This is a genomic window from Psychroflexus longus (assembly GCF_020164595.1).
Classification (GTDB): Bacteria; Bacteroidota; Bacteroidia; order Flavobacteriales; family Flavobacteriaceae; genus Psychroflexus; species Psychroflexus longus.
Genome location: NZ_JAIQZE010000012.1, coordinates 57,672 through 107,926, shown reverse-complemented (window position 1 = coordinate 107,926; position 50,255 = coordinate 57,672). Strand labels below are relative to the sequence as shown.

Annotated in this window: 51 protein-coding genes, 2 tRNA genes and 1 rRNA gene (1 of these 54 only partly in view); 40 read left to right on the top strand and 14 right to left on the bottom strand. The window is 36.5% G+C overall.

The window, feature by feature from the left end; genetic code table 11:
• From rrf to LB452_RS11185, 5 genes are all read left to right on the top strand, one after another.
• Positions 1-76: ribosomal RNA gene (gene rrf / locus LB452_RS13725) — 5S ribosomal RNA — on the top strand; the annotation flags it as partial.
• 253 nt (positions 77-329) lie between these two features.
• Entirely contained in the window at positions 330-2,948 is a 2,619-nt protein-coding gene (mutS, locus tag LB452_RS11200) for a DNA mismatch repair protein MutS (protein ID WP_224461822.1), read from the top strand.
• Between the two features lie 73 nt (positions 2,949-3,021).
• Positions 3,022-3,093, top strand: a tRNA-Gly gene (locus LB452_RS11195).
• A 6-nt stretch (positions 3,094-3,099) separates the two neighbouring features.
• A tRNA-Leu gene (locus LB452_RS11190) sits at positions 3,100-3,187 on the top strand.
• A gap of 43 nt (positions 3,188-3,230) precedes the next feature.
• Positions 3,231-3,779: an RNA methyltransferase gene (locus LB452_RS11185; RefSeq protein ID WP_224461821.1), complete on the top strand. Its 549-nt coding sequence runs from the start codon at positions 3,231-3,233 to the stop codon at positions 3,777-3,779.
• A gap of 132 nt (positions 3,780-3,911) precedes the next feature.
• On the opposite strand, the gene uvrB is transcribed toward LB452_RS11185, so the two are convergent.
• The 6 genes from uvrB to LB452_RS11155 all read right to left on the bottom strand — a co-directional run bounded on the left by uvrB (position 3,912) and on the right by LB452_RS11155 (position 11,662).
• Positions 3,912-5,921 carry an excinuclease ABC subunit UvrB gene (gene uvrB / locus LB452_RS11180; RefSeq protein WP_224461820.1) on the bottom strand — a complete coding sequence of 670 codons (2,010 nt, stop codon included), beginning with the start codon at positions 5,919-5,921 and terminating at the stop codon, positions 3,912-3,914.
• Positions 5,922-6,111: 190 nt separating this feature from the next.
• Positions 6,112-6,555: a PrcB protein gene (locus LB452_RS11175; protein WP_224461819.1), complete on the bottom strand. Its 444-nt coding sequence runs from the start codon at positions 6,553-6,555 to the stop codon at positions 6,112-6,114.
• A 44-nt stretch (positions 6,556-6,599) separates the two neighbouring features.
• Positions 6,600-7,295, bottom strand: coding sequence for an SIMPL domain-containing protein (locus LB452_RS11170; protein WP_224461818.1), 696 nt, complete (start codon positions 7,293-7,295; stop codon positions 6,600-6,602).
• Between the two features lie 23 nt (positions 7,296-7,318).
• Positions 7,319-9,904, bottom strand: a complete 2,586-nt coding sequence (locus LB452_RS11165; RefSeq protein ID WP_224461817.1) for a T9SS type B sorting domain-containing protein — start codon at positions 9,902-9,904, stop codon at positions 7,319-7,321.
• Between the two features lie 24 nt (positions 9,905-9,928).
• On the bottom strand, positions 9,929-10,753 hold the full coding sequence (locus LB452_RS11160; protein WP_224461816.1) for an ABC transporter permease: 825 nt from the start codon (positions 10,751-10,753) through the stop codon (positions 9,929-9,931).
• A 9-nt stretch (positions 10,754-10,762) separates the two neighbouring features.
• The gene (locus LB452_RS11155; protein WP_224461815.1) at positions 10,763-11,662 is read right to left on the bottom strand and encodes an ABC transporter ATP-binding protein; all 900 of its coding nucleotides are present in this window, start codon (positions 11,660-11,662) and stop codon (positions 10,763-10,765) included.
• 87 nt (positions 11,663-11,749) lie between these two features.
• Between LB452_RS11155 and LB452_RS11150 the strand changes: the two genes are divergently transcribed.
• On the top strand, positions 11,750-12,796 hold the full coding sequence (locus LB452_RS11150) for a hypothetical protein (RefSeq protein WP_224461814.1): 1,047 nt from the start codon (positions 11,750-11,752) through the stop codon (positions 12,794-12,796).
• Between the two features lie 67 nt (positions 12,797-12,863).
• The gene (locus LB452_RS11145) at positions 12,864-14,804 is read left to right on the top strand and encodes a M1 family metallopeptidase (protein ID WP_224461813.1); all 1,941 of its coding nucleotides are present in this window, start codon (positions 12,864-12,866) and stop codon (positions 14,802-14,804) included.
• 567 nt (positions 14,805-15,371) lie between these two features.
• On the opposite strand, the gene fabD is transcribed toward LB452_RS11145, so the two are convergent.
• Positions 15,372-16,256, bottom strand: coding sequence for an ACP S-malonyltransferase (fabD, locus tag LB452_RS11140; protein WP_224461812.1), 885 nt, complete (start codon positions 16,254-16,256; stop codon positions 15,372-15,374).
• A gap of 731 nt (positions 16,257-16,987) precedes the next feature.
• Here fabD and LB452_RS11135 point away from each other — a divergent pair.
• The 13 genes from LB452_RS11135 (at position 16,988) to LB452_RS11075 (ending at position 26,546) form a co-directional block, all read left to right on the top strand.
• On the top strand, positions 16,988-17,305 hold the full coding sequence (locus tag LB452_RS11135) for a GIY-YIG nuclease family protein (RefSeq protein WP_224461811.1): 318 nt from the start codon (positions 16,988-16,990) through the stop codon (positions 17,303-17,305).
• Between the two features lie 610 nt (positions 17,306-17,915).
• Entirely contained in the window at positions 17,916-19,301 is a 1,386-nt protein-coding gene (locus tag LB452_RS11130; protein ID WP_224461810.1) for an anthranilate synthase component I family protein, read from the top strand.
• 5 nt (positions 19,302-19,306) lie between these two features.
• Entirely contained in the window at positions 19,307-19,873 is a 567-nt protein-coding gene (locus LB452_RS11125; RefSeq protein ID WP_224461809.1) for an anthranilate synthase component II, read from the top strand.
• A gap of 21 nt (positions 19,874-19,894) precedes the next feature.
• Positions 19,895-20,890 carry an anthranilate phosphoribosyltransferase gene (trpD, locus tag LB452_RS11120; protein WP_224461808.1) on the top strand — a complete coding sequence of 332 codons (996 nt, stop codon included), beginning with the start codon at positions 19,895-19,897 and terminating at the stop codon, positions 20,888-20,890.
• Positions 20,887-21,651 carry an indole-3-glycerol phosphate synthase TrpC gene (gene trpC, locus LB452_RS11115; RefSeq protein WP_224461807.1) on the top strand — a complete coding sequence of 255 codons (765 nt, stop codon included), beginning with the start codon at positions 20,887-20,889 and terminating at the stop codon, positions 21,649-21,651. Before trpD ends, trpC begins: the two co-directional genes overlap by 4 nt.
• 1 nt (position 21,652) lies before the next feature.
• Positions 21,653-22,294, top strand: coding sequence for a phosphoribosylanthranilate isomerase (locus LB452_RS11110; RefSeq protein ID WP_224461806.1), 642 nt, complete (start codon positions 21,653-21,655; stop codon positions 22,292-22,294).
• On the top strand, positions 22,281-23,465 hold the full coding sequence (trpB, locus tag LB452_RS11105) for a tryptophan synthase subunit beta (RefSeq protein ID WP_224461805.1): 1,185 nt from the start codon (positions 22,281-22,283) through the stop codon (positions 23,463-23,465). The genes LB452_RS11110 and trpB overlap by 14 nt, the downstream gene beginning before the upstream one ends.
• Before the next feature lie 120 nt (positions 23,466-23,585).
• Entirely contained in the window at positions 23,586-23,861 is a 276-nt protein-coding gene (locus tag LB452_RS11100) for a hypothetical protein (protein ID WP_224461804.1), read from the top strand.
• Between the two features lie 289 nt (positions 23,862-24,150).
• Positions 24,151-24,384, top strand: a complete 234-nt coding sequence (locus LB452_RS11095) for a hypothetical protein (RefSeq protein ID WP_224461803.1) — start codon at positions 24,151-24,153, stop codon at positions 24,382-24,384.
• The gene (locus tag LB452_RS11090; protein ID WP_224461802.1) at positions 24,384-24,671 is read left to right on the top strand and encodes a type II toxin-antitoxin system RelE/ParE family toxin; all 288 of its coding nucleotides are present in this window, start codon (positions 24,384-24,386) and stop codon (positions 24,669-24,671) included. The genes LB452_RS11095 and LB452_RS11090 overlap by 1 nt, the downstream gene beginning before the upstream one ends.
• 93 nt (positions 24,672-24,764) lie before the next feature.
• Complete coding sequence (trpA, locus tag LB452_RS11085; protein ID WP_224461801.1) at positions 24,765-25,526, top strand: tryptophan synthase subunit alpha; 762 nt, start codon at positions 24,765-24,767, stop codon at positions 25,524-25,526.
• 541 nt (positions 25,527-26,067) lie between these two features.
• The gene (locus LB452_RS13650) at positions 26,068-26,292 is read left to right on the top strand and encodes a DUF433 domain-containing protein (protein ID WP_224461800.1); all 225 of its coding nucleotides are present in this window, start codon (positions 26,068-26,070) and stop codon (positions 26,290-26,292) included.
• Complete coding sequence (locus tag LB452_RS11075) at positions 26,289-26,546, top strand: DUF5615 family PIN-like protein (RefSeq protein WP_224461799.1); 258 nt, start codon at positions 26,289-26,291, stop codon at positions 26,544-26,546. Before LB452_RS13650 ends, LB452_RS11075 begins: the two co-directional genes overlap by 4 nt.
• Positions 26,547-26,990: 444 nt before the next feature.
• Here the strand turns inward: LB452_RS11075 and LB452_RS11070 are convergent, their stop codons facing one another.
• Positions 26,991-27,314 (bottom strand): type II toxin-antitoxin system PemK/MazF family toxin, encoded by a 324-nt coding sequence (locus LB452_RS11070; RefSeq protein ID WP_224461798.1) that lies wholly within the window; start codon positions 27,312-27,314, stop codon positions 26,991-26,993.
• Entirely contained in the window at positions 27,305-27,550 is a 246-nt protein-coding gene (locus tag LB452_RS11065; RefSeq protein ID WP_224461797.1) for an AbrB/MazE/SpoVT family DNA-binding domain-containing protein, read from the bottom strand. Before LB452_RS11065 ends, LB452_RS11070 begins: the two co-directional genes overlap by 10 nt.
• A gap of 383 nt (positions 27,551-27,933) precedes the next feature.
• Here LB452_RS11065 and LB452_RS11060 point away from each other — a divergent pair, with 383 nt between their 5' ends.
• The 5 genes from LB452_RS11060 (at position 27,934) to LB452_RS11040 (ending at position 30,563) form a co-directional block, all read left to right on the top strand.
• Positions 27,934-28,167 carry a hypothetical protein gene (locus LB452_RS11060; protein ID WP_224461796.1) on the top strand — a complete coding sequence of 78 codons (234 nt, stop codon included), beginning with the start codon at positions 27,934-27,936 and terminating at the stop codon, positions 28,165-28,167.
• Positions 28,151-28,456, top strand: coding sequence for a type II toxin-antitoxin system RelE/ParE family toxin (locus LB452_RS11055; protein WP_224461795.1), 306 nt, complete (start codon positions 28,151-28,153; stop codon positions 28,454-28,456). Before LB452_RS11060 ends, LB452_RS11055 begins: the two co-directional genes overlap by 17 nt.
• Before the next feature lie 479 nt (positions 28,457-28,935).
• A complete protein-coding gene (locus LB452_RS11050; protein WP_093370549.1) occupies positions 28,936-29,163 on the top strand; it encodes a hypothetical protein in 228 nt (75 codons plus the stop codon).
• A complete protein-coding gene (locus LB452_RS11045) occupies positions 29,160-29,483 on the top strand; it encodes a type II toxin-antitoxin system PemK/MazF family toxin (protein ID WP_224461794.1) in 324 nt (107 codons plus the stop codon). Before LB452_RS11050 ends, LB452_RS11045 begins: the two co-directional genes overlap by 4 nt.
• Positions 29,484-30,320: 837 nt before the next feature.
• Positions 30,321-30,563, top strand: coding sequence for a hypothetical protein (locus LB452_RS11040; protein ID WP_224461793.1), 243 nt, complete (start codon positions 30,321-30,323; stop codon positions 30,561-30,563).
• 938 nt (positions 30,564-31,501) lie between these two features.
• On the opposite strand, the gene LB452_RS11035 is transcribed toward LB452_RS11040, so the two are convergent.
• From LB452_RS11035 to LB452_RS11020, 4 genes are all read right to left on the bottom strand, one after another.
• A complete protein-coding gene (locus LB452_RS11035) occupies positions 31,502-31,903 on the bottom strand; it encodes a type II toxin-antitoxin system VapC family toxin (RefSeq protein WP_224461792.1) in 402 nt (133 codons plus the stop codon).
• Positions 31,900-32,145 carry a hypothetical protein gene (locus LB452_RS11030; protein WP_224461791.1) on the bottom strand — a complete coding sequence of 82 codons (246 nt, stop codon included), beginning with the start codon at positions 32,143-32,145 and terminating at the stop codon, positions 31,900-31,902. The genes LB452_RS11035 and LB452_RS11030 overlap by 4 nt, the downstream gene beginning before the upstream one ends.
• Positions 32,146-32,628: 483 nt before the next feature.
• A complete protein-coding gene (locus tag LB452_RS13645) occupies positions 32,629-32,934 on the bottom strand; it encodes a type II toxin-antitoxin system RelE/ParE family toxin (RefSeq protein WP_224461790.1) in 306 nt (101 codons plus the stop codon).
• Positions 32,935-33,174, bottom strand: coding sequence for a hypothetical protein (locus LB452_RS11020; protein WP_322966348.1), 240 nt, complete (start codon positions 33,172-33,174; stop codon positions 32,935-32,937). It lies immediately after the preceding gene.
• A 999-nt stretch (positions 33,175-34,173) separates the two neighbouring features.
• Here LB452_RS11020 and LB452_RS11015 point away from each other — a divergent pair.
• The 9 genes from LB452_RS11015 to LB452_RS10975 all read left to right on the top strand — a co-directional run bounded on the left by LB452_RS11015 (position 34,174) and on the right by LB452_RS10975 (position 42,639).
• A complete protein-coding gene (locus LB452_RS11015; protein ID WP_224461789.1) occupies positions 34,174-35,049 on the top strand; it encodes an ABC transporter permease in 876 nt (291 codons plus the stop codon).
• A 116-nt stretch (positions 35,050-35,165) separates the two neighbouring features.
• The gene (locus LB452_RS11010) at positions 35,166-35,519 is read left to right on the top strand and encodes a four helix bundle protein (RefSeq protein ID WP_224461788.1); all 354 of its coding nucleotides are present in this window, start codon (positions 35,166-35,168) and stop codon (positions 35,517-35,519) included.
• Positions 35,520-35,766: 247 nt separating this feature from the next.
• Positions 35,767-37,038, top strand: coding sequence for an ABC transporter ATP-binding protein (locus LB452_RS11005; RefSeq protein ID WP_224461787.1), 1,272 nt, complete (start codon positions 35,767-35,769; stop codon positions 37,036-37,038).
• Positions 37,028-37,843: a sulfotransferase family protein gene (locus LB452_RS11000; protein ID WP_224461786.1), complete on the top strand. Its 816-nt coding sequence runs from the start codon at positions 37,028-37,030 to the stop codon at positions 37,841-37,843. Before LB452_RS11005 ends, LB452_RS11000 begins: the two co-directional genes overlap by 11 nt.
• Positions 37,840-38,907 (top strand): DegT/DnrJ/EryC1/StrS family aminotransferase, encoded by a 1,068-nt coding sequence (locus LB452_RS10995; RefSeq protein ID WP_224461785.1) that lies wholly within the window; start codon positions 37,840-37,842, stop codon positions 38,905-38,907. Before LB452_RS11000 ends, LB452_RS10995 begins: the two co-directional genes overlap by 4 nt.
• Complete coding sequence (locus LB452_RS10990; protein WP_224461784.1) at positions 38,900-39,775, top strand: sulfotransferase family protein; 876 nt, start codon at positions 38,900-38,902, stop codon at positions 39,773-39,775. The genes LB452_RS10995 and LB452_RS10990 overlap by 8 nt, the downstream gene beginning before the upstream one ends.
• On the top strand, positions 39,768-40,769 hold the full coding sequence (locus LB452_RS10985; protein WP_224461783.1) for a glycosyltransferase: 1,002 nt from the start codon (positions 39,768-39,770) through the stop codon (positions 40,767-40,769). The genes LB452_RS10990 and LB452_RS10985 overlap by 8 nt, the downstream gene beginning before the upstream one ends.
• A complete protein-coding gene (locus LB452_RS10980) occupies positions 40,760-41,641 on the top strand; it encodes a glycosyltransferase family 2 protein (protein ID WP_224461782.1) in 882 nt (293 codons plus the stop codon). The genes LB452_RS10985 and LB452_RS10980 overlap by 10 nt, the downstream gene beginning before the upstream one ends.
• Positions 41,638-42,639, top strand: a complete 1,002-nt coding sequence (locus LB452_RS10975; RefSeq protein ID WP_224461781.1) for a glycosyltransferase — start codon at positions 41,638-41,640, stop codon at positions 42,637-42,639. The genes LB452_RS10980 and LB452_RS10975 overlap by 4 nt, the downstream gene beginning before the upstream one ends.
• A 446-nt stretch (positions 42,640-43,085) precedes the next feature.
• Here LB452_RS10975 and LB452_RS10970 read toward each other — a convergent pair whose 3' ends face one another.
• Positions 43,086-43,466: an HU family DNA-binding protein gene (locus LB452_RS10970; protein WP_224461780.1), complete on the bottom strand. Its 381-nt coding sequence runs from the start codon at positions 43,464-43,466 to the stop codon at positions 43,086-43,088.
• Positions 43,467-44,928: 1,462 nt separating this feature from the next.
• Here LB452_RS10970 and LB452_RS10965 point away from each other — a divergent pair.
• The 6 genes from LB452_RS10965 to LB452_RS10940 all read left to right on the top strand — a co-directional run.
• Positions 44,929-45,891, top strand: coding sequence for a glycosyltransferase family 2 protein (locus LB452_RS10965; RefSeq protein ID WP_224461779.1), 963 nt, complete (start codon positions 44,929-44,931; stop codon positions 45,889-45,891).
• Between the two features lie 9 nt (positions 45,892-45,900).
• Positions 45,901-46,836, top strand: coding sequence for a DUF6625 family protein (locus tag LB452_RS10960; RefSeq protein ID WP_224461778.1), 936 nt, complete (start codon positions 45,901-45,903; stop codon positions 46,834-46,836).
• 8 nt (positions 46,837-46,844) lie between these two features.
• Complete coding sequence (locus LB452_RS10955) at positions 46,845-47,990, top strand: glycosyltransferase family 4 protein (protein ID WP_224461777.1); 1,146 nt, start codon at positions 46,845-46,847, stop codon at positions 47,988-47,990.
• Positions 47,983-49,107, top strand: a complete 1,125-nt coding sequence (locus LB452_RS10950; protein ID WP_224461776.1) for a glycosyltransferase — start codon at positions 47,983-47,985, stop codon at positions 49,105-49,107. The genes LB452_RS10955 and LB452_RS10950 overlap by 8 nt, the downstream gene beginning before the upstream one ends.
• Positions 49,100-50,122, top strand: coding sequence for a glycosyltransferase family 4 protein (locus LB452_RS10945; RefSeq protein ID WP_224461775.1), 1,023 nt, complete (start codon positions 49,100-49,102; stop codon positions 50,120-50,122). The genes LB452_RS10950 and LB452_RS10945 overlap by 8 nt, the downstream gene beginning before the upstream one ends.
• A gap of 105 nt (positions 50,123-50,227) precedes the next feature.
• Positions 50,228-50,255, top strand: the start of a protein-coding gene (locus tag LB452_RS10940) for a glycosyltransferase family 4 protein (protein ID WP_224461774.1). The gene runs 1,130 nt beyond the window's last position; only the first 28 of its 1,158 coding nucleotides appear in the window; it begins with the start codon at positions 50,228-50,230; its stop codon lies beyond the right edge, outside the window.

Here is a 50,255-nt window from a genome sequence, read left to right as displayed (position 1 = left end):
CCATTCCGAACAGAGCAGTTAAGCCCGTTAGCGCCGATGGTACTACATACCGTGGAAGAGTAGGTCGCCGCCTTCCTTATTTTAAAACCCTTCATTACAAACGTAATGAAGGGTTTTTTAGTTTATATACTTCTCGAACTTATAGACAATAAGCATCATTCAACCTTTATAAGCAATTGAAGCTTTATATCTCAAGTTGCTTATATATGGGATGTTTTTATCTAATAATGATTTTTGAAATCCTTTAGACGAATGCTTCATTAATTTTAACGAGTTTATTCAAGTAAGCTGGTTTTCTTATTCAATTTAGTATTTTAGCTTAAAAAATTGTGGCCAAATCCAGATCTCCAAAGACAACTCCATTAATGAAACAATACAATACCATTAAGGAGAAATATCCTGATGCGATGTTATTGTTTAGAGTTGGAGATTTCTATGAAACCTTTGGTGAAGATGCCGTAACTGCATCCCGAATCTTGAATATCATTCTTACCAATCGAAATAATGGTGGAGAACGCTCAGAACTTGCCGGGTTCCCTCATCATTCTCTCAATACTTATCTCCCAAAACTTGTCAAAGCTGGCTTAAGAGTAGCTATCTGTGATCAACTTGAAGACCCAAAGCAAACAAAGACTATTGTCAAGCGAGGCGTGACTGAGTTGATCACTCCTGGTGTTTCCTTCAATGACGACGTGTTATCGCGTAATGACAATAATTTTCTATGTTCCATCTTTATAGGCTCAAAGAATAACTTTGGCATTTCCTTTTTAGATGTTTCAACTGGAGAGTTTCTCGTTTCTGAGGGTAACCTAGAAGATGTTGATAAACTGATTCAAAACTTTTCTCCAAGTGAAGTCTTAATTTCGAAAAAGCAAAAGACACTTTTAGCTGAGCAATTAGGAAATCAGTTGCCCTATTTTTATTTGGAAGATTGGGTATATAAATTTGATTTTTCAAATAACTTGATTAATTCTCATTTCAAAACAACTTCGGTCAAAGGTTTTGGAATCCAGGATTATATTGAAGGATTAATTGCTTCAGGAGCAATTCTTCATTATTTGTCAGAAACCAATCATTCACAGCTTCAGCATATCAATAATTTATCTCGAATCCCCAAGGAAGATTATGTCTGGATGGACAAGTTTACCATAAGAAACCTTGAACTTTATCAATCTACATCTTCAGAAGGAGTATCACTTATCGATATTATAGATAAGACAGTTTCAGCAATGGGAAGTAGGCTGTTGAAACGATGGTTAGCTTTTCCCCTTAAAAATCAATTCAAAATCAATCAACGTCTTGAAACTGTTAGTTACCTAAAGTCCAATCCTAATCTTCAAAACGAAATAAGATCTTATCTCAAAGAAATTAATGATTTAGAGCGTCTAGTATCCAAAGTAGCAACTCAAAAAATTAATCCACGTGAAATTTTACAATTAAAGAAATCGCTTGATATCATAGACAGATGTAAAGAAACTTTGTCCAATTCAAATTATGAATCCTTAGTAGCAATTGCAGATCATTTAAACCCTTGTGAAGTTTTAATAAATAAAATTAATTCCTCGATCTCTGATGAGCCTCCGGTCAATATTTTGAAAGGAAATACGATTAAATCTGGATACTCTGATGAGCTAGATGAATACCGAAAGATTGCTTTTTCTGGGCATGATTATCTGAATGAAATGCTCGATTTTGAATCAAAAAGTACCGGAATTCCTAGCCTAAAGATAGGGAGTAACAATGTTTACGGTTATTATTTTGAGGTCAGACATACTCATAAAGATAAAGTTCCAGCTGAGTGGACCAGAAAACAAACCCTGGTAAATGCAGAGCGCTATATCACTGAAGAACTAAAAATCTATGAAGAAAAGATTTTATCTGCAGAGGAAAAGATTTCAACTTTAGAACAAAAGCTTTTTCAGGAACTTGTCATTTGGACCCAGGATTATATTAAAGTCATTCAACAGAATGCATTTCAAATTGCACAGCTAGATTGCCTATCGGGTTTTGCCCAACTGGCTTTAGAGCATAACTATGCAAAACCAAATATAAATGAAGACTACAATCTATCAATAACAGAAGGCAGGCACCCGGTTATTGAAATGCAGCTAAAAGCTGAAGAAGAGTACATTAGCAATGACCTTTTTCTAGGTCAGGAAACCAATCAGATTATTATGATTACTGGTCCTAACATGAGTGGTAAATCCGCGCTATTAAGACAAACTGCACTTATTGTTCTATTAGCTCAGATGGGTAGCTTTGTTCCGGCAACTTCAGCAGAGATAGGTTTAGTAGATAAAATATTTACCAGAGTAGGTGCAAGTGACAATATTTCTATGGGAGAATCTACTTTTATGGTAGAGATGAATGAATCTGCGAGTATTTTGAATAATCTTTCCAGTAGAAGTTTGGTTCTTTTAGACGAAATAGGACGTGGCACCAGTACTTATGACGGGATTTCGATCGCCTGGGCGATAGCAGAATTTCTACATGAACATCCCAGTAAGGCCAAAACCTTATTTGCGACGCATTACCACGAACTCAATGAGATGTCCAAACAATTTGAGCGAATCAAGAATTTCAATGTATCCGTCAAAGAACTCAAAGATAAAGTATTGTTTCAAAGAAAGCTGGTTCCAGGCGGAAGTGAGCATAGTTTTGGAATACATGTCGCTAAAATGGCTGGTATGCCTCAGTATGTGATTCAAAAAGCTAACACTGTTTTAAAAAAATTAGAGTCGTTAAGAGACACCGACGATGATTCTGCATCCATCAGGAAAGCAGTACAACCTGAGCCTCAATTGAGTTTTTATAATATGGATGATCCTCTGCTTGAGCAAATTAAGGATGAAATTTTAAGGCTAGATATTGATACTTTAACTCCGGTAGAAGCTTTGATGAAGCTCAATGAAATCAAACGTTTATTGTCTCCAAAGCCTAAGAAGTAATTTTCTCTATATTTTATCGAAAAGGTTTTGACAAATCAATTAATATATTAAATTTGCACTCGCAATAACCTACGCGAAAGTAGCTCAGGGGTAGAGCATCACCTTGCCAAGGTGAGGGTCGCGGGTTCAAATCCCGTCTTTCGCTCTTTCTGCTCGGATGGTGGAATTGGTAGACACGTTGGACTTAAAATCCAATGACCATTGCGGTCGTGCGGGTTCAAGTCCCGCTCCGAGTACCAAACCCTTTGAGAAATCAAAGGGTTTTTTGTTTTAAAAAATGTTATGCCTAGAAAACTAAAAAATAGCGAACTGATACGAAAGACAGATGTAGAGTTTAAAACTTCAGAAAAAACTCCTCTGATCCTAATCTTGGATAATATCCGAAGTCTCAACAATATCGGTTCTGTGTTTAGAACGGCCGATGCATTCTTGATTAAGAAGATATACCTCTGCGGAATTACTGCATCCCCACCCCATAAAGACATTCAAAAAACAGCTCTCGGTGCGACTCAAACTGTAGATTGGTCTTATGCTGAAAGTACTCTAGAATTGGTTGAAGAACTGAAAGCTGTACATGTTCAAGTGATGTCGATTGAGCAGGCAGAAAATTCTGTTTCTTTGAATGAATTCAAACCCAAAAAGGACACAACTTACGCGTTTGTATTTGGAAATGAGGTGAAAGGAGTGCAACAAAGTGTTGTCGATGCTTCCGATGCAGTCTTGGAAATCCCACAACTTGGAACTAAACACTCTCTGAATATTTCAGTAACCGCTGGAGTTTGTGTTTGGGATTTCATGTGCAAGACAAAATTTTCAATGAGTAAGAAATAAAAATTGTCTAATTATAATTTTAGCGCTAAGTATATAGCAAAGGCAAATTCTTATTTTTTAATAACCAAGTTTTTGATTGTGATCATTTTATTAGGAAACTGAATGTGAAATAAATTGCAGTTCAAATTAAAACTAAGACGCCTTTTCTTTTTCTAACTTATCCTGAAGCATTTTTAATTCATCTCTGAAACGTGCTGCTTCCATAAAGTCAAGGTCTTTTGCTGCTTTCTCCATGGATTTCCTTACCAAGGTCATCCTTTTCTTCAAGTCAGCTTCATTATAATTTTCGGCTGCTTCTTCAGCGGCTTGCAGTGTAGGTGTTTCAACAACTTCATATGGTTTTTCCTTTTTACCACTTAAAGCTGAGTTATGAGCTTTTTTAAGCGCTTGTGGAGTAATGTTGTGTTTGGTGTTGTATTCGATTTGTTTGGATCTTCTGTATTCAGTTTGATCGATGGTTTTTTGCATACTATCAGTAATTTTATCAGCATACAAAATTGCCCTACCTTCTAGGTGTCGTGCAGCTCTACCAATAGTTTGTGTAAGCGTCCGATTACTCCTTAAAAACCCTTCTTTATCCGCATCAAGTATAGCCACTAGAGAAACTTCGGGTAAATCCAGGCCTTCTCTCAATAAATTCACCCCTACAAGAACATCAAAGACGCCTTTTCGTAAATCAGACATGATTTCCACACGCTCCAATGTGTCGATATCACTGTGAATATAACGGGTTCTGATTTTGACTCGTGTTAAGTATTTAGTGAGTTCCTCAGCCATACGTTTAGTCAGAGTAGTCACCAAAATACGTTGATCCTTTTCGACCCGTATGTTGATTTCCTCAATCAAGTCATCAATTTGATTTTGACTAGGACGAACTTCAATTACTGGATCCAACAAACCTGTTGGTCGTATCACTTGCTCCACATAAACCCCATCGCATTTCTGAAGCTCATAATCCGCCGGAGTGGCACTCACATACACGACTTGATTTTGCAAGGCTTCATATTCTTCCAAACGTAAAGGCCGGTTGTCCATGGCCGCGGGCAATCTAAACCCATAATCGACCAGGTTTTCCTTCCTGGAACGATCTCCTCCGTACATGGCGCCTACCTGCGGAATAGTCACGTGACTTTCATCCACAATCATTAAATAATCATCTGGAAAATAATCGAGTAAACAGAAAGGTCTGGTGCCTGGCTGTCTGCCGTCAAGATATCTTGAATAATTCTCAATTCCTGAGCAATAGCCTAGTTCCTTGATCATTTCCAGATCAAAATTGGTGCGCTCTTCAATACGTTTGGCTTCCAAAGGTTTGCCAATCTCTTTAAAGTATTCGATTTGTTTCCCAAGATCAATAGCGATTTGATCAATAGCAGAGTTCAACACATCAGGTGACGTCACGAAAATATTGGCTGGATAGATGTTTAGCTTATCGTATTTGGCCATGATTTCGTTGGTCTCTACATCAAAGGCTTCGATTTCTTCTATGTCATCTCCAAAAAAGTGAATACGGTAAGCATGATCGGCATAGCCTGGAAAAATATCCAAGGTGTCCCCTTTTATTCTGAAATTACCGCGGTTGAACTGCACCTCGGTTCTTGAATATAAACTTTGAACCAAACGCTGAAGTAATTTAGTTCTCGGGATGTGTTGATCCACTTCAACTTGGATCACATTTTTTTGAAATTCAACTGGATTTCCTATACCGTAAAGGCAACTAACTGAAGCCACAACCAACACATCGCGCCGGCCTGAAAGTAAAGAAGATGTTGTGCTTAATCTTAATTTTTCGATCTCATCATTGATGGACAAATCCTTTTCAATATAAGTTCCGCTTGATGGAATAAAAGCTTCAGGTTGGTAATAATCGTAATACGATACAAAATATTCAATAGCATTTTCAGGAAAAAAGGCTTTGAATTCTGAATATAACTGTGCAGCAAGTGTTTTGTTATGCGCCAAAACCAAGGTTGGTTTTTGAACACTTTCCACAACATTAGCCATGGTAAAGGTTTTACCAGATCCCGTTACTCCCAATAAGGTTTGGTAACGATCATTGTTATTGACGCCCTGTACCAGTTTGTCGATAGCTTGTGGCTGGTCTCCTGTAGGTTTAAAGTCTGACTTTAAATTGAATTTCATGTATTTATTTTAGATACTGGTACTCACATTCAGATAGTTCGAATGCGAAGATACCTTGCTTAAGAGTTAATGCAAAGTCAAAGTGTTTCCTTTGGCATTAATTTCACACGTATAGAATTCAGGAGAAAAAATGGCAAGAGGAATTTTTCAATTATATCGCCAACATATCCAGTTTTATTTTTAATGGATTTCAATTTCTAAATTGTATAGTCTTATCGGTCACTGGGTATTTCTTAGCCTGATAAGGAATATAGACTGGGAGCGTTACAAGTCCATCCTCTGGAGAATTGTACTGGATTTTGAAAAAAACTTCGTTTTGAGTTTCGCCATCAAATTGAATATTAACGGAATAACCGCCTGATGTTCTAATTTCATCAGTAGAAATCAGCATTATATGAGTTTCAAAATCAAAGGGATTGTCCTGAAATAAATTTAAAAATTCTGGTTCTTCTGAGAATGTCGATTCAAATTCAGATTGACTACTGATAAGCCAATTTTGTTCGGCTAAGTTTTCATTTTCAGAACTAAATACACCTTCTTTCACTAATTTGAGATCAGAATTAACAAGCATGTCATCTTCATTTGAACATGAGAAAAGAACAAAGCTCACCATAAGTAAAATGAAGTTTTTCATGATTAGTTTATAAATGAGATGGAGGTATCCAGTAAAGGTTGCTTTTACTCTAAAATAAATCTAACCAAGACTTCGCTATTGATTTCAAACTGATCGAACGATAAGTTTGGAGAAGATTCTTCATCCATTGAAGACATTCCTCTTATTTGCATTCCAGAGGCTTTGCCTTGTAAAGCATAGGCAAATGAATTGGTTTCGGATATAAAAATAGCTCTGCCAAGCCTTTGATCAATTGCATTGGTCATTGCTTCCGCACTCTGTTTCGCTTTTGTTACAGCCTTTGCTTTCATTTGCGTCTTAAACTCCTCCATTTTGGAATGATCGGTTTTCCCTAGATTCACATTCGCTATGCCTATGTCTTGCAGACTTTTAATAACATCCCCAAGTGTTGAAGCTTTGTATACGAGTAAATTGTACTGTTTAGTTTTCAAGACTTTTTGACCAGAAAGAAAGTAGGATTTGAAATTACTGCTGGCATCTGCTACAAACAGTTGCTCTTCTAGATCTATAGATAATTTTTTAAGTTCTGAAATCATTTTTTGCTCCAATTCTTCTACACTTGATCTGCCTTTGGTATCCTCTTCAGAAATGGTAATGTCTAAATAAATTCTGTCGGGTGAGACAAGGGTGTCAGCACTAGCTTTGACTTCTATATAAGGCTGATCAATAAAGTTTTTTTGCTGAGATTGTACATTAAGGAATGTAAATAATAAGATGGTGATACTAAATACGAGCTTCATTGGGTTAAGTTTTTATGGTTTGCTTATCGTTTTAAGGTGAAACTTCCAGTTTCAACCGTCCCATCTGTTAAGCGAATTCTATACCAATAATCATTAGAAGGTAAATCTTTACCATTGTAAGTTCCATCCCAACCTGGATCAGCATTTGTAAACGAACTTAAAAGCTTACCGTACCTGTCATAAACCTGGATTGAAATATCTTCAGTAGTAGTATCCAGTAATCCGCTTATTTCCCAAAGGTCATTAATGCCATCCCCATTGGGAGTAAAAAACTTCATAATTCCAAGAACACCTATTGTTTTTTCTGAAATGCCACAGCCCAGTTTATCTCTTACATATACGGTATAAATCCCTGGATTAATATTTTCAAATACATTGGAATTCTGAAAGTTAGTAGTGTCGTTAATCGCAAATTCGTAATCACCAAGGCTTGAGGGATCAATACTAATTTCTAGGTTGCTGAGATCCCCAAGTCTTTCAACTGTATAGTCAAAGTCAGCGATTTTGGATTCAGTTATAATGAAAGTTTTTCTGGAAAAGCAGTTGGTTCCTTTGATGTTGACATCTACAAAATAGTTATCTTCAGAGTTAACTGAAATCGTAGGAGTTGTTTCACCGGTGGACCATTCAAATTCAAAGCGTGAAGGATCCTGGCTGCTATTTAAAGGATTAAGTGTAATTTTATTAGGAAAATCTTCCAGGCAATAGATTAAAATTTCATCACTTTCATCGATGTTGGCTAAATCTTCTGCAATAAGTGCAAATTCCTTGTAATCCTCACATACTCCAAAGCTTGTGATTTTAACGAAAAGAGAAGACAAATCTTCAGCGTTTACAAAGCTTGAAGTCACAGGAATTGGATTATTTCCATTGACTGCATCAGTAGTATTCTTAAACACTTCGACTTCTATTTGGTTTGGGTTTACACCGGCTTGATTGCTTAATACCGAACGAATTTCAGTTAAATCGTAAATGGCATCTTCTCCCGGGATTCTACAGGTCAATAGTTCGTCATCACTGTAGATCGGACTTTGATTGAAAGTGATTTGTGCTACTCCAATCAATGGACATTCCCCATTATCTAAATCGACTTCTAGTTTAAAGTTCTTTTGAATTGGAAAAAGAGTCGAAGTGGGATTTACGTTAACAATTAGACTATTAGTGTTTTGTCCATTTATGACGTTATCATTTTCATCAAACCAAGTGTAGGTGTAATTTGGGTTATTACTATCCTCATATTTTAATTCAAATTCATACTCATTACATAAAGCGACTTGCTCTATAACCTCATCACCTGGAGCTTCTACCAGTGGAATTCTCTTACTAAACAGGGATTGAATAAAAGGAGGGAGTCCAAACGTTGCATTTCTGCCATTCAACGTGACTTGATTTTGTGTATAATTTACAGATGCTCCTATTTCATTTGGATTATTGATTACTCCTAATCTAGAAGAACCTAAGATGGAATGATATATTTTACCGTTAGGACCTAACTGTAAAGCTGTATTGTATTGACCAACATTAGCAATAGTTTCAATTGAATTCTGAATGTCGCTAGCTTCTAAATTCCATTGGTATATTTTGGCTGATGTATCGCTAACAGTCGCAAAGGCTTTTGTGCCATCTTGGGAAAATTCAACACCATAGGCGTTGACATCATCTATTAATTTAATTGGATTAGAGACTTGTCCTGTCAAATTATTAAAGTCATATAAATATACATTTCCTTCTCCAGAATCTTGATTACTAATTATAGGATTAAAATTGGTTGTATTGTGGGCAATTAATAATTTATCTCCGTTGGGTGAAGCCTTTAAATAGCCTAAAGCCGCTCTACGATAATTTGATATCTCAATCAAAGGTGAAACCTGTGAAATTTCAGGGATTTCATCAATACCGTTTTGATCAATGAAAAAGGCATAAAATTTATCTCTAAAGTGGGTAATCACCCAAACTGAATTACAATCACGACCCCTTACCGCTGTAATTTTTTCTGATGCTTTATATTTTATTTCTTCTGAATCTGATGGGTCGTAAGTTATTAGCTCATTATTTCTCTCACCTGCTTTTACGTCTCCTAAGCCACCATTTAGACTCATGTCAACGATAGAATAATTAAGTCCATTATTGTAACCGTCATCTGCTTCTGGTACACCTTGCTCTGTATCAGTGTATATAGAAGCCAAGTTACCAAATCTATCTGCAGGACCTTGATTAGGGTATGCATATGCATTTTCATGATGCGGCTCATCAATGGTAAAGACATAATACAAATTCGGATTCGTTGGGTCAGGGACAATTAATCCGCTAGAGGTGCTCGAAGGATCGCCATTTAATCCCGTGCCGCCAAAATAATCAGCGTTAGGCATAATATTGTGATTTTTATCCCAGATCGTCCTGCCGTCGGTGTACATTAAGAGATTCCCATTCGGGTCTGAAATCGAAGAACAACCTTCGTTAGTATTTAATTGTCCATTGGTGAGTGCTGAAGGTGGATTGGTGTTGAACGTAATACCAGCATTATTTCCGAAATACCAGTTGTTAGCTTCGCCTTGTCCAAAAACAGAAAGACTTATTGCAGATACAAATAAGATAATAAAGGTTCTCAAAAATCCAATTTTCTCAAATATAATCTAAAGATCCCGCTTCTGTAAAAGTTTCCAGGAAGAAAAAATAAAGATAAAACTCCAGGACAAGACGATCAAGATGGCCGACCATTCTACGTCATAAGATTTTTCAAATTCAGAGTTTAATTGAGTAGCCGCAGACTTAATGATTCCTAATCTTGAAAAGGGTTCAATAATTAAATTACCCATGGATTGAAGTGGTAAAAAGTTAATGATAAACTCCAGAGATTCCGCCTGAAATTTCACAAACAACTGAATAATACCTTCAAATATCCAAAGCAGAAACAGAAAGCCTAAAGCAAAAGCAGAACGCCTTAATAAGATTCCAAAAAACAAACACATCGAGAAAAATCCAATCAATTTTAGGAAATAGGCGAAAATATATTCAAGGTCAGAAAAGATAATTCCAACTTCATCGTAATCAGAAAAAATCAGTCCTAAAATCAAACTCACAATAAAAAGCAATGCTGTGGAAGCTATGGCAAAACCAAGTACTCCGTAGAATTTAGACAAGATGAATTCTTTTTTGCTTAGTCCATCGATTAAATTTTGTTTTAAAGTCCGGTTGGTATATTCACTGGAAACCATGGATACGATGACTACGGCTAAAAATAACTTCAGAAAGGCAACGATGTAAGCATTGAAGTGCCAGATGTAGGGGAAGTTAAAAATACCCTGATCTGCCAACCTGAAGTCAATCGATCCAAAATTAAATCGAATAGAGGCAAATAAGGCAATTGCACTAAACAGGATAAAGTAAATGAGGCTGAGTATTTTTGCCGCCCGGTTATTTTTAAGCTTGTGAAATTCTATAAGAAAAAGTCTTTTCATAAGTTGAGCTTATTGATTTTTGGTGAGTTTCAAAAATTGTTCTTCCAGAGTTTCTTTTCGTTTCACCAGATGCGTTAGTAAGATATTATTTTCAAAGCATTCCTTATTGAGAGCTTCAGCTTCATAAGGCTGAGATAAGATGGCTTTTATCAGGTTATTTTCTTCTTCATCGTAACTTTCAATAGCTTCATGAGCATCCAGAAGTTGCTTTAAGGCTTCCTTGTCTTCACTTTTCAATTCAAAAAAACCATGAGTGGCATTGAGTTCATCCACTGGACCGGCGTACAATTTTACGCCGTTCCTAATAACGATCACATGAGAACAAACTTTCTCCACCTCATCGAGTAGGTGAGAAGCCAGCAAAATGGTCATGCCATCTGCGGCTATTCTTTTAATGATTTCCCGAATCTGATGAATTCCCTGAGGGTCCAGTCCGTTGGTAGGCTCATCCAAAATCAGTATCTCAGGATCATTAAGCAATGCTGAAGCAATAGCAAGACGTTGCTTCATTCCCAATGAATAACTTTTGAAATGGTCTTTTTTTCTGTCCTTCAGATTGACGATGTCAAGGACATGGTCTATTTTGGAAGGGTCAACTTCTTTGATCTTGCAAACCAATTTCAAGTTGTCTTCAGCACTCATGCTAGGGTAAAAATTAGGACTTTCGATGATGGCCCCTACTTTCTTTAAAGCATTGTGCGTCGTCATGTTGCCATCAAACCATTCAAAAGACCCTGAGGTGGGATTGACGACATTCAGCACCATTCCCAAAGTGGTCGATTTTCCACTTCCATTGGGTCCCAGAATCCCGTAAACATTACCTTTTTGGATATTGAAGCTAAGGGCATTAACAGCGGTTAAGCTTCCAAATTTTTTGGTGAGGTCTCTCAGTTTTAAAATAGTTTTCAAAGTGGTTGAGTTTTTAATAAGACGGAAAGCAAGAGTTGATGTTACATATTAAGCAAGCAAATTTGCTACCTTTGGAAAAAAGAGTGCATGGAAAAGAAACTCATGTCCAGGAAAAAGCCATCGTTTACCATAAGCGAGCAGCTCAATAAATACCTTCAGACGTATAACAGGAATACTAAGATTCCGGTTTCATACGATGATTTATTGAGATTTTCAGGTTCAATCGTTGTTTATGATCGGCATGACGAGGATACACTTTGGGTGAGATGTTACTATTCAGATTTTGAGCGGGAAGAAATCGATAATAGCTTAAAACGCGTTTACCTTATACTTCACTCCGACGGGCGTAGTGAACATCTTGACTTTCTCAATGTCGATGCTATAGACTACTGCACTTTTGGTAATTCTAAACCCTTCCGAATTAAAGTAAGGAATGTCCTCAACGACAACTTTACCTATTTCTACGTCAAAAAAGCAGATGCCTCCAGAATATACGGGCTGGACTTTGAACATATTCTTTCCCCAAACCGAATCAATTTCTTAGTCTATAAAGACACCTTAATAGAAGAGCATATTGCCGGAATTCCCGGCGATGTGTTTATCAAAGAACATTTGCCTGAATGCACAGATAGAGCCAGGAATGAAATTGCCAAGCAATTTGTGAAGTTCGACGAGCGTTGTACCCTAAGGCTTTTAGGAGATATGCGTTCTTATAACTACGTTGTAATTCCTACTCATGATTTTGACCATGTGGATTATAAGATTAGAGCGATAGATTTTGATCAGCAGAACTATGAAGGCAATTTAAAAGTGTATCAGCCTCATTTTTTCAAAGAAAACCGACCTATGGTCAAAATGGTTTCAGATTTACTTCAGGACACTTCTGTAGAGCAATACAGAAAAGAAGAACGCTCCCAAGTCGCCAAGCGTTTAATCACCTCAGAAAAGAGATTTAGAATGCTCATACGTTCCATGATGAAGGACAGAGTGTCTTCAGATGAAAATGTAAAAATGCTGAGAAACCAACTTGTGACTTATACTAAAGACATCCGCTTCAAACGCTGCAAAACCATGGGGCATATTCTTAAAACAGCTTTGGATTTTGTGAAGAGAAATTATCTGGAAATCGAATGATTACTTTCTTTTTCCTGAATTTTATCCTTGATTTTATATTTTAGAGCACAAATTAAATTTTAAACACATGAATAAAATAAATTATCTAGTCTTGGCTTTAGGACTGAGTATTCTCACTCTACCTTCAGCTTCAGCTCAACTGGAAAGCAATCAGTCACAATTTGATGAATTTATGGACAGATCTGGAAACTCCTACCGGTCTGCTACAGGAAAACCTGGTCCAGAGTATTTCCAAAATGAGGCCGATTACACCATCAAAGCAAATTTAGATCCTGAAACACATACCATCACAGGACAAATAACGATGGAATACGTCAATAATAGTCCGGAAGATTTAGATTATATCTGGATGTACCTGGAACAAAACAGATTTACTCAAAATTCAAGAGGAACTCTTACGACTCCTGTAGAAGGAAACCGTTACAATGGCGATCCGTTAGATGGTGTTAAGATTTCAAATTTGCAAGCCAAAGTCAAGCGTTCAACCTCAACCAAACATTTGATTACAGATACGCGCATGCAAGTCTTTTTCGATCAGCCTATAAAAGCTAAAGGCGGTAAGGCCGAGGTGTCCATGAATTTCGAATTTGAAATTCCTGTGAATGGAATGGACAGAATGGGGCGTCTCAGTACTCAGAATGGAGAAATTTATGCCTTAGCTCAATGGTTCCCTCAAGTGGCAGTATTTGATGATATCGAAGGCTGGAATGTTGAGCCTTACCTGGGTGCAGGCGAATTTTACTATGATTACGGCGATTTTGATGTTGAAATTACGGTTCCTCATAATTATGTAGTAGTAGGTTCTGGAGAACTTCAGAATCCTAAAGACGTTTTATCGTCCAAGGTTTACGACCGTTACAAAAAAGCTTTAGAAAGTCAGGAAACTGTGACGATAATTTCTTCAGAAGAAATCGGTAATAGCAACATGTTTGCCAACCAAAGTGGTACTCAAACCTGGCACTATGAAATTGAAAATTCAAGAGATTTCGCTTTTGCAGCTTCCAAAGCTTTTATCTGGGATGGAGCACAATTCAATCTGCCAAGCGGAAAAACAGGCTTAGCCCATTCTGTATATCCTATCGAGAGCGACGGACAAGACGCCTGGTCAAGATCTACAGAATACAGCAAAGCCTCTATAGAACACTATTCAGAAAAGTGGTTTGAATACCCATACACATCGGCAGTGAATGTCGCTGCAGATATCGGTGGAATGGAATATCCAGGACTTAATTTTTGTAGCTGGAAAAGCAAGGGTGGAAGTCTTTGGGGCGTGACCGATCATGAGTTTGGCCACAACTGGTTCCCTATGATTGTAGGAAGCAACGAAAGACGCTACGCCTGGATGGACGAAGGTTTTAATACCTTTATCAACTTTTATAGTACGCAAGCTTTTAACGATGGTGAATACCCAGCACGTTTGAACAAACCTAGAAACTTAACAGGTTGGTTCATTGGAGATACTCGCGAAAGTATTGACACTTATCCCGATGTGGCCAATTTGAGAAATCTTGGTATGATTGCTTACTACAAGCCTGCACTGGGATTGGTGATGTTGAGAGAATACATCTTGGGAGAAGAACGATTCGATTATGCCTTTAGATCTTATATCGAAACCTGGGCGTTCAAACATCCTCAGCCAAAAGATTTTTTCAACCATATGGAAAGCGCAGCAGGCGAAAACCTATCCTGGTTTTTTGAGCCATGGTTTTATGGAACTGGTAATATTGATTTAGCCATCGATTCCCTTAGGAAAAGAGACGGAGCTTATTACTTAACGGTTTCCAATCAAGGCGAAATCCCTATGCCACTGCATATGCGAATTACGTTTGAAGACGGCACAACGGCAATGAAAAGCCTTCCTGTTGAAATCTGGCAGAGAGGGGACACCTGGACCCATAAGTTTGAAACTGAAAAAGACATTAAGTCGATAGACATCGATCCTAACAAGATTTTGATGGACATTAATTATTCAAATGATTCCTGGCCAACAAACATATATAAGGATTAAAATTTTTAAAACAGAAAAGAAGCCGTTAGAAACCATGAGTTTTTAGCGGCTTTTCTATTTTATGAGATCATTTTTAATTAAAATTTCCTGTCTCCTGTCTCCTGTCTCCTGTTTTCTGTTTATTTCTGATTTTACTTCCGTTGGCTTTAGGGGGTATAGACCATAAACTTTAAGCGGATAAGTTAACTTTCAATCCGGGATCGTTTGGGTAAGGTGGCTTTAGGAGTTATGATTCATCAATAGAATTCATTCACCTGAAGTCGGATCCAAAATAGTTATTTCAGGAACCACATTAAAAAGATAAACGACCTCGTTGGAGGTCGTTTATCTTTTTAAATTAATTTAATTCTGATTTTCATGACTTATAAAAAACTTTTACTCTAGAGTAGAGCCCTACTATACCCCTAGTATCTCCCTGGTATCCCCTAAGTATCTACCAAGTAGTTCAGAGGTCATTTTTGTATAAATCATAAACTTATTTATGACGAATGTTATGATTCGATCGTCATTTTTTACAATTTCACGACCTGCCCGAATGGCTTCATTCAGGCGGGCTCACGACTATTCTTACAACCCAGATATACTTTCAGCAGTAACCTGTCTATCTACCTTTCTCAATAAACCTTGCAAAACTTTTCCCGGGCCGACTTCAGTAAAATCAGTTGCACCATCAGCCAGCATTTGTTTCATGGTTTGTGTCCATTTAACCGGTGCAGTCAATTGTTTCATCAAGTTAGTTTTGATGTCTTCCGGATTTGAAATAGCAGTCGTGGTGACGTTTTGATAAATTGGACATTTTGGCGTCTTGAACTGAGTGGATTCAATGGCTTTCGCCAACTCCTCTCTTGCAGGTTCCATCAATGGAGAGTGAAAAGCTCCGCCAACGGGAAGTAGCAAAGCGCGTTTTGCCCCTTTTTCTTTCATGGCTTCACAGGCCTTTTCCACCGCCTCATGAGTTCCGGAAATCACCAATTGTCCCGGGCAGTTGTAATTGGCAGGCACTACAACGCCATCTATGCTCTTACAAACCTCTTCCACAACTTCATCCTCCAGCCCCAAAACTGCCGCCATGGTAGAAGGATTGATTTCACAAGCCTTCTGCATCGCCAAGGCTCTTTTGTGCACCAGTTTTAAGGCATCTTCAAATTCTAGAGTGCCATTGGCTACTAAAGCTGAGAATTCGCCTAGAGAGTGACCCGCTACCATATCTGGCTGAAAAGACTCTCCTAACACCTTACTCAAAATCACGGAATGTAAAAAGATAGCAGGCTGAGTCACTTTAGTTTCCTTAAGATCCTCAGCAGAGCCTTCAAACATAATTTTGGCAATGTCAAATCCCAAAATGTCATTGGCTTTGTGGAATAGGTTTCTTGCCTCTTCAGAGGTGTTATAGAGGTCTTGTCCCATCCCTGTAAACTGGGCCCCCTGACCTGGAAATATATAAGCTTTCATTGTGTTTTTTATTTTATGTTGAATTTCAAAGATAGTATTTTGAAGGATTCTGAAAGGGTTGGGGTTGAAGGTTCTCGACTTGAGTTTATCCTGAGCGGTAACAAAAGGTTCTCGACGGAGTTTATACAGAAGAAGTGAAGTGCTCGAACTTGAAAAAGAGAGGTTCTCGACTCCGCTCGAACTTCAAACAAATTGAGTTTTCGAAAGAGTTTATCCTGAGCTATAGTCGAAAGGCTCGAACTTGAAACAAGTAGGGTTGTTTTTGGAGTTTATCATAAGGGAGGGTGAATTGCTTGAACTTAAAACAAACTGGGTTCTTGACAGAGTTTATCCTGAGTTGTAACAAAAGGTTCTCGACGGAGTTTATACAGAAGAAGTGAAGTGCTCGAACTTAAAACAAGTAGAGTTGTTTTTGGAGTTTATTTTAAGCGTAAATAAAAGGCTTAAACTTTTACTATTAAAGAAATCTGAATGTTTTAACATCGAGCGGAGTCGAGATGCACTCTGTTCTTGATGAAGTCTATCTAGCGCTGTAGTCTAAGTGCTCGAACTTGAAACATCGGGAGTTAAAACACTGATCCTTAGATTTAAAACATATTTTTGTTTAGATTTTAGCACTTTTGCTAAGAGAAGACGAAGTAGAGTCGGTTCGTAGTTTAGATTTTAGACTATATTTTGTTTAGGTTCGAGCGGAGTCGAGAACAAACAAAAACTAAATCATCACATAAATCATGAAATCCTTTTTTGTTTACATCATTAAGTGCTCTGATCAAACTTATTACACAGGAATGACCAATAATATAAGTAGAAGATGGCAGGAGCATTGTTATAGTGAAGAAAATAAAGAGGCTTACACTTATAAGCGTAAGCCCTTGGAACTTGTATTTTACGAAACCTTTACTGATGTAAAGCAAGCTTTTGAATTTGAACGAAAATTGAAGAAGTGGAGTAAACTTAAAAAAGAAGCCTTGATAAACAAAAATTGGGATAGACTGAAAGACTTAGCTGAATGTAAAAATGATTCACATTCTAAATTTAAAGATCAGTAACAAAAGGTTCTCGACTCCGCTCGAACTTGAAACAAATTGGGTTCTCGATGGAGTTTATCTTGAGCAATGACGAAAGGCTCGAACTTGAAACAAGGAAAGTTTCACAACCTTGGTTTATCCTGAGCTTTTGTCGAAGGGCTGAAACTTAGAAAAACTTTGTTGAATAAAACTTCTGTTTGTTTGAACATCGAGCTGCCTGTGCTGAGCGAAGACGAAGTAGAGTCGAGATGCAATTTGTTCTTGACTTGAGTTTATCCTGAGCTTTTGTCAAAGGACTCGAACTTGAAACATACAGGGTTTTCCGCTTAGCTTGTTTTAGATGAGCCAGTTCGTAATTTAGATTTTAGACTATATTTTTGTTTAGGTTCGAGCTGCCTGTGCTGAGCGAAGACGAAGTAGAGTCGAGAACAAACAAAATTTTAACATCTGTAGATTTAGATAAAAATGATTATTATTCCTATGTTTGTGGTATGTTTAATAATCAAAACAATTCTTGGTGGTGGTCTTTATTACGTCAAACGTCGTGATCTAGATCCTGCTATGCATATATTTCATAAAGGCTTGTCTATCACGACAGGCCTTTTTTAATTTTAAAACCTGAACCAAGACTATGAGTTATTCTTTAAAAACCACTTATCAAAAGCTGCTTGCCGACACCTTTACGCCGGTGAGTGCTTACCTTAAAATCAGGGATAAATACCCGCATTCATTGCTGCTGGAAAGCAGTGATTACCATACCAATGACAATAGTTTTAGTTACATCTGTTGTAATCCTATCGCTCATTTTAAAGTAGAAAATGAGCAAGTCGAACTCAAATATCCCGATGGCACCTTTAAGCAGATCGATATTGATGCTGAGGTGAATGTGACCAACGAACTTCAGAAGTATTTAGCTGAATTTGAGGTAGAGGATCTGGGATTCAAGTTCTTAACTCAAGGCCTCTTCGGATTCACAACTTATGATGCCGTTCGGTATTTTGAAAAATTGACGATCGATAAAAGCAGATCTCAATTGGGCTTGCCCGACATGCTTTACAATGTCTTTCAAAATGTGATTGTCATCAATCACTTTAATGATGAAGCTTATATTTTTGACCATAGCTTCGACGGTTCCAATCGCATTTCAGAATTGAAATCTCTGCTGAAAAATCAGAATTACACTGAATATGATTTCGAATTGGATGGTGAAGAAACTTCACCCATCACCGATGAAGAATTTATGGAGTACGTCACCAAAGCTAAAGCACATTGTCAACGAGGGGATGTGTTTCAGATGGTAATGTCGAGACGCTTTTCGCAAGGTTTTAAAGGCGACGAATTCAATGTGTACAGAAAATTAAGAAGCATAAATCCAAGTCCATATCTGTTTTACTTCGACTTTGGAAATTATAAAATCTTCGGAAGTTCTCCTGAAGCGCATTTAGTGGTTCAGGACGGCAAAGCGGAAATTCATCCGATTGCCGGCACCTTCAAAAGAACTGGAAATGATCAGGAGGATGCGGCTATGGCTTTGAAGTTATCTGAAGATGAAAAGGAAAATTCGGAACATGTGATGCTGGTCGATTTAGCCAGAAACGATTTGAGCCGAAATGGAAAACAAGTGAAAGTGGAAACCTATAAAGAAGTTCAGTATTTTTCACATGTGATTCACTTGGTAAGCAAGGTTACCGCTGAGGTGAAGCAGGAAAACAGCTTGAAATTGCTGGGTGATACCTTTCCTGCAGGAACTTTGAGCGGTGCGCCAAAACACAATGCCATGTCACTGATTGAGAAATATGAAAACATAAGTCGTGAAGCCTACGGCGGGGCGATTGGCGTGATCGATTTTAAAGGCAATATGAATCAGGCCATCATCATCCGTAGTTTTGTGAGCAAGGATTTGAAGCTGCATTACCAGGCCGGTGCTGGCGTAGTGAGCGACAGTACCGAAGAAAACGAATTACAGGAAGTCATCAATAAACTCGGAGCTTTACGTAAAGCTTTGGATCAATCATAGAAACCATGAAAAAAATATTAGTCATAGATAATTACGATTCCTTTGTCTACAATTTGGTGCATTATCTCGAAGAATTTGACGCTGAAGTCACCGTAAAACGTAACGATGAGGTCAATGTGGACGATGTCAAGCACTACGATAAAATCTTATTGTCTCCAGGCCCAGGAATTCCAGACGAAGCTGGTGAGTTGAAAGAGATCATTAAAGCTGTTGCTCACGAGAAGCCAATGCTCGGCGTGTGTTTGGGTCAGCAGGCCATCATGGAAGTTTTCGGTGGAGAACTACTGAACCTGGATAAAGTTCATCACGGTGTCGCAACAGAAATCAAAACGTTGGTAGAAGATGAAGTCTTATACAAAGGACTTCCTCAAACCATGATGGTCGGGCGTTACCACTCTTGGGTGGTGAAGCAGGAATTGCCAGATTGTCTTGTGGCGACCTCGGTCGATGAGCAGGGACAAATCATGTCTTTAAGACATAAAGAATACGATGTAAGAGCGGTTCAATTTCATCCGGAATCGGTGTTGACGCCGGAAGGCAAACAAATGATAAAAAATTGGATTGAAAGCTAAACTCGCTCAAACACAGCACTTATGAAACACATACTCAACCGACTCATACAACAGGAACAGCTTTCTAAAGAAGAAGCCAAAGGCGTGCTCTTACAAATCTCCAATGGAGAGTTTAGCGAGATTCAGATTGCTTCTTTTCTCACCGTCTTTATGATGCGCAGCATCAGCGTGGAAGAGCTGGAAGGCTTTCGGGATGCGCTTTTGGAACTTTGCATTCCTGTCGATTTCAACGGCGAACGCGTGATGGACCTTTGCGGTACTGGCGGAGACGGACAAAACACCTTCAACGTGTCGACAGCAGCTTCTTTTGTAGTTGCAGCCTCAGGCATTAAAGTCGCCAAGCATGGAAACTATGGCGTGTCTTCAGTCAGTGGAAGCTCCAATGTGCTAGAAGCCATGGGCGTCAGATTTTCCAACGAACAAGGATTTTTAGACAAAACCATGGAACAAACCAATATCGCTATTCTTCACGCGCCATTGTTTCATCCGGCAATGAAAAATGTAGCGCCAATTCGGAAATCTCTGGCTTTAAAAACTTTCTTTAATATGCTTGGGCCTATGGTCAATCCAGCCAAGCCAGATTTGCAATTGGTCGGTGTATATGATTTGGAATTGCTGAGGAAATATCATTATTTGTATCAGAAAACCGATAAAACCTACTGCATTTTGCACGATTTGAATCAGTATGATGAAATCTCGCTGACCGCTAAGACCAAGTGTGTGACCAATACTCAGGAAACCTATTTATCAGCTGAAGATTTTGGTGTGTTGCCGGTTTCCAAAGAAGAAATCTACGGGGGAGATACGATAGAAGGTGCTGCGGATATTTTCTATCAGATTTTAAATGGAAAAGGAACTGCAGCCCAAAATCATGTGGTCTGTGCCAATGCCGCTACGGCGATTTCAACAGCGAGAGAGGTCAATGTAGCTGATGCTTTTGCGGAAGCTAAAGACCTTTTGAAAGGAGGGAAAGCCTTGGAAGTTTTAAACCAGCTTAAAACGATAAGTCAGTCATGAAACAAATTTTAGAAGAAATCATCGGTTATCAGCAATTGGTGGTTAACCTTAAGAAGAAACGGATGCCCGTCGAGGTCTTAAAATCTTTCCCTGAGTTTTCAAGCCCAACGCGAAGCTTAAAGCAAGCAGTGGCAGGTTCCGAAGAAGGGATAATAGCCGAATTTAAGCGCCGTTCGCCGAGCAAAGAAGCGATCAACCTGAAGGCAGACGTGATGAATATTGCACAAAGTTATGAAAAAATGGGCGCTGCAGGGATGTCGGTGTTAACCAATCAGCGTTACTTTGGAGGAAGTTTGGAAGATCTGCAACTGGCCAAATCGGTTTGCAATCTGCCTATACTGAGAAAGGATTTTATGGTGGATGCTTATCAAATGTATGAGGCTAAAGCTTACGGAGCGGATGCCATTTTACTGATTGCCAACGCCTTGTCTGCTGAAAAGTTGGAAGAATTAGCAATTTTGGCTAAGGAATTGGGTTTAGAGATTTTATTTGAAATTCATGAAGCCGAGGAAATCCAGAAATTAGATACTCAGTATATCGATCTGATTGGCGTTAACAACCGTAACTTAAGAACCTTTGAGGTTAATATTCAGCAGGGACTGGACATGTTGCCGCATTTGCCTTCAGAGTTGCTGAAAATTTCTGAAAGCGGTATTCAGGATCGGGAAACCATTCAGAAGTTGATTCAAAAGGGATTCAACGGAGTGCTGGTAGGTGAGTTTTTTATGAAACAAAAAGTATCTGAATTTAAGAAAGATTAAGATGAAAGTGAAAGTCTGCGGCATGAAGAATCCTGAAAATATCCAAGCCCTGGCTAAGTTGGATATCGATTATATGGGTTTTATTTTCTACGAAAAGTCACCGCGCTTTGCAGAACACCCTGTCGAACTTACAGAGCGCATTCAGAAAGTTGGTGTGTTTGTGAACGATACTGTAGAGCAGATTTTGGAGAAAGTCGAAGAATTTCAATTGAATGTGATTCAGTTACACGGTCATGAAACGCCAGAATTCTGTGAAGAACTCAATCAGGCTTTAGCTAAAGCAGGTCGTGCTGAGGTGAAGTTGTGGAAGGTATTTTCCATAAAATCACCTTCAGATTTTGAAGGCATTGAAGATTTTAGTTTCTATGTGAATGGCTATTTACTGGACACTAAAGGCCAATACAGAGGGGGCAACGGTGAGAAATTTGACTGGCAACTGCTTCAGCAACAAAAGTTTTCAAAACCAGTAATGTTGAGTGGAGGCATAGCGCTTCAAGATGCGGAACAAGTCAGCGAATTATTTAAAAAAGGATGGATTGCAGGTGTGGATGTCAATAGCGGATTTGAGGACGAACCTGGATTTAAAAATATAACTTTAGTGAACGAATTTTTACAAAACCTTAGAACTTATGAGCAAGTATAAAGTAGATGAGCACGGATTTTACGGTGATTTTGGAGGGGCATATATTCCGGAATTGCTGTATCCTAATGTGGAAGAATTAAGACAGAACTATAAACAGATCATCCATACGGAAGACTTTCAGAAGCAATTCAAAAGTCTGTTGAAAGATTTTGTAGGACGACCAACGCCTTTATATCTGGCTGAAAATTTAAGTGAAAAGTATAAGACGAAAATCTACCTCAAGCGAGAGGATTTGTGCCATACCGGCGCCCATAAAATTAATAATACCGTAGGTCAGATTCTTTTAGCCAAAGCATTAGGTAAACACCGGATCATTGCTGAAACTGGTGCAGGTCAGCATGGAGTAGCTACTGCAACCGTTTGTGCCTTGATGGGGCTGGAATGTATCGTCTACATGGGCGCTAAAGATATTGAGCGCCAGGCACCGAATGTCGCCCGAATGAAAATGCTGGGGGCTAAAGTCGTGCCTGCGACATCGGGGAGTAAAACCCTGAAAGATGCGACTAATGAAGCGATTCGCGATTGGATCAATCATCCTAAAGACACGCATTACATCATCGGTTCGGTGGTAGGGCCGCATCCGTATCCGGATATGGTGACCGAATTGCAAAGCGTGATTTCCAAGGAGGTGAAAGCACAAATGCTTGAGAAAGAAGGCCGGGAGTTGCCAGATTATGTGATCGCCTGTGTCGGTGGTGGAAGTAATGCCGCTGGTTTGTTTGCCGACTTTATGGATCATGAAGACGTAGGCATCATTGGTGTGGAAGCCTCAGGAATGGGAGTGGAGACGACCGAATCTGCAGCGACGACAATTTTGGGTCGTGAAGGCATTATTCATGGCAGTAAAACCCTGTTAATGCAAAACACCGACGGACAAATCACGGAGCCGTATTCCATTTCCGCTGGCTTGGATTATCCGGGGATTGGTCCGCTTCACGCGCATTTGTTTAAAACAGGTCGAGGCAAATTTGTGTCGATCACCGATGCGGAAGCCATGGAAGCAGGTCTTGAATTGAGCCGAATGGAAGGTATTATCCCAGCAATTGAAACGGCACATGCCTTTGCGATTTTCAAGTATCTGGACTTTAAGGAAGATGATGTGTTGGTGTTCAACTGCTCTGGACGTGGGGATAAGGATTTGGAGACGTACAGACAGTATTTTGGGTACTAGAAAGTAGGTTGTAGGTGATAGGTTGTAGGATTATAGAATAGAGAGCAAAGAGCAAGGAACAAAGAGAATAGAACAAGGAGTCAGGAAGCAGGAAACAGGAGAAAAAGAGGATAGAACGAGATGTCAGTTCGAGCCCGCCTGAATGATATTGTCGGGCAGGCCCGCCTTCATGATTTTGTCGGGCAGGCTCGCCTTCATGATTTTGTCGGGCAGGCCCGCCTTTATGATTTTGTCGGGCAGGCCCGCCTGAATGATTTTATCAGGCAGGCCCGCCTTTATGATTTTGTCGGGCAGGCCCGCCTTTATGATTTTGTCGGGCAGGCCCGCCTACATGATTTTGTCGGGCAGGTGATCCCAACCGTTTTGTTGGGATTTTATCGAGAACTATTTGATTGATGATTTGTTTTTTTTAAGATAATTTTAAATGGGTGTTTGAACATCGAGCCTTTCTGTTCCGCTTAAGACAAACTTAGGCCTTGAAGTAAAACCTTTGGAATGAAATTTTTTAATATTGTTTCAATTTCGAGCGGAGTCGAGAATCCAAACCATGGAAGTTCAAACTTTAAATAAAGAAGCATTGACTAAATTAAAAATGGATCAATAATCGAACACACAATAAATTCTATCATCAAATAAAAAGGTAAGCTAAATTGATATTTACTATATTTGAAAAAAGCTTAATAAAATGAACTTAGAAGCTCGGAAAATAGAATTTGTAAAAGAATTTTTAAACCTACAAAACGAAGAAGTTGTTACACTTCTTGAAAACATACTGAGAAAAAAAAAGAATGTTTCTGACTTAAGAACTTTTGAATCTATGACTCAAGAAGAATTAGATAAAAGAATTAATCAATCTGAATCTGATTTTCAAAACAATCGATTTAAAAGTAGTTCTGAACTAGCAGCTAAATACGAATAATGTCATTGAAAATAATATGGTCGGAAGTGGCTGAATCTGAACTTGACGACATTTATCAGTATTACGAAAAGACTGCAAGTTTAAAAGTTGCTAAAAAGTTCGTAAATGCTATTATTAACGAACCGAATAAACTGATTAAAACTCCAGAAATTCGACAAATAGAACCCTCTTTAAAACATAGAGGAACTGAATATCGATATTTGGTTTTCAAAAACTACAAACTTATTTATTCCATTGACTATAAAAAAGGATTTATAAAAATTGCTGATGTTTTCGACACAATATAAAATCCTACCAAGCTAGATCGAACGAAATAAAAACACTTATTAAACAAGAGGCTTTAAGAAATACGGATTTAGCACTACAAAACAAAAAAACCTATGAATAGAATAATTGCAGCTTTAGCTCAGGATAAAAAACTAATTTCCATCTACTTCACGGCGGGTTATCCGCAATTGGAGGATACCACAGAAGTCATTAAACGCCTGGCGAAGGCAGGCACCGATGTTATTGAAATCGGTTTGCCGTATAGCGATCCGCTGGCGGATGGGCCTGTGATTCAAAAAAGCTCAGAACAAGCGCTGAGAAACGGTATGAGTACCAAAGTCTTGTTTGAGCAACTTCAGGGCATTCGTGATGAGGTGGATATTCCGCTGATTGTGATGGGGTATTTCAACGCCATGCTGCAGTTTGGCGTGGAAGATTTCTGTAAAGAATGTAAAGCGATTGGGATTGACGGTATCATCATGCCTGACTTACCCATTTCGATTTATGAACGCGATTATAAAGCCCTGTTTGAATCCCACGGCCTCAAATTCGTTCCACTCATCACCCCTGAAACCTCGGTGGAGCGTATTCATCAAATTGATGCTCTTGGCGATAGTTTTGTGTATATGGTGAGTTCGTCCAGTACAACTGGTGGTGAAGCTGGTTTTGGCGAGGATGCGATGGCTTATTTTAAGCGTATTTCAGATATGCAGATGGATAATAAACTGATGGTAGGCTTTGGGATCAAAGACGCTCTGAGTTTTGAGCAAGCCAGTCGGTATACCAGCGGCTGCATCATCGGCTCGGAGTTTATCCGACGTTTGACCAATGAAGGCATGGAGGGGATTGCGCCGTTTGTGAAGTCGTTGAAGTAGTTTTTGAGTGAATAGTGAATAGTTTCTTCTATGAGAGTTTTCGGTTGATAGTTAAAACTTTTAATTTGACTCACGACTCACGACTCACGACTCACGACTCACGACTCACGGACTCACGACTCACAAATTAATGCAGTTTCAATTCAATCTCAGTTAATTTTCAGAATCACATGCCTGACTAAGTCATTCAGGCGGGCCTGCCCGACTAGTTTATTTAGGCGGGCCTGCCCGACTAGTTTATTTAGGCGGGCCTGCCCGTTTTTTCAGCGCGTGTATCAAGAAGTTTTTTCACCCTGTCTCGACGCTTCTGGATATTTCAGGGTCTAAACCTGAATTAATGAAGATGCTGAAACCAGTTCAGCATGACAACTGAATTTTTACATCCAGATAACTCAATATATTTGTTTGTTTATATCGATAGGTTTTAATGGTCTTTTGAATTAATGATATCTTGATATAATTTTTTCATTATTGTGAACCTTTAGCTGAAAACCAATTATACACTTTAATTATCTGAATTTTAGTAACTTTATAAAAAAAAATGGTTGACTATAAATCCATACTAACACGAAATCCTAATAAAAGATTTGGAAGGCCTTGCGTACGTCATACAAGAATTACAGTATTCGATGTTCTTGGTTGGTTATCTACAGGAATGTCATTCGAAGAGATTATCTATGATTTCCCAGAACTCACCCTTACTGATATCAAAGCATGTTTGGCTTATGCAGCCGATAGGGAACATAAGTTAGAGCATGCATCATGAAACTTTTGTTTGATCAAAACATCTCCTTCAGGATTACAAAGAAACTGAGTGAACACTTCTCTGATTGTAAGTATGTTTCCGATTGTGATTTACAAAATACAGATGATATTGATATTTGGGAATATGCCAAAAGCAATGCATATGCTATTGTCACATTCGATTCAGACTTTTACGATATGAGTTTGATTAATGGTCATCCACCAAAAATCATTTGGATACGCACAGGTAACTTAACTACTATCGAAATTGCTTAATTGTTAATTTCCAAGAAGACTAGCATAGAAAGATTTTTACATAACGATGATTATAAGCAATTGTCATGTCTTGAAATAACATAAGCAGTGTCCTTTGTGTGCTATCAAACTTAGCATTTAAAACCTACTGCTTATACCTCCAGTCCACCAGTTGAATACCGAATACTCAATATTGAATACAAAATTTCGAAGTCAATCTTGCTATGGATTTTAATTGAGTGAATAGTGATAAATAATTAGTCATTAAAAATTTCCTATATGCATTCAAAATTCTTAATTCAAATTTTATTGACTACTGACTACTGACGGTAGCTTCGATACGATTCTCCTGGCGTCGAATCACTCAGCCACCAACTCATGTTTTATTTCAAATTTCAAAATTTTTATTTTTCATTTCCTGCTACCTAATCCCTAAAACCTAATTCCTGACTCCCGACTACCAACTCAATCCACAAAGGTTTCTTTCAGCACGTCTTTGCATTTAGTAACTTCGGGAGGTGAGAGATGGCTAAAGACTTTGAGGATTCTTTGTTTGTCGATAGTACGGATTTGGTCGATGACCAGCATTCCTTTTTTGCCATTTGTTTTAACGGGAACTCGAGTGGGGTAGGCTTTTGGATTTGTGGTCATAGGAGCAACGACAACAGTTCTGAGAAATTTATTCATTTCGTCTGGGGAGATGATGACACAAGGTCTCGTTTTTTTGATTTCACTTCCAATCGTTGGATCCAGATTAACCAGAACTACGGTATACTGATTTAATTCCATTCTTCAAAAGTATCGTCTTCCAAGATATCGCTTATAAGAAGTTCGTCATCTTTACTCTCAGCCATTGCTTTGAATTTCTCCTCCCAGTCTTTCCTAGGTGTATCTACAGGACGCAGGATGATCTGCCCTTTTTCGAGAATAAGTTCTACCTTATCTTTGATTTGATATTTCTCTAAAATGGTTTTACTTAATCGCAAGCCTTTTGAGTTCCCTATTTTAATGATTGATGCTTCCATAAATATTAGAATGTAAACACAAAGTTATTACTTTTTTTGATGTTTAGGAGTGATTTTTTAATTTAGTTGACCAGTTGACCAGTTGACCAGTTGACCAGTTGACCAGTTGACCAGTTGACCAGTTGACCAGTTGACCAGTTGACCAGTTGAATGCCGAATACTCAATACTGAATACAAAATATCGAAGTTAAATCTTGCTATGCTTTTACTTGAGTGGGTAGTGACGAGTAACGAGTAATTATAAATTTAGAATTCAAAATTCAAAATTCAAAATTTTACTGATTACTGACTACTGCCTAATCCCCCTAGTTTAGCGTTAACCGATAAACGATAACTGTAAGCGTTGACCACGAGCTAATTGAAAAAATGATTATCTTTGAATCATGGATATAGATATAAAAAATGCAAAAATTGACCTTATTCAATGGCTTACGACTATAGAAGATCCATCTTTAATTCAAAAATTAATGCAAGTTCGAAGTGATGAGTCAAACGATTGGTGGGAAAGTATAACTGAGTCAGAAAAAGAGTCGATTACCAAAGGGATTTCAGAGGCGAACCATGGAGCTCTAAAACCATATTCAGAAGCTAAAAAGATTTATGAAAAGTGGTTATAAGGTATTCTGGACGAAACATGCCTTATCTGAGCTTAAGGAAACTTATGAGTATTTAGAAAAAGAATTCACGGATAAGGAAATTAGAAAATTATCTGTAGAAATTGATTACACCATAAACTTAATTTCTAGAAATCCTGAGTTATTTCCCTTGTCTGATTTTAGAGGTATACGAAGGGTCGTTATCAAAACGTATAATACACTTTATTACAGATTAGAAAAAAATCAAATTGAAATTTTATCGTTTTACAATAATAGAAAGCGCTCTAAAACCGATAATTCACATCAGTAATTTAATTTAAGTCTCATATAATTTATTTTAAATTTGCAATTTCCTACTCCCTAAAACCTACCACCTCATCCCTCCATCTCAATACCGAATACTGAATATAAAATATCGAAGTCAATCTTGCTATCGTTTAACTTGAGTGAGTAGTGACGAGTAATTATAAATTCAAAATTCAAAATTTTACTGACAACCGAAAACCGACTAAAGACAACCGATGACCGAAAACTGACAACAGACAATCGATGGTAGCTTCGATACGATTCTCCTGGCGTCGAATCACTCAGCCACCAACTCATGTTTTATTTCAGATTTCAAATTCTTTATTTTTCATTTCCTAACACCTAATCCCTAAAACCTAATTCCCGACTACCAACTCCAATTCACATTAGTCGACAACTGATTTTTAACTCTTTATTTTCAAGAAATTTCGAAGATTTAGGATTTAAGGGAATTGATTTGTATTTTTACGTAAACACTTCAAAATGAAAAAAGAACAACTTATTGAGCAGGCTGCCCATAAAATGAGTCAGCTCCCTGAGGCCAAAATTCAAGAGGTGAGTGATTTTGTAGACTTTCTCTTCAGCAAAATTGACAACCAGATCCTGCTAGATAATGCTCAGCAATTATCATCAGAATCTACATCTTTTGACTTTTTAAAAGAAGAGGAAGATCTATATAGCGTATCAGATTTAAAAGATCGCTATAAATGAAAAAAGGTGACATAGTATTGATCCCTTTTCCTTTTACAGACTTATCTGGTAGTAAAAATCGTCCTGCCGTCGTTTTAATTTCTACCGACGAAGATGTAAGTATTTGTTTTATGACTACGCAACTAAAATGGCAATCGGATGTTGATGTTAATATCCAACCTTCAAAGACTAATGGTTTAAAGAAAGAATCATTGATTAGGCTTAATAAACTTGCTACGATTAATAAAAATCTAGTTCTTGGCCGATTGGGGCGCTTAGATACAAATGAACTAAAGAAATTAAATGTTTCACTTATTCGTATTTCGGAACTTAATGAGTAAGCATGAATTCCCGAATAATTTTTCTATTTCTCATCTGCTAACATCTAAATCCTAATCCCTACCACCTATTTCTTCAAAACTTTATTTGAATATTACGACAAAAGAGATTCCTCCTTTCGTCGGAATGACATATGCATCCACCTAAGGTGGACAGCTGAATGCCTTAGTTGGGAAACGCAGGCGGGTAATTTTATGAAGTGAAACCTAAAAATAGCTCCTCGACTTCACTCAGTAAGGCTATCGAGAAAAATGTCATTCAGGCAGAGAAGCTTTTTGCTTCGACGATGAATCTTTAAAGCTGTATCATTTCATTTTTTTTTGATCTAACTTATGCTTCATCACTTTTTTAACTCACCCCCGTTTTTATTGTATTAAGTGTTTACCGATAAGCATCGGCACAGGCTATGAACCTCATTCTTCGGTTTTTTACATCCATAAAAAGTAGGTCGTTTTCTTTGAGTGTAGTTATTCTTAAAGTTTTTATTCACTACTACCTAACACCTCATCCCTCCAGAGTTATGTAACCAGTGACTATTAAAGAGTCATTAGCAATTTCCATCTAACTGCATTATTAATTCTGAATTCAAAATTTTTTATTTTACTGACTACTGACTACTGACTACTGACTACCTCCTAATTCCTAAAACCTAATTCCTACCACCTAAAGACTAAAGCCTAATTCCTCCGGTCCACCAGTTGACAGGTTCACCGGTTCACCGCCAAAAAACGAACCACTAAACGAACAATCACTCACTAAAGGTGATGACATTACTAATATTTTACCAATTAGGAGATTACAACAAAATTCACGATATTTATTTAATAAATAATATGCAAATGACATCTGTAGATAATTTAAGAAACGGTTTGATCGATAAAATTCTTTCAATAAAGAATGTAGCGTTTTTAGAAGCTTTAGATCAGCTTATCTCCTCAACAGATCCTGAATCAGATACGGTGGTGTTGACAACTGAGCAAAAAGCAATGTTAGAGCTGAGTGAAAAAGATATTAGAGATGGGAGGCTCATCTCTCAAGAAGCGATGGAGAAAAGAAATCTTGAATGGTTGGACGCAATGTAATCTGGACTAGAACAGCCGACATTCAATTTGTCGGGATTTTAGAATATTGGGCTACTAGGAATAAATCAAATACCTATTCAAAAAAACTCCTAAAGCTAGTAGGAGACATGACCAGTCAAATTGCGAAAACTCCTTTTATTTATAAGTCAACAGATTTTTAAGATACACATGTTGCAACATTAGGTCATTATAGCATCTATTACCATGTGAATGATAAATTCATCACTGTCACTGCATTTTGGGATAATAGACAAGATTTGGGAAAGCTTTTAAAAGTATTGCAAAGTCAAAAGTAAGTGTGTTTTTACTCCTATAAATCTATAACTGTATTCAAAACTTTTAATTTTACTAAATGTCACTTCTAGTTTTTTGTTGACTGCGAAGGAAAGAAATTGCACTACGATTTCTTTCAGCAAAGCTATCGAGAAGTAGTTTTATGCTGAAACCTTGAATGAGCTCTCGATACATCCGCCTTAGGCGGACACTCGACCTGACAGTAACCAACTTCCGTCTCAAAATTTATTTCAAATTTCAAATTCTTTATTTCAAATTTCCTTAAATCTTTTACCTTGTTCCACCAATACCAGTCACTCCTCATTGATCACTGACAACAGACAACAGACTCTCGACTCCCGACGACCGAAAACTGACAACAGACAATCGATGGTAGCTTTGATACATCCGACTCAGGCGGACACTCAGCCACCAAATTAATTATCTTAGAAATTTTTGTTTTAGTAAGGTTAAGTTCTCGATACACTGATTTTAGTCTATCGACTTAAAATCAGCACTCGAACTGACAGTGGCTTCGATACACCTCGATGAAAAATCGAGTCACTCAGCCACCAGCTCACGATTAATTTCAAATTTGCTATTTCCTAATACCTACAACCTAACACCTAATTCCCGCCCTGCCTTCCAAGAAACGCCGTCAGCTTTTATTTTAGTTGGGTCCAGTTTTCAATATGAATATCAGTTATTCGATTGAATTCTTTTATGTTTTCAGTAACCATAATTAAATCATTTGAAATGGCTGTGGATCCAATAAGTAAATCAAAATCGCTTATCATTTTACCTTCCTTTCTCAACCTTACTTTTTCTTTTGCATAAATAGTTAAGGCATTATAAATAGGTAAAATTTTAATTTGCTCAGTGAATTGGTCTATGAGTTTATAATTTTTCTTTGGGTTTGAACTGTTTTCTGCACCGAAAATCAATTCAGCGAGTGTGATTTCAGAAATAGCGCAATTTTCTAGTTTTATGGTTTCAAACTTGTCAAGTAAGTTGAATTTGCCTCGAAAAAAGTGAATGCAAATATTAGTATCAATTAAATAGTTCATTCGAAAGACACCGTATTAGTTTTAGCAACTCTTGAGTTTTTGATGTCTGAAATGATTTCATCAGCGTCTCTGTTATCCTCCCAGGCACCAAACAGTGATTTCAAATCTGTTTCTTTTTTAGGTTTGAGTTCTAGAGATTTTGTCAACTTGATAATTAAATTCTTTTTAGTTGCATTATCAAGGTTTTTTAGATAGCCAAAATACCGATTCAGTGTTTTATTTGAAATAGTTAAGCTGCCCATTTTTCTGAATTTATTGCAATTTACAAATTAATATTATAGTTCTCACCAATAGACCTCTAGCTCCATTTTTAGATTTTAGCTTTTAAGTTAATAGTTGATAATAGTACTTTTTTGTTCATCCCTTTTGTTATGGATTAAGTGTTTATGAATCTCGTTCTTCAGTTTTTTACATCCATAAAAAGTAGGCCGTTTTTTATGATTGCGATTATTTTCAAGCCACTAGTTTACATTCACAAATTACTTCAAATTTCAAATTTTTTATTTCCTAATCCCTCCAGTACACCACCTCACGATTCACTAATCACTAATCACTAATCACCGAAAAACCGACAACGATAACTGATGGTAGCTTCGATACGTCCGCCAGGGGCTGACACTCAGCCACCAACTCAAATTCTTTATTTGTCATTTCCTACCGCCTAAATCCTAAAACCTATCACCTTGTTCCACCAATAGACCAGTCACAATTCACAGGAATTACGATCACAGAATATCAGATTTCAATCTACCGGGATCTTGCCTTGTATCGAATAGTGTAACTATATAAATATGCTTGGAGTTAAATCGATAATATAGAGTAGTTTGTTTTGTTATAGTACAGCGCCTTAAGTTTTTTCCTTTTTTGGACTCGGGGAAAATCACTGGTTGAGTTCGGATGATTTCAATGGAATTGTTAAGCTTTTCGATAAATTCATTCTTTACTTTTTTAGACCACTCATTTAAAAGATAGTCAAAAAGTTTGTCTAATTTCTTTTCAGCAGTCTTAGGGATTAGAACTTTTCTTTTCAATTATCTGTGCTTTTGCATAAAAGAATCATAATCTGTGAGTTCTCCATTTTCGATTTCTGTAGAAGCTCTTTCAATCTCGTTCTTTTGTTCTGGAGAAAGCTCGTCCCAAAAATCCACAGTCTTATTTTTCTTGAAAATCCTTTTAATAGATTCAATTATATTTGGATTTTCTGTTTCCAAAAGCATTTTGGCAAGTTGTATTTTTTCTGACTGCATATCCATGGTTCCACTTTTATCCATCAAAAGTAATAATTTTAAATCAGATTCTTATCTTTTTAAAATGAAGTCGAAACAGATCCCTTTGCCAAGAATCGCATGCAGATGCGAACATAAGACAGCATCGTCACCCTGACTTATTTCAAATTTCAAATTTTCTATTTGCTACCTTCTAAAACGTAATCCCTACCACCTAATTTTTTAAATTCTTATTTGAATATTACGACAAAAGAGATTCCTCCCTTCGTCGGAATGACACATGTATCCGTCTAAGGTGAACAGCTGAATGCCTCAGGCGGGAAACGCAGGCAATCCTATAATAAAGGACGGACTTAGTAACAATGACTTTTCTCTTTTCATTTTTTCCATTGATGAAAAAACGAAACAATAACCCCGATAGCTATCGGGGAGGCTAATTTAAAGAAATTTTTGCTCCGCTGCTCTTCGCAAAACCACTGCTGGCTTGCTAGCTCACCCCCGTTTTTATTGTCTAAGTGTTTACCGATAAGCATCGGCACAGGCTATGAACCTCCTTCCTCGGTTTCGCTTCATGCTAATTACTTCGTAATGCACTTCCGCGAAAGCCACAGTTATTTCTGGAAATTAGTCGGTTTCCCTTAACTTGATGCCCGGTAGATATATTTTGTGGTTGCTGCTTTAGTTTTTTGCCATCATGTTTTTGTTTCATTTCTCCAGCTAATGAACCGTTTAGCATTTAAGAGCATTCAAAATTTTTAATTTTACTCACCAACTCACCAACTCACCAACTCACCAACTTACTGACTACTGATCTTCCCTAAAACCTAATTTCTAAACCCTAGCCCCACCACCTCATCACTCCAGTCCACCAGTTGACAGGTTCACCGGTTCACCGCCAAAAAACGAACAACGAACCAACCCATATCCAACAAAAAATGTAAATTTGGCACAGAATTAAGAATTTAAAACCGATCTCAACTCAGCAAGCTTCGTATATAATTTTAAAGGCTTTAAGACGTAGAACTATAGTTAACTTCAACTTTTATGGATAAGACTGATACTTCCTCTCAAGACTCCGATTGGTTATACGAGATTAAAGCTGAAAAGCCACTGTTTGACTTCAATTTTAAGGAGATTTGGAGGTACCGCGATCTTTTGATTTTGTTTGTGAAACGCGATATTGTCACCGTCTATAAGCAAACGGTGTTGGGCCCACTCTGGTTTTTGATTCAGCCGCTGTTTACCTCGGTGATTTTTACGCTGGTCTTTAATAACGTAGCCAATATTCAGACGGGGACTGTGCCCAGCTTTTTGTTTAACCTAGCCGGTATTACCGCCTGGACTTATTTTAAAGAATGCCTCACAGGAACCTCGGGCACGTTTACCAAAAACGCGGGGATTTTTGGTAAGGTGTACTTTCCCAGGGTCATCATGCCCATGTCAGTCACGATTTCTAACCTCTTAAAACTGGCGATACAACTAAGTATATTTACCGGCTTTTATATCTATTTTGTGGCCTCAGGGAAACCCATTAGTCCCAATACCAATTTGTTTCTATTCCCAGTTTACGTGTTTATCATGGGAGCTACAGGTTTAGGCTTAGGTATGATTTTATCGGCCATGACTACCAAGTATAGAGACTTTACCGTCCTTATTGGATTTGGCGTACAATTGCTGATGTACATCTCAGCGGTGCCTTTTCCGATGACAGAGATCCTGGAAAAAAAGCCAGAATACTTTTGGGTGTTTAAGTACAATCCCTTGGCTCAGATCATAGAAGGCTTCCGCTACATGACCCTCGATACAGGTCTATTTACCTGGTGGGGTTTCTTTTATGCCTTAGGCTTTTCGATAGTTGTCTTTTTTGTGGGTCTGGCGATTTTTAATCGGACTGAGAAGAGTTTTATTGACACTGTTTAGTGTAATGGAAGAATGGGATAGTTGTGTAGTGGAGTAGTGGTGAAATAGAAGAATGGAATAATTGTATAATTGAGGAGTGGTTAAATTGTAAAAATAGTTATAAATGAATAGTTGCTATGGGGCATAAAGATATGGATGTATGGAAGGAGTCCATGGTTTTGGTCAAGATGATTTACAAAATGACTTCTCAATTTCCAAAATCTGAAGCATATGGCTTAACTTCACAGTTAAGAAGAGCTGCCGTTTCGATACCTACTAATATTGCTGAAGGAAGTGCCAGAAATGGGTTAAAAGAACTTCATCAATTTATCGGGATTGCAATGGGATCAGCAAGTGAAGTGGATACTCTTATTATCATTGCTAAAGATTTAGATTATACTGCAAATGATATTGAGCCTATCGAAAAACAATTAAATTTGGTAAGAAAATTATTAGTGGGTTATAAAAGGTATATCAAAACGAAGATTTAAAGGATAGTGTAATAGAAGAGTTGTATGATAGAGGAATAGAGGAATGGTAGAATGGAGTAATAGTGTAATGGAAGAATTTCTTAATAGAGGAATAGTTTGATAGTGTAATGGGAAAATGCAGAAATTGTAGAGAAAAAAATAGTAATTGATTGATCATGGAGAAAGATAATTTATCTTACCACTATACCACTATACCACTATAACACTATACCACTATACCACTTCACAACGATACTAAAGCAAATTGATGAAAGATAATATTATTCTAACCGCCCAAAACATCTCTAAACAATACCGCCTCGGGGTGGTAGGAACGGGGACCTTGAGTCATGACCTGAACCGCTGGTGGGCGAGTGTGCGCGGCAAGGACGACCCGTATTTGAAGGTAGGGGCGGAGAACGACCGAAGTAAGAAAGCGGAAACCGATTACGTCTGGGCCTTGCGGGACATTAACTTTGACGTTCACGATGGGGATGTGCTGGGGATTATTGGGAAGAACGGAGCGGGTAAATCCACTTTGCTGAAGATCTTATCGCGAGTGACGTCTCCCACCACGGGGAGCATCAAGACTAAAGGACGTATTGCCTCTTTACTGGAGGTGGGGACGGGCTTTCACCCGGAACTGACAGGGCGTGAAAACATTTATCTCAATGGGGCGATTTTAGGGATGACCAAAGCTGAGATTAAAGTGAAAGAAGAAGAAATCATCGACTTTTCCGGCTGTGCCATGTACATTGATACGCCGGTGAAGCGTTATTCCTCAGGGATGCGAGTACGTCTGGCCTTTGCGGTAGCCGCGCACTTAGAACCCGATATTCTAGTCGTAGATGAGGTGCTGGCCGTGGGCGATGCCGAATTCCAGAAGAAAGCCATTGGTAAGATGAAGGACATCTCGGGCAATGATGGTAGGACCGTGCTCTTTGTCAGTCATAATATGGCAGCGGTAAAAAGTTTATGTACGCGTGGGATTGTGTTGGAGAATGGTAAAATAGCTTTTGAAGGAGGGACGGATGAGTGTGTAGATTATTATTTAAAAATGGGAAATGAAAAAGGCGCTGAATACCAGCGTTTTTTTAAGGAAAGTGAATTTGAAGGTAAAGATTTTAGAATTTATTCCATAGGTGTTAAAGCAAAGGGGAAAAAGTTTGGAGATCCTATACTTAGGGATGATCATTTAGAAATTATGGTCAATTATTATAAATCTAATAACTACGATTTTAATATTTCACTTAGATTTAAAGATGAGCAAGGTAATTTTTTATTCGTAGTAAGTCCAGATTTTATAATTACCGATACTGATATTAAAAATATCATAGTTTTAAATGTTCCTAATTATTTTTTTAATCAGGGAAGTTTTTTTGTCGATTTGCAAATTACAAGCAAGAAAAAATTAATCAATAGATTTGAAGATATAATAAATTTTACAGTGATACAGGAGCATGTCAAGCTTGGCGGATGGATGGGTAAAACGGTAGGTCCATTAAAACCAAGGTTTAGTTGGGAGCAATATGAAAGTTGATATTTTTATTGTTGGTGGTCAAAAATGTGGTACCACTGCTTTACACAGTTTTTTATCAGAACACCATCAAATTAAAGCAGGGAAACAAAAAGAAATTGACTTTTTTAGTTATGATGCACAGTATAAAAAGGGGTTTGATTATTATCACTCCTTTTTCAAATTGAATCTTTATGAAAAATACATTGAGAAAATTAAATTAGTTGATGCTTCACCATCATACCTTGCAGATAATAAAACACATACTACTGCTGATCGGATCGTAAAATATAATAGAAATGCTAATATTATCATTTTAGTTAGAAATCCTATTAAAAGAGCTTTTAGTGCATATATGATGTATAAAAATAGATATTATGGTGGCCGAGAAGGGTGGTGGTTTGATTGGATAAAAAAGAGAGGCGGCAATCCTGAGGATGTAGTCAAAAGAAATATTGAAGATTATAGGTCTTTCGATGTTTTTATAGAGAATGAACTTAAGGCTATTGAACAAAATAAGAGTATTGAATGTTCGGTTTTAAAACAGGGTTTGTATTCCAACTATATTGAAGTATATAAACAATACTTTAAAAAAGTACTAGTGATAAGCAATGAGTCGCTAAATAAAGAAACGGACAATACACTAAAAAAATTGATGAAAGAACTTTCTCTTAAACCATTTAAAAAAGAATTTGAAAACCATAAAGTTTTTAAGGGTAAATATGATGAAGAAATTAGCGAGCAAACCTTTAGTATTTTAAACAAGTTTTACTTTTCTAGCAATAAAGATTTGAATAATAAGTTTGGAATAAATTATACTAATACATGATCAATGTCACCAAAACCTTTTTTCCACCGATTGAAGATTATCAAAAGCAGTTAGAACGCGTTTGGGAGAATGAGTGGCTGACTAATAATGGGGAGTTGTACAAAGAGCTGTCCCAAAAGCTGCAAGACTATTTAGGCGTGAATCAGATCATACCGATGACGAACGGGACGTTGCCGATTCAAATCGCCTTAAATGCTTTTGCCAAAGAAGGTGAGGTGATTACCACGCCCTTTTCTTATGTGGCGACAACAGCAACTATTGTTTGGGAAAAATGTACACCTGTATTTGTGGATATTCATCCCGAATATTTGACCATCGATGAAACCAAAATTGAAGCCGCCATAACCGATAAAACAACTGCTATTCTAGCCACCCACGTTTATGGCAATCCTTGTGCTGTGGAAGAAATTGAAGCCATTGCTAAAAAACACCATTTGAAAGTCATTTATGATGCCGCGCATTGCTTTGGCGTCAACTACAAAAGCCAATCTATTTTTAACTATGGGGATGTGAGCACCTGTAGCTTTCATGCCACTAAGTTATTTCATACGGGTGAAGGAGGTGCCTTATTTTGCCAGGATGAAGCAACACGACAAGAAATGTGGTACCGACATAATTTTGGGCACGATGGTCCGGAAAAATATCATGGCTTAGGTCTTAATGCTAAAATGAGCGAACTCCAGGCGGCGATGGGTTTAAGTGTGTTGCCGTATATAAAACACATCATTGCTGAACGTAAACGTGTCTGTGAGTATTATGATACACACCTTGATTTTAGCCAATTGAATAATCTTAAACTTAGAGAAGGCACTGACTGGAATTATAGCTATTATCCTGTGATTTTTAAAACAGAATCAGATCTTTTAAAGGCAAAAGACAAATTAAAAGTAGAAAACATCAACCCAAGGCGGTATTTTTATCCGAGTTTAGAAGAGCTGCCTTATATCCAATCCTCAACTTGTCCAATCGCAAGAGACATGGCGCAACGGGTGTTGTGTTTGCCGCTTTATGATAGTTTAAGTATTGAAGACTTAAGTAAAATTGTAAGTACAATTAATGAATAATTCAAAAAAGCACCTCTTTGTTATTGGTAATCCTAGATCGGGAACTACCCTTTTTAGGATAATGCTTAACAGTCATAGCAAAATGACCATACCGCCTGAGTGTGGTTTTATACACTGGTGGTATGAAAAATACAAATCCTGGGATAAAAAGTCTAGTATCAGTGAATTCGTAACTGATTTGAAATCATCAAAAAAAATAGAGACCTGGGGTTTAGATTTTTCTGATTTAGAAAGATTTTTAGAAGATGAAGTTCCTCAGGATTACGAAGAATTAGTTTTTAGAGTCATAGAATTTTATGGGCAATCAAAATTGAATAAAGCTGATCAACATATATTAGGGGATAAAAACAACTACTATATAAAACATCTCAAAGAGATCAAAGAAATCAGTCCAGAAGCATTCTTCATATTTTTAATTAGAGACCCTAAAGCTGTATTTTCGTCCTATAAAGGAATTCAAAAACTAAAAACAGTTTCAAATTATAAACCAGAGCTTTCTCTAGATGTAGTTGATTTCATTGATGAGTGGCTTAAAAACCATAAGAATATATTAAATTTTATTAATGGCTTGAAAAAGGATAAGTTTCTTATTGTCAATTACGAACAACTAGTAGTTAACACTGAAGATGACTTGAAGAGAACATCTAAATTTTTAGACTTAAACTTTGAACCTGGAATGTTAACTTATTACAAGACAAACGATGAACCTAATGGTCTTTTGGATTGGAAACAAAAAACACTTCGACCTCCTGATCCTTCTAGTATAATTTTATACAAAGAAACTTTGACACAAGATGAAATATTTAAGATAGAAGTTCAGACAAAGTCATTATTTAATCGCTTTTTAAATCAACAGCATTTTGAATAAAAAAGATATAAACTACACTGTTAGTGTAAGGTTGATGACTTACATGCATGCGCCATTTATTAAAGAGGCAATGGAAGGGATCATGATGCAAGAAACCGATTTTAAAGTTGAGATTGTTATAGGTGATGATTTTTCGACGGATGGAACCTTAGATATCATAAGAACGTATTCAGACACAGATAATATTCATATAAAAATCCTTAAAAGAGAGAAAGGGGATGCGTACTGGCAGAAGAGGCAAGAACTTGGCAGACTGTATAATTTTATAAATATCCTTGAAAATTGTTCAGGTAAATATGTAGCATTATTAGATGGCGACGACTACTGGACCGATCCTTTAAAGTTGCAAAAGCAGGTGGAGTTTTTGGAGGCGAATAAGGAGTATAGTATGTGTTTTCATAAAGTAGATTTAATACACCCAGATTTATCCATTAGTGAAGATAACATAACTAATGTGCCCGTAAGACACGAGACAATTGAGAACTTAGCAAGCAGGGGAAATTATATTCATACCCCTTCAGTACTATTTAGAAATGACAATTTAGAGTGGCCTGATGGATTCAAGCTAGTACCAATAGGTGACTTTTTTTTGTATATGTTATTAGCCAGTAATGGGAAGATTGGTTACATCCAAGAAAAAATGGCGGTTTACAGGGTAGGTTCGGGTATATGGAGTGGTAAGTCAGCTTATGAGAGAAACTTAAAAACAGCTTATACATTTGCATTATTGATAAAAACCGATCTTTTCAGCGATAAAGTCAATCATATTTTAATTGAAAGAATTCAATCATTTTTAAAACGTTTTCAGCAAAACATAGACTTAGAGTCTCTGGTGATGTTGTCAATTACACCTTCTATAGAAAGAGCTATTTATCAATGTTTTATAGATTCTAACAGAAAAGAAAATCCTGGCGTGAGTGATGATTTAACTTTCAAACAGCTTATTTCGCGCCTAAAAAGAAAACTCATCAATAAAACAAGGATATGGAAGTAAGTCCTTCTATCTCCATATGCATCCCAACCTACAACGGGGCAGAATATCTTCAGGAGGCCTTGGAGTCAATACAGACTCAAACCTTTAAAGATTTTGAAGTGTTAGTAAGTGATGATGATTCTAAAGATGATACGCTAAAGGTTGTAGAAAAGTTTAAGCAAGAATCTAATTTTCCAGTACGCGTTTTTCATCATAAGCCAGATGGAATAGGCGCCAACTGGAATCATGCAATGCGTCAGGCGAGGGGGAAGTATATTAAATTTTTATTTCAGGACGATATCTTACTGCCCACTTGTCTGGAGGAGATGTATACAGTCTTAGAAAATAATCCTAAGGTAGGTCTTGTGGCTTCCAAAAGAGAATTTATAATCAGTAAGCATAACGATGATAAAACTAAGCAGTGGTTAGCCACCTATGGAGATTTACAGAAGCATATTTCAGATGCACCTGGTGACCTAATTTTGACTAAAAAACTTTTTAAAAGAAAGGATTTTTTTAAAAAACCTAAGAATAAAATTGGAGAACCCAGTGTTATGATGTTTAGAAAATCGGTACTCAATAAGACTGGTTACTATGATGAGAGATTAAAGCAAATTCTCGACTTTGAATTTTGCTGCCGCATACTTAAAAACTATTGCATACATATTATAGCTGAACCTCTTGTAAAATTTAGATTACATGACAACCAGGCTACAGTCAAAAATTTAAAGTCAAAAATTGATGATCATCAAATTTATCCTAAACTATTATATAAAGATTACTTTTGGCTACTGAATTATAAATATCAAAAAGAGTTTTTTTTAAGATATGATCCTTTGGGAGTTTTCTTAAAAAAAGTGAGTAGAAAACTCAGGAAAATTTTTAACCAATGACCCTTCCCAAAGTTTCCATCATCATCCCTAATTATAACCATGCTCATTTTTTGGATGAAAGAATAAATAGTGTTTTAAATCAAACCTTTCAAGATTTTGAAGTGATTCTTTTAGATGATTGTTCAACAGACGATTCTTTGAAAATTTTAGATAAATATAAAAGTCATCCAAAAGTTTCTCATTATAAAGTCAATAAACACAATTCGGGCTCAGTCTTTAGACAATGGGTAAAAGGCATTAAACTATCTAAAGGAGAATATATCTGGATTGCTGAAAGTGATGATGTGGCTCATCCTGAATTTCTTGAAGAGACTTTAAATTTTATATTAGATAAAAAAGATTTTGGTTTAGTGTTTACAAAATCAACTATTATTGATGAGAAAGGCAATGAAACAGGAGGTGAGTTTAAACCTCATAATAAGGATTCAGAATTTAAAATTAGTGGACCTGATTTAGTTTCAGAATACTTGGTTAAGAGCATGGTGATAGCTAATGCAAGCAGTGTTTTGTTCAAGGCTGAGTCGTTTAAGTTTATTGATTTTAATAAACTTATAGGCTTTAAAAATACCGGTGATCGGTATTCTTATATTCAAATAGGACTGAACAGTACCATTTACTTCTTAGATAGATCTCTTAATTATTATAGAAGCCATAATTCTAATACTACTAAGAAAAATATTCTAAATAAATCTATTTATAAAGATAGACTTAGAATTGTAGATGACCTCATTAAACATTTTAGTAAAAATGCTTCAGCATCATTAAATCTAAAAGAATTCTATGTAAAGCACTTATTTATTTTTTACAAAGTGAATAGCTTAGTTGTTAATCAAAAAGTACTGGGTAAGCTTTTAAAATATTCTTATTTAAATTTTAGTATTTATTTGAAATTTAGTTTTTTAAATATTTTGTCATCAGTTTTTAAAAGACATTTACCTCATAGAATTCGTAAATACTACAAGGAAATGATTAAAAGAGAATTTGAAATAAAAATTTAATTAAACTTTTATTTAATTTATTCTATAACTCACTCAATTTAAAACACCTGCCAAAATTTTAACGCGGTTTATATATAAATATAAGTATATAGTATATATATTTGGAGCGTAATCGGTAAGTAGAAGATATGGGTTACACTTTTATACAACTCAAAAGCAAGCGCTGCCTATCATTAGCTCATTGGTTTTGAGTTTTTTTTTGCTTTAGATTTCCAAATTTGTCTTCAATTACTTTTAAAATAGTAGATTTTGAAAATCCATCAAGTGTATTTTTAAATTCAACTTGAGGGTAATAATAATTTGACTTCTCGGTTTTTGCAGTTCATAAAGTCAAAAAATAAATTCGTCAAGTCTAAATCTAACATTCGGACATAAAAAACCCCCAACAGTAGAAGGTGTTGGGGGTTACACTTTTGTCAACTAGACAAAAGTAAGGCTGCCTATCACTAGCTCACCTTTTTGTAATCTACCGTTTGCAGTAAGTCCCTAAGGGCTTTTGCAGGTCTAAAGGAAATTCTGGCTTTCCTGACTAGACCAGAGGTCACTTCCTCTTCGGTCTCTACCGCATCGGAGCTCACGCCAATCTGGAAATTACCAATGTTGCCGAGTTCGATAATTCTACCTTCTCTCAACTCATCCATCATGTTGTGGAGCAAAGCTTCAAGCACTGCATAGCAGTCGGCTTTACGCACGGTGGACTGGTTGGAGATGAGATAGGCCAAACGGTCTAAATCGGTTTTTCCTGCGCTCACTGCTTGAACGTAGAACTTCTTTGGAGCTTCCACATCCCGTGGATTTACTCGCTGCAAGCTTTTAACTTGTATCATAATGATAAGATTTACATCAGAGCTTCATTACCCTGATTTTCAGTGGTAAAGATAAAACCGAATTTGAATATGTTGAGTAAAAAGTGGCGGAAAGTTATCCACAAAGTTTTCCACAATTGCTCCAAGCGCCTACCATTCATAGGGGCTTGAGTTTACTAAAATTTCAATTTTATGTTTCGTTTAACGTTTATTAAGCATGTTAGCGTATTTTTATTTTGCAAAATTCAGAAATGTTGCTCCTCTAGTGTCTGTAAAGGCATGCAAGTAGTTAGATTTTATGAAGTGAAACGTAATAAATAGCTCCTTTACTTTGCTCATCAGAGCTATCGAGAAGAATGTCATTCAGACAGAGAAGCTTTTTTGCTTCGACGATGAATCTTTAAAGCCTTATAGTTTGATTGTTTTTCTGTACAACTGCATTCAAATTTATATTTGATTCAATATCAGTTTGAGTTTTTTTCTTGATTGCGAAGGAAAGAAATTGCACTTCGATTTCGCTCAGCAGAGCTATCGAGAAGTAGTTTAATGCTGAAACCTCGAATGAGGTCTCGATACATCCCGATAAATCTTGCCAGGACACTCGACCTGACAGCGTTGTTACCCTGAACTTGTTTCAGGGTCTAAAAATAGGCTAATGAAGATGCTGAAATAAATTCAGCATGACATTAGTTAATGTCTTCTTGAGGATTCTAACACTTTTCATTGCCTGTATCGAGAGAAATGTTACTTAGAGTAATTTAATGAAGTTAAACGAAATAAAATTGCACTTCGACTTCGCTCAGCAGAGCTATCGAGAAGTGGTTTAATGCTACATGTTCTATTTTTGTTTTGAATTTAACTCATGCTTCATTACTTTTTACCATTGCCGTAAAAAGTAACCAAAAAGGTCTAGGCTTATTTTTATGTCTTTAAAAACTACAAAAGCGGCTCCTCCACGCAAAGCAAACCGTTTCACTAGTGCTTTGCTCCTTAGTCCTATCCTCACCGCTTTCTGGTTTTTATGATTCCATAAAAAGTAGGCCGTTTTTTATGATTACGATGATTTTCAAGCCACTAATTTACATTTACAAATTATTTCAAAAATTCCTAATCCCTATTATCTAATCCCAAACACCTAAAACCTAACTTTTGGCTACTGACTCCTCAACTCACTGATTCACTGACTCAAGACTTATTTCAAATTTCAAATTTTATATTTTTCATTTCCTAATTCCTAACGCCTAATCACTAACACCTAAAACCTAATTCCCGACTACCGACTCACTATTCACTAATCACCGAAGAGCAGACAACGGACAACAGATAACAGAAAGCTGATAACCGAAAATTATTACACCACTCTACTATGCAAAAAATTAATAACTTTGAATCAAATAAACAACTCTAAAAAGGTCAACTCTATTTAGGACTCTACAAACCGACAACAGAAAACTGTCAACCGTCAACTGAAAATTTCGTAAACTTGCAATACCAATCGAATGCCATGAACACCCAGCCTTTAGTCTCTGTGATTATCCCGACTTACAATCGCGCGCACCTCATTGGCGAGACGCTTAACTCTGTATTGGCACAGACCTACCAAAATTGGGAATGTATTATTGTGGATGACGGCTCAAGCGATAACACCGATGAGGTCGTAGGGGCTTATGTTGAAAAAGACTCGCGTTTTAAATACTTTCATAGACCAGACGAACATTTACCAGGAGGAAATGGAGCGCGGAATTATGGCTTTAAGATGAGTAGTGGAGATTATATCCAGTGGTTAGATAGTGATGATTTTATATCTCCAATAAATCTAAAATTGAAAGTTGAACTAGCTGTAATTGAAAAATCGGATATAGTAATTTCTAAAAACACGAAGTTGCTTACAGATTTTAAAGATCATTTTGTTATACAAAAAACTTTGAGGCCATCAAATAGCATTACAAACAAATTTTATAAAGAATTTATTCAATCAAGAAACCAAATTTTGATTGGTGATCCATTGATTAAAAGCGAAGTGACAAAACAATTAAGATTTAGAGAAAAATTAATTCGTGGTCAAGATCATGATTATTTGATTAGACTTTTTCATCAACCATTAAAAATTTCTAAGATTGATAATCAACTTTATTTTTACAGGCAAACCGATAACTCAATTACCAGAAAAGCAAGTAGTTTAAGTTTTAGATTCGCAAATGCTCAATTAAAATTAAATATCGAAATACAATCTAAATTCTGTGATGATAAGGATATAGTGTTTGAATATGATAGAAAAAACAAAAAACTTTATAAAACTTATATATTAGCAAATAGGCCAGAATTCATTTTTTTACATTTTAATATTTTTCGTAAAACATTTAAGTTGTCATACTTCGAATTTCTATATTTTTTGGCCTTAAACATTATAACCAAAAAGGGATTTGACAGAATGAAAATTGTATAATATAATTTAATGAAATCCATCCTTCTTATCATTCCTTACTTTGGACAATGGCCACTTTGGTTCGAGGCGTATCTAGTGTCTATTAAAGCTAATCCAACCGTTAATTGGTTATGCCCAACCGATTGTGAATTACCAGAAGACTACCCTGAAAACCTAAAATTTTTAAAGACTACTTTACCAGAACTCAATCAACAGGTCAACCAAGTCGTGAAAGCTAATGTTCCATTAACTCCAAGAAAATTCTGCGATTTAAAGCCAGCGTATGGTGAGATATTTCAGGAGGAGATCAAAAATTATAACTTTTGGGGCTTTTGTGATATGGATATCATTTGGGGAGATATCAGGAAATTTATGACTCCTGAAATTATAGACAAGTACGACATTATCTCCAGCCGAAAGGAAAATATTTCAGGTCATTTTAACCTTTTTAAAAACACAGCTGAACTCAAGCAACTCTATAAGCAAATTCCTAACTATCAAAGTTTGTTTGAAAAAGAACGATTTATGTGGTTTGATGAGCATATACTATCAAATTACTTGAAGACCACACAACACGATTTTACTATCAAATGGAACGAGATTTTGTGTAATCAAGAGAAAGGCGGAGATTCGCATCAGGAATATGAGCTAAACCGCTGGTTCTGGAATAAAGGCAAGCTAATCAACACAAAAACCAATGAAGAGGTCATGTACTTACACTTTATCAATTGGAAAAGAACAATGAAGTTTAGTGAAGTTAACTACACTGATAAACTAAAATCTTTTTATGTGTCTTATTCTGGAATGCATTACAAGCCATTTTCTAAGCTCAGACTAAAGCTTAATGCATTTAAGAATGTGTTTTTTGGATATTGGCAAAAAGAAAAAGGAAGAATTTTAAGTTTAAGACTTAAAAGTTATAAAAAGCGAATAAAAATGAAGCTCAGAAGTTTAAAACAATCTTAATTTAACCAATGAAATTCATCTCCCTACTTCATCCGTTTACAGCACAGGCCATTGGTCTGGAAGAGAAAGATTTGTACCATTCCCATAGCAAGTCTCAGGAACTGGCCTTACAACACATTCAAAGTAAGAACCAAAACATTAATATTTCAATAGATTACTTTACTGGTAAGGTACTGCCTTATCAAAAATTAATTCACAACCTTACCAAAAAATTCTGGCCTGTTACACGTCCGTTGTTTAATAAACGACATCAATGGCGACAACAAGAATCGGTTTGGCATTATAAGCACCAACAAAAACATCCTGCTGAGTTGACCATTATCAATATGTCAGCCTATGCTTCAGAATATGTTTTCAAACTAGCAAGGCTTATAAATAAACAAAAAATGAAGTATATACCTATGCTAGGTGGCATACACTTTAAAGTTTCGGAAGATTTAATCAACTATTATCAAAATGCGCACCATATAATAGTTCATACGCAAGTTCAAAAGAAGAATTTACTTCTCAAAGATCAATTTAAAAATCTAGATATAAGGGTTTTACCATTAGGTGTAGACATCAGCCTGTTTAAACCAGCAAAAAGTGCAACTCATAGTTCAGCTTATTTTTCTCTTATACAAGTCGGAAGAATTTCTAAAGTAAAAAATATTGAATGTTCCATTAATCTAATTGCTTTTTTGAAGAAAAGTGGATTAAATGTAAAGCTAAAACTTATTGGAGCTATAAGTGATCAATCTTATTACAAAAAATTGTCCTTTCTTATAAAAACATTACAACTGGAAGACAATATTAGTTTTATTGATGCGGTAGAGCAGGAAAAGCTGGTTGAGTTTTATCAAGTTTCAGATTTACTATTAATGCCTAGTCATCATGAATCCTTTGGCATGGTAATGATAGAAGCGATGGCTTGCGGTTGTCCTGTTGTCGGTTTTAAAGGATCTGGAGGTACTGATGAAATTATTGTGAATGGAAAAAACGGACTATTGCTAGAAAAAGATGAATTTGAAGACACTATTTTGAAATTATTGAAGGATAAAGAATATTTACAATCTTTAAAGCAGAATGCTTTGGAATCTGTAAAACAAAACTGGAGTATTGAAGTAACAACATCTATTTTATCTAAAAGTATAGAAGATGGACTCGATGGCTAATCAAATTGAATCATTGCAACTTCAACTAGGTTTTGATATTGCACATGTTAGTTATTTGATAACTTCAGTTCAAGAGTTTTGTTTAAAACATAATGTAAAATTAAATTATGTAAAAGAAGCAAATGACAATAGAGGGTGTGTGAAATTGAAGGATAATCGTTTATACGAGACTTTACAAATTCCAAAAAAAATAGCTTTTATTAATTTAAAATTAAAAAGTGGTAAATCTATTTGCCTAGTTTTTGACTTTGATGATTCTTACAGTTTTTTTTCATTAAAAGGTTTGTATAAATCAGATTACTATTTTAAGAGGACTTATGTTCAAAACAACATTAATTTAATACAAATAGAGTTCAATACCAAAATATGTCCTTTAGGAATTTCATTTATGGTAAAGCCGGACAGTATTAAATATTATAGAAAATTGAAATCTTGTTTTTACTGGAATCGATTAAGAAGTGCACTCAAATTGGATAGAAATCTTTTTGGAAGATTCCAAATTGGAATAGAAAATGCAAAAGAAGATTGGAATTCTTTTATTTCTACTCGTACGTTATCAGATTTTGAAAATTTTGAAACACCTAAACACTTCAAAAGTGTTTTTTATCAAAAGCGGTTTTTTCCAAATGAAAAAACTATAGAAACCAGAACTGTTCATAGTCAGAGAGCCGAACTTGTGCGACTACTTAAAAAGGAGTTTCCAAATCAATTTAAAGGAGGTATTAAAGATGATGAAAATTTACCTTTAAAATATAAAGATTGTGCTTCTAGTATAAAAGGGTCTCAAAAAGAATTTTTAGAGATTACAAAAGAAAGTGGTATTTGTATTTATACCAGAGGTCTTTCCAATTCTGTAGGTTGGACCTTATCAGAATTTTTGTCTCAGGGTAAAGCTATTATTGCAGAAAGACAAGATGTGGTATTTCCTAAAGCATTAAAACATAATGTACATTTGTTGTATTTTGATAGTACTGAAGAGCTGAAAAGTCAAGTCCAATATTTGATAGATAATCCTTCTGAGGTAAAGCGTCTATCTAAAAATGCAAGACAATATTATGAGGAAAATATCTCGCCAAAAATTTATTTTGAGACCTTACTAAAACAAATTCATGTATAAACTATTTGTACACCATAGATCACCACATCATTCGGTTTATTCTGGCTATGCTAAGCTTTTAGATTATGTGGATGCAAAAGTGATAGATGGTATGGGTACCTCTATGCCCTATTCTATTTCAAAGTTTATTTCAAAAAAAACCTCAAAATCAGGTGGCACTTACAATAGTCAAAGCATAAAAAAAGAAGTAGAATTGTATAAAGTCCTCCAGAAAAGAAAAAAAGAGGAGTGTTTAGTGCATTATCTCAACGCGGAACGGGACATTCGTTATAATTTGAAGTTTAAAAGAAAATATCCCAACACTAGGTTTATAGCTACTTTTCATAAACCGCCAGCTATTTTAAAAGAGCAAATCACTGAAACCAAGTATTTGAAAAAATTAGATGGGGCAATTTGTGTGGGTGAAAATCAGGTGAACTTTATTAAAGACTGGTTGGACATAGACCGGGTGGCTTATATACCTCATGGAGTGGATACAGAGTTTTTCAAACCAGACCCAGATGTAGAAAAAGAACACTGTATTTTATTTGTCGGTCAGCACCTCAGGGATTTTGAGATGTTGAATGCAATTGTATCTAGGTTATACAATTATGATAAGAGTTTGAAAATAAAAGTTGTGGGGATACCCTTTGCTTTAAAAAAAGTAAAAGAAGCTGAGAATGTAATAAAACTTTCAGGGGTAGGAGATGAAGACCTAAAGCATTTGTACCAAACCTCCAAGCTTTTGTTTTTGCCTTTACAAGATGCAACGGCCTGTAATTCTATTTTGGAAGCCATGGCTTGTGGCCTGCCTATCGTAACCAATAGAGTTGGTGGAAATGAAGCTTACTTAGAAGGAACACAGTCTTGTTTTAAAAATAGTGCTGAGTTTTTGTTTCAGGAAGTGATTAACTTGCTGGAAAATAAAAAACAGAGAGAGAAAAGGTCAATTGTACTAAGACAAAGAGCTTTAGATTTAGACTGGAAAGTAGTGACTAAACAAATTGAAGAGTTTCATAAATCTGTTCACAGTTGACAGTTTGCTGTTTACAGAAAACGAATTATAGCTTACTTTGAAAAATAATCGCTCAACAAAAAACGCTAAACGAGCAGCGTTAAACGAAAAACAGTTAAAGAACAAATGAAATTAATCATCTTCGACGGTACTT

Excerpts from the sequence above, each read along its gene's own strand:
- LB452_RS10995 (WP_224461785.1), top strand. The coding sequence starts at position 37,840 with ATGATCAATGTCACCAAAACCTTTTTTCCACCGATTGAAGATTATCAA.
- LB452_RS10970 (WP_224461780.1), bottom strand. The coding sequence starts at position 43,466 with ATGATACAAGTTAAAAGCTTGCAGCGAGTAAATCCACGGGATGTGGAA.
- uvrB (WP_224461820.1), bottom strand. The coding sequence starts at position 5,921 with ATGAAATTCAATTTAAAGTCAGACTTTAAACCTACAGGAGACCAGCCA.
- LB452_RS11010 (WP_224461788.1), top strand. The coding sequence starts at position 35,166 with ATGGGGCATAAAGATATGGATGTATGGAAGGAGTCCATGGTTTTGGTC.
- LB452_RS11060 (WP_224461796.1), top strand. The coding sequence starts at position 27,934 with ATGGATATAGATATAAAAAATGCAAAAATTGACCTTATTCAATGGCTT.
- LB452_RS11150 (WP_224461814.1), top strand. The coding sequence starts at position 11,750 with ATGGAAAAGAAACTCATGTCCAGGAAAAAGCCATCGTTTACCATAAGC.
- LB452_RS11015 (WP_224461789.1), top strand. The coding sequence starts at position 34,174 with ATGGATAAGACTGATACTTCCTCTCAAGACTCCGATTGGTTATACGAG.
- LB452_RS11000 (WP_224461786.1), top strand. The coding sequence starts at position 37,028 with ATGAAAGTTGATATTTTTATTGTTGGTGGTCAAAAATGTGGTACCACT.
- LB452_RS10980 (WP_224461782.1), top strand. The coding sequence starts at position 40,760 with ATGGAAGTAAGTCCTTCTATCTCCATATGCATCCCAACCTACAACGGG.
- LB452_RS11045 (WP_224461794.1), top strand. The coding sequence starts at position 29,160 with ATGAAAAAAGGTGACATAGTATTGATCCCTTTTCCTTTTACAGACTTA.
- LB452_RS10975 (WP_224461781.1), top strand. The coding sequence starts at position 41,638 with ATGACCCTTCCCAAAGTTTCCATCATCATCCCTAATTATAACCATGCT.
- LB452_RS10950 (WP_224461776.1), top strand. The coding sequence starts at position 47,983 with ATGGCTAATCAAATTGAATCATTGCAACTTCAACTAGGTTTTGATATT.
- LB452_RS10955 (WP_224461777.1), top strand. The coding sequence starts at position 46,845 with ATGAAATTCATCTCCCTACTTCATCCGTTTACAGCACAGGCCATTGGT.
- LB452_RS11110 (WP_224461806.1), top strand. The coding sequence starts at position 21,653 with ATGAAAGTGAAAGTCTGCGGCATGAAGAATCCTGAAAATATCCAAGCC.
- LB452_RS11170 (WP_224461818.1), bottom strand. The coding sequence starts at position 7,295 with ATGAAGCTCGTATTTAGTATCACCATCTTATTATTTACATTCCTTAAT.
- LB452_RS11020 (WP_322966348.1), bottom strand. The coding sequence starts at position 33,174 with ATGGATAAAAGTGGAACCATGGATATGCAGTCAGAAAAAATACAACTT.
- LB452_RS10945 (WP_224461775.1), top strand. The coding sequence starts at position 49,100 with ATGTATAAACTATTTGTACACCATAGATCACCACATCATTCGGTTTAT.
- LB452_RS13650 (WP_224461800.1), top strand. The coding sequence starts at position 26,068 with ATGGTTGACTATAAATCCATACTAACACGAAATCCTAATAAAAGATTT.
- LB452_RS11135 (WP_224461811.1), top strand. The coding sequence starts at position 16,988 with ATGAAATCCTTTTTTGTTTACATCATTAAGTGCTCTGATCAAACTTAT.
- LB452_RS11075 (WP_224461799.1), top strand. The coding sequence starts at position 26,289 with ATGAAACTTTTGTTTGATCAAAACATCTCCTTCAGGATTACAAAGAAA.
- LB452_RS11070 (WP_224461798.1), bottom strand. The coding sequence starts at position 27,314 with ATGGAATTAAATCAGTATACCGTAGTTCTGGTTAATCTGGATCCAACG.
- LB452_RS11175 (WP_224461819.1), bottom strand. The coding sequence starts at position 6,555 with ATGAAAAACTTCATTTTACTTATGGTGAGCTTTGTTCTTTTCTCATGT.
- LB452_RS11185 (WP_224461821.1), top strand. The coding sequence starts at position 3,231 with ATGCCTAGAAAACTAAAAAATAGCGAACTGATACGAAAGACAGATGTA.
- LB452_RS11040 (WP_224461793.1), top strand. The coding sequence starts at position 30,321 with ATGACATCTGTAGATAATTTAAGAAACGGTTTGATCGATAAAATTCTT.
- LB452_RS11160 (WP_224461816.1), bottom strand. The coding sequence starts at position 10,753 with ATGAAAAGACTTTTTCTTATAGAATTTCACAAGCTTAAAAATAACCGG.
- LB452_RS11130 (WP_224461810.1), top strand. The coding sequence starts at position 17,916 with ATGAGTTATTCTTTAAAAACCACTTATCAAAAGCTGCTTGCCGACACC.
- LB452_RS11090 (WP_224461802.1), top strand. The coding sequence starts at position 24,384 with ATGTCATTGAAAATAATATGGTCGGAAGTGGCTGAATCTGAACTTGAC.
- LB452_RS11055 (WP_224461795.1), top strand. The coding sequence starts at position 28,151 with ATGAAAAGTGGTTATAAGGTATTCTGGACGAAACATGCCTTATCTGAG.
- fabD (WP_224461812.1), bottom strand. The coding sequence starts at position 16,256 with ATGAAAGCTTATATATTTCCAGGTCAGGGGGCCCAGTTTACAGGGATG.
- trpB (WP_224461805.1), top strand. The coding sequence starts at position 22,281 with ATGAGCAAGTATAAAGTAGATGAGCACGGATTTTACGGTGATTTTGGA.
- LB452_RS11095 (WP_224461803.1), top strand. The coding sequence starts at position 24,151 with ATGAACTTAGAAGCTCGGAAAATAGAATTTGTAAAAGAATTTTTAAAC.
- LB452_RS11050 (WP_093370549.1), top strand. The coding sequence starts at position 28,936 with ATGAAAAAAGAACAACTTATTGAGCAGGCTGCCCATAAAATGAGTCAG.
- trpD (WP_224461808.1), top strand. The coding sequence starts at position 19,895 with ATGAAACACATACTCAACCGACTCATACAACAGGAACAGCTTTCTAAA.
- LB452_RS11030 (WP_224461791.1), bottom strand. The coding sequence starts at position 32,145 with ATGGGCAGCTTAACTATTTCAAATAAAACACTGAATCGGTATTTTGGC.
- LB452_RS11065 (WP_224461797.1), bottom strand. The coding sequence starts at position 27,550 with ATGGAAGCATCAATCATTAAAATAGGGAACTCAAAAGGCTTGCGATTA.
- LB452_RS11125 (WP_224461809.1), top strand. The coding sequence starts at position 19,307 with ATGAAAAAAATATTAGTCATAGATAATTACGATTCCTTTGTCTACAAT.
- LB452_RS11145 (WP_224461813.1), top strand. The coding sequence starts at position 12,864 with ATGAATAAAATAAATTATCTAGTCTTGGCTTTAGGACTGAGTATTCTC.
- LB452_RS11005 (WP_224461787.1), top strand. The coding sequence starts at position 35,767 with ATGAAAGATAATATTATTCTAACCGCCCAAAACATCTCTAAACAATAC.
- trpA (WP_224461801.1), top strand. The coding sequence starts at position 24,765 with ATGAATAGAATAATTGCAGCTTTAGCTCAGGATAAAAAACTAATTTCC.
- LB452_RS11035 (WP_224461792.1), bottom strand. The coding sequence starts at position 31,903 with ATGAACTATTTAATTGATACTAATATTTGCATTCACTTTTTTCGAGGC.
- trpC (WP_224461807.1), top strand. The coding sequence starts at position 20,887 with ATGAAACAAATTTTAGAAGAAATCATCGGTTATCAGCAATTGGTGGTT.
- LB452_RS11100 (WP_224461804.1), top strand. The coding sequence starts at position 23,586 with ATGTCAGTTCGAGCCCGCCTGAATGATATTGTCGGGCAGGCCCGCCTT.
- LB452_RS10990 (WP_224461784.1), top strand. The coding sequence starts at position 38,900 with ATGAATAATTCAAAAAAGCACCTCTTTGTTATTGGTAATCCTAGATCG.
- LB452_RS10960 (WP_224461778.1), top strand. The coding sequence starts at position 45,901 with ATGAAATCCATCCTTCTTATCATTCCTTACTTTGGACAATGGCCACTT.